This window comes from Dyella sp. 2YAF14, assembly GCF_052114725.1.
Lineage (GTDB): Bacteria > Pseudomonadota > Gammaproteobacteria > Xanthomonadales > Rhodanobacteraceae > Dyella.
The window spans coordinates 1-57671 of sequence record NZ_JBFRFH010000008.1 but is presented as its reverse complement, the minus strand read 5'-3'; the positions used below and the strand labels follow the sequence as shown (position 1 = coordinate 57671).

45 protein-coding genes and 1 tRNA gene (1 of these 46 running past the window's edge) are annotated in these 57671 nt (G+C 63.5%); 17 read left to right on the top strand and 29 right to left on the bottom strand.

Translation table 11 applies throughout. The features are described from left to right. Together AB4Y82_RS13170 and AB4Y82_RS13165 are read right to left on the bottom strand one after the other, a co-directional pair. Nucleotides 1–356, bottom strand: partial view of a RidA family protein gene (locus AB4Y82_RS13170; protein WP_441603623.1) — the 5' portion only. It extends 130 nt beyond the left edge of the window; the window shows 356 of its 486 coding nt (coding positions 1–356); its start codon is at nucleotides 354–356; its stop codon lies off the left edge, out of view. Nucleotides 357–422: 66 nt separating this feature from the next. Next, nucleotides 423–1061 (bottom strand): TetR/AcrR family transcriptional regulator, encoded by a 639-nt coding sequence (locus AB4Y82_RS13165; RefSeq protein ID WP_441603622.1) that lies wholly within the window; start codon nucleotides 1059–1061, stop codon nucleotides 423–425. A 112-nt stretch (nucleotides 1062–1173) separates the two neighbouring features. Here AB4Y82_RS13165 and AB4Y82_RS13160 point away from each other — a divergent pair, with 112 nt between their 5' ends. The 9 genes from AB4Y82_RS13160 to AB4Y82_RS13120 all read left to right on the top strand — a co-directional run bounded on the left by AB4Y82_RS13160 (nucleotide 1174) and on the right by AB4Y82_RS13120 (nucleotide 16206). Continuing rightward, nucleotides 1174–2616, top strand: coding sequence for an MFS transporter (locus AB4Y82_RS13160; protein WP_441603621.1), 1443 nt, complete (start codon nucleotides 1174–1176; stop codon nucleotides 2614–2616). Further along, the gene (locus AB4Y82_RS13155; protein WP_441603620.1) at nucleotides 2613–3062 is read left to right on the top strand and encodes a MarR family winged helix-turn-helix transcriptional regulator; all 450 of its coding nucleotides are present in this window, start codon (nucleotides 2613–2615) and stop codon (nucleotides 3060–3062) included. Before AB4Y82_RS13160 ends, AB4Y82_RS13155 begins: the two co-directional genes overlap by 4 nt. 199 nt (nucleotides 3063–3261) lie before the next feature. Beyond that, nucleotides 3262–4317 carry a glucokinase gene (locus AB4Y82_RS13150; protein ID WP_441603619.1) on the top strand — a complete coding sequence of 352 codons (1056 nt, stop codon included), beginning with the start codon at nucleotides 3262–3264 and terminating at the stop codon, nucleotides 4315–4317. Continuing rightward, nucleotides 4314–6650 (top strand): beta-N-acetylhexosaminidase, encoded by a 2337-nt coding sequence (locus tag AB4Y82_RS13145; RefSeq protein WP_441611375.1) that lies wholly within the window; start codon nucleotides 4314–4316, stop codon nucleotides 6648–6650. Before AB4Y82_RS13150 ends, AB4Y82_RS13145 begins: the two co-directional genes overlap by 4 nt. Before the next feature lie 190 nt (nucleotides 6651–6840). After that, entirely contained in the window at nucleotides 6841–10044 is a 3204-nt protein-coding gene (locus AB4Y82_RS13140; protein ID WP_441611373.1) for a TonB-dependent receptor, read from the top strand. A gap of 140 nt (nucleotides 10045–10184) precedes the next feature. Further along, the gene (locus tag AB4Y82_RS13135; RefSeq protein WP_441603616.1) at nucleotides 10185–11573 is read left to right on the top strand and encodes an APC family permease; all 1389 of its coding nucleotides are present in this window, start codon (nucleotides 10185–10187) and stop codon (nucleotides 11571–11573) included. A 4-nt stretch (nucleotides 11574–11577) separates the two neighbouring features. After that, nucleotides 11578–14286, top strand: a complete 2709-nt coding sequence (locus tag AB4Y82_RS13130; protein ID WP_441611371.1) for a glycosyl hydrolase 2 galactose-binding domain-containing protein — start codon at nucleotides 11578–11580, stop codon at nucleotides 14284–14286. 16 nt (nucleotides 14287–14302) lie between these two features. Beyond that, the gene (locus AB4Y82_RS13125) at nucleotides 14303–15310 is read left to right on the top strand and encodes a LacI family DNA-binding transcriptional regulator (protein WP_441603614.1); all 1008 of its coding nucleotides are present in this window, start codon (nucleotides 14303–14305) and stop codon (nucleotides 15308–15310) included. A 50-nt stretch (nucleotides 15311–15360) separates the two neighbouring features. Continuing rightward, nucleotides 15361–16206: a sulfotransferase family protein gene (locus AB4Y82_RS13120; protein WP_441603613.1), complete on the top strand. Its 846-nt coding sequence runs from the start codon at nucleotides 15361–15363 to the stop codon at nucleotides 16204–16206. Nucleotides 16207–16277: 71 nt separating this feature from the next. On the opposite strand, the gene AB4Y82_RS13115 is transcribed toward AB4Y82_RS13120, so the two are convergent. After that, nucleotides 16278–16871, bottom strand: a complete 594-nt coding sequence (locus AB4Y82_RS13115; protein ID WP_441603612.1) for a TMEM175 family protein — start codon at nucleotides 16869–16871, stop codon at nucleotides 16278–16280. Between the two features lie 335 nt (nucleotides 16872–17206). Between AB4Y82_RS13115 and AB4Y82_RS13110 the strand changes: the two genes are divergently transcribed. Both AB4Y82_RS13110 and AB4Y82_RS13105 read left to right on the top strand, forming a co-directional pair. Further along, nucleotides 17207–18073, top strand: a complete 867-nt coding sequence (locus AB4Y82_RS13110) for a PP2C family protein-serine/threonine phosphatase (protein ID WP_441603611.1) — start codon at nucleotides 17207–17209, stop codon at nucleotides 18071–18073. A gap of 65 nt (nucleotides 18074–18138) precedes the next feature. After that, nucleotides 18139–19023 carry a LysM peptidoglycan-binding domain-containing protein gene (locus AB4Y82_RS13105; RefSeq protein ID WP_441603610.1) on the top strand — a complete coding sequence of 295 codons (885 nt, stop codon included), beginning with the start codon at nucleotides 18139–18141 and terminating at the stop codon, nucleotides 19021–19023. 24 nt (nucleotides 19024–19047) lie between these two features. On the opposite strand, the gene AB4Y82_RS13100 is transcribed toward AB4Y82_RS13105, so the two are convergent. The 10 genes from AB4Y82_RS13100 to AB4Y82_RS13055 all read right to left on the bottom strand — a co-directional run bounded on the left by AB4Y82_RS13100 (nucleotide 19048) and on the right by AB4Y82_RS13055 (nucleotide 27446). Further along, nucleotides 19048–20733, bottom strand: coding sequence for a protein kinase domain-containing protein (locus AB4Y82_RS13100; RefSeq protein ID WP_441603609.1), 1686 nt, complete (start codon nucleotides 20731–20733; stop codon nucleotides 19048–19050). A gap of 14 nt (nucleotides 20734–20747) precedes the next feature. Then, nucleotides 20748–21302: an FHA domain-containing protein gene (locus AB4Y82_RS13095; RefSeq protein ID WP_441603608.1), complete on the bottom strand. Its 555-nt coding sequence runs from the start codon at nucleotides 21300–21302 to the stop codon at nucleotides 20748–20750. A 485-nt stretch (nucleotides 21303–21787) separates the two neighbouring features. After that, complete coding sequence (locus AB4Y82_RS13090; protein WP_441603607.1) at nucleotides 21788–22111, bottom strand: hypothetical protein; 324 nt, start codon at nucleotides 22109–22111, stop codon at nucleotides 21788–21790. Nucleotides 22112–22556: 445 nt separating this feature from the next. Then, nucleotides 22557–22853 carry a hypothetical protein gene (locus AB4Y82_RS13085; RefSeq protein WP_441603606.1) on the bottom strand — a complete coding sequence of 99 codons (297 nt, stop codon included), beginning with the start codon at nucleotides 22851–22853 and terminating at the stop codon, nucleotides 22557–22559. Between the two features lie 106 nt (nucleotides 22854–22959). After that, on the bottom strand, nucleotides 22960–23475 hold the full coding sequence (locus AB4Y82_RS13080; protein ID WP_441603605.1) for a hypothetical protein: 516 nt from the start codon (nucleotides 23473–23475) through the stop codon (nucleotides 22960–22962). A 293-nt stretch (nucleotides 23476–23768) separates the two neighbouring features. Beyond that, nucleotides 23769–24170, bottom strand: coding sequence for a hypothetical protein (locus AB4Y82_RS13075; RefSeq protein WP_441603604.1), 402 nt, complete (start codon nucleotides 24168–24170; stop codon nucleotides 23769–23771). 361 nt (nucleotides 24171–24531) lie between these two features. Further along, a complete protein-coding gene (locus AB4Y82_RS13070; protein WP_441603547.1) occupies nucleotides 24532–24846 on the bottom strand; it encodes a HigA family addiction module antitoxin in 315 nt (104 codons plus the stop codon). Nucleotides 24847–25704: 858 nt separating this feature from the next. Beyond that, a complete protein-coding gene (locus AB4Y82_RS13065; RefSeq protein ID WP_441603603.1) occupies nucleotides 25705–26640 on the bottom strand; it encodes a PLP-dependent cysteine synthase family protein in 936 nt (311 codons plus the stop codon). A gap of 45 nt (nucleotides 26641–26685) precedes the next feature. Further along, complete coding sequence (locus tag AB4Y82_RS13060; protein WP_441603602.1) at nucleotides 26686–27117, bottom strand: hypothetical protein; 432 nt, start codon at nucleotides 27115–27117, stop codon at nucleotides 26686–26688. Further along, nucleotides 27114–27446 carry an autorepressor SdpR family transcription factor gene (locus tag AB4Y82_RS13055; protein ID WP_441603601.1) on the bottom strand — a complete coding sequence of 111 codons (333 nt, stop codon included), beginning with the start codon at nucleotides 27444–27446 and terminating at the stop codon, nucleotides 27114–27116. The genes AB4Y82_RS13060 and AB4Y82_RS13055 overlap by 4 nt, the downstream gene beginning before the upstream one ends. A 146-nt stretch (nucleotides 27447–27592) precedes the next feature. Here AB4Y82_RS13055 and AB4Y82_RS13050 point away from each other — a divergent pair, with 146 nt between their 5' ends. After that, complete coding sequence (locus tag AB4Y82_RS13050; RefSeq protein WP_441603600.1) at nucleotides 27593–28051, top strand: DUF1330 domain-containing protein; 459 nt, start codon at nucleotides 27593–27595, stop codon at nucleotides 28049–28051. Nucleotides 28052–28121: 70 nt separating this feature from the next. Here AB4Y82_RS13050 and AB4Y82_RS13045 read toward each other — a convergent pair whose 3' ends face one another. The 3 genes from AB4Y82_RS13045 to AB4Y82_RS13035 all read right to left on the bottom strand — a co-directional run bounded on the left by AB4Y82_RS13045 (nucleotide 28122) and on the right by AB4Y82_RS13035 (nucleotide 30156). Continuing rightward, nucleotides 28122–29048 (bottom strand): M14 family metallopeptidase, encoded by a 927-nt coding sequence (locus AB4Y82_RS13045; protein ID WP_441603599.1) that lies wholly within the window; start codon nucleotides 29046–29048, stop codon nucleotides 28122–28124. 37 nt (nucleotides 29049–29085) lie between these two features. After that, complete coding sequence (locus AB4Y82_RS13040) at nucleotides 29086–29673, bottom strand: hypothetical protein (RefSeq protein ID WP_441603598.1); 588 nt, start codon at nucleotides 29671–29673, stop codon at nucleotides 29086–29088. A 102-nt stretch (nucleotides 29674–29775) separates the two neighbouring features. Then, nucleotides 29776–30156 carry a VOC family protein gene (locus AB4Y82_RS13035; RefSeq protein WP_441603597.1) on the bottom strand — a complete coding sequence of 127 codons (381 nt, stop codon included), beginning with the start codon at nucleotides 30154–30156 and terminating at the stop codon, nucleotides 29776–29778. A 370-nt stretch (nucleotides 30157–30526) separates the two neighbouring features. On the opposite strand from AB4Y82_RS13035, the gene AB4Y82_RS13030 reads away from it, so the two are divergent. Then, nucleotides 30527–30976 (top strand): hypothetical protein, encoded by a 450-nt coding sequence (locus tag AB4Y82_RS13030; RefSeq protein WP_441603596.1) that lies wholly within the window; start codon nucleotides 30527–30529, stop codon nucleotides 30974–30976. A gap of 34 nt (nucleotides 30977–31010) precedes the next feature. On the opposite strand, the gene AB4Y82_RS13025 is transcribed toward AB4Y82_RS13030, so the two are convergent. Further along, a complete protein-coding gene (locus AB4Y82_RS13025; protein ID WP_441603595.1) occupies nucleotides 31011–31829 on the bottom strand; it encodes a hypothetical protein in 819 nt (272 codons plus the stop codon). A gap of 424 nt (nucleotides 31830–32253) precedes the next feature. Here AB4Y82_RS13025 and recC point away from each other — a divergent pair, with 424 nt between their 5' ends. From recC to recD, 3 genes are read left to right on the top strand one after another with little or no spacing between them, the layout of a single operon-like run. After that, complete coding sequence (recC, locus tag AB4Y82_RS13020; RefSeq protein WP_441603594.1) at nucleotides 32254–35733, top strand: exodeoxyribonuclease V subunit gamma; 3480 nt, start codon at nucleotides 32254–32256, stop codon at nucleotides 35731–35733. Then, nucleotides 35730–39395, top strand: a complete 3666-nt coding sequence (gene recB / locus AB4Y82_RS13015) for an exodeoxyribonuclease V subunit beta (protein ID WP_441603593.1) — start codon at nucleotides 35730–35732, stop codon at nucleotides 39393–39395. The genes recC and recB overlap by 4 nt, the downstream gene beginning before the upstream one ends. Then, complete coding sequence (gene recD, locus AB4Y82_RS13010; RefSeq protein ID WP_441603592.1) at nucleotides 39385–41376, top strand: exodeoxyribonuclease V subunit alpha; 1992 nt, start codon at nucleotides 39385–39387, stop codon at nucleotides 41374–41376. Before recB ends, recD begins: the two co-directional genes overlap by 11 nt. Before the next feature lie 42 nt (nucleotides 41377–41418). Here the strand turns inward: recD and AB4Y82_RS13005 are convergent, their stop codons facing one another. The 12 genes from AB4Y82_RS13005 to murJ all read right to left on the bottom strand — a co-directional run bounded on the left by AB4Y82_RS13005 (nucleotide 41419) and on the right by murJ (nucleotide 56138). Next, nucleotides 41419–41862, bottom strand: coding sequence for a type IV pilin protein (locus tag AB4Y82_RS13005; protein WP_441603591.1), 444 nt, complete (start codon nucleotides 41860–41862; stop codon nucleotides 41419–41421). 34 nt (nucleotides 41863–41896) lie between these two features. Continuing rightward, complete coding sequence (locus tag AB4Y82_RS13000) at nucleotides 41897–45634, bottom strand: pilus assembly protein (RefSeq protein WP_441603590.1); 3738 nt, start codon at nucleotides 45632–45634, stop codon at nucleotides 41897–41899. Nucleotides 45635–45691: 57 nt separating this feature from the next. Further along, a complete protein-coding gene (locus tag AB4Y82_RS12995) occupies nucleotides 45692–46321 on the bottom strand; it encodes a pilus assembly PilX family protein (protein ID WP_441611369.1) in 630 nt (209 codons plus the stop codon). A 1-nt stretch (nucleotide 46322) separates the two neighbouring features. Then, nucleotides 46323–47330 (bottom strand): PilW family protein, encoded by a 1008-nt coding sequence (locus tag AB4Y82_RS12990; RefSeq protein ID WP_441603588.1) that lies wholly within the window; start codon nucleotides 47328–47330, stop codon nucleotides 46323–46325. Then, entirely contained in the window at nucleotides 47327–47836 is a 510-nt protein-coding gene (gene pilV / locus AB4Y82_RS12985; protein ID WP_441603587.1) for a type IV pilus modification protein PilV, read from the bottom strand. The genes AB4Y82_RS12990 and pilV overlap by 4 nt, the downstream gene beginning before the upstream one ends. Continuing rightward, the gene (locus AB4Y82_RS12980) at nucleotides 47833–48405 is read right to left on the bottom strand and encodes a GspH/FimT family pseudopilin (RefSeq protein WP_441603586.1); all 573 of its coding nucleotides are present in this window, start codon (nucleotides 48403–48405) and stop codon (nucleotides 47833–47835) included. The genes pilV and AB4Y82_RS12980 overlap by 4 nt, the downstream gene beginning before the upstream one ends. 322 nt (nucleotides 48406–48727) lie before the next feature. After that, nucleotides 48728–48803, bottom strand: a tRNA-Thr gene (locus AB4Y82_RS12975). 52 nt (nucleotides 48804–48855) lie between these two features. Next, nucleotides 48856–49815 (bottom strand): 4-hydroxy-3-methylbut-2-enyl diphosphate reductase, encoded by a 960-nt coding sequence (gene ispH / locus AB4Y82_RS12970; RefSeq protein ID WP_441611367.1) that lies wholly within the window; start codon nucleotides 49813–49815, stop codon nucleotides 48856–48858. 73 nt (nucleotides 49816–49888) lie between these two features. Next, a complete protein-coding gene (lspA, locus tag AB4Y82_RS12965) occupies nucleotides 49889–50380 on the bottom strand; it encodes a signal peptidase II (RefSeq protein WP_441603584.1) in 492 nt (163 codons plus the stop codon). A gap of 168 nt (nucleotides 50381–50548) precedes the next feature. Further along, nucleotides 50549–53413 (bottom strand): isoleucine--tRNA ligase, encoded by a 2865-nt coding sequence (ileS, locus tag AB4Y82_RS12960; protein ID WP_441603583.1) that lies wholly within the window; start codon nucleotides 53411–53413, stop codon nucleotides 50549–50551. Nucleotides 53414–53530: 117 nt separating this feature from the next. Further along, nucleotides 53531–54484 carry a bifunctional riboflavin kinase/FAD synthetase gene (locus AB4Y82_RS12955; protein ID WP_441603582.1) on the bottom strand — a complete coding sequence of 318 codons (954 nt, stop codon included), beginning with the start codon at nucleotides 54482–54484 and terminating at the stop codon, nucleotides 53531–53533. A gap of 46 nt (nucleotides 54485–54530) precedes the next feature. Next, nucleotides 54531–56138 (bottom strand): murein biosynthesis integral membrane protein MurJ, encoded by a 1608-nt coding sequence (gene murJ, locus AB4Y82_RS12950; protein WP_441603581.1) that lies wholly within the window; start codon nucleotides 56136–56138, stop codon nucleotides 54531–54533. A 272-nt stretch (nucleotides 56139–56410) separates the two neighbouring features. Here murJ and rpsT point away from each other — a divergent pair, with 272 nt between their 5' ends. Then, the gene (gene rpsT / locus AB4Y82_RS12945) at nucleotides 56411–56674 is read left to right on the top strand and encodes a 30S ribosomal protein S20 (RefSeq protein ID WP_008213299.1); all 264 of its coding nucleotides are present in this window, start codon (nucleotides 56411–56413) and stop codon (nucleotides 56672–56674) included. Nucleotides 56675–57671 lie beyond the last annotated feature (997 nt).

The following is a 57671-nucleotide window of genomic DNA, read 5'->3' as shown; positions in this document are numbered from 1 at the left end:
CCATTGATGACCTGCGGCTGCTGGATGAATCCGGGCGCGGAGTTGACCATGCCAAGCACCCGATGCCACTGCTGGACGCGGTCCAGATCGCCGATGCTGCGTTTGAGACTGGCCAGGATGGAGAGCGCCACCAGTCGCGCCGCCTGATAGCCCTCACTCACCGAAAGCTCGCTGCCCAGCTTGCCGAATGGGCCCGTCATCTGACCATCCGCGCCTTGCGGACCGTGGCCGGAAATCAGCACGCGCGTGCCGTGCACCTGCACGAATTGGAACGGCAGGCTCAGGCCGCTCGGCACTTCAAACGGCGGCGGCAGGCTCAGGCCCAAGCTGGCCAGACGATCTTCGATCTCGCTCATGGCGTTCTCTGTGACGGTGCCGTATCAGCTGAAGCATCCGATCCTATAACGAATGCACGATCCGCCTCAGGACAACCCTCGCTGCAGCAACGACAGCACATGCTGGGTGCGCCGCGCCGTGGAAGCCGCAGGCGCGCCGGAGGTCGCCTGCCACAATGGCGCGCCTGCTGCCGGAACCAGGGTCAGGCCCAGCAGCGTCATCACCATCTCGGTGGGATCGAGCGCGGGATTGAGCTCGCCATCGCGCTGCGCGTCGACAAAACGCGTGGTGACCAGTGGTGCTGCCGCCGACAATCGGGCCACCGCCAACTCGCGCAGCGCACCGCCCTCGCAGAGGACTTCCCGCACCCAGAGCGCGGGATACCAGGGATGGGCCTCGACCAGTTCGCCGATGCCGGTCACGAAGGCGGCCGCGAATTGCTGGATATCGCCCTCTACCCCAAACAGATGCAGGAAAAACTGCGACAACACCGGGGCGATGCGCTCATCGAATACGGCCTCGACCACCTCGGCCTTGTTGCCGAAGTAGTAGCTGAGCAAGGCCGCGTTGACGCCGGCATCGGCGGCGATGGAACGCACGGACGTCGCCGTCACGCCGGAGGCGGCAAAGCTTTTCAACGCGACATCCAGCAGGTGTTCGCGCAATTCCGGGTTGTCCACCCTGGGGCGTCCCGCACCGCGCGCTGAGGCCTTCGGCTTGGCCATAAGGCACCTAATTCATCTATTGATGAATATCTTGATCACCTGATGAAGCAAACGCAAGCACCGGCAAAAACCCTGGATTGACCGTCAACCATTGTTAACTCACAATAGTTGCATGAATACAACCATCAACGACGCACGGCGTGCGCAGACCCACCCCAACCTGATCCTCGCCATCTGTTGCCTCAGCCTGCTGATGGTGGCGATGGACGCCACCATCGTAAACGTCGCCCTGCCCGCGATCCGGCGCGACTTGGGCGCGTCGGTCTCGGGTCTGCAATGGGTGATCGATGCCTACACCATGGTGGTGGCCAGTCTGCTGATGCTGGCGGGCTCGATGGCCGATCGCTTCGGTCGTCGACGCGTATTCCAGTCGGGCATGGCGCTGTTCGTGCTCGGCTCGCTGCTGTGCAGTGTTGCGCCGGATATCCACGGCCTGGTCGCGTTTCGCATCGTGCAGGCCCTGGGCGCCACGATGCTCAATCCGGTCGCCATGTCGATCATCGCCAATACCTTCCACGAACCCAAGGCGCGCGCACGCGCCATCGGCATCTGGGGTGCGGTTGCCGGCATCTCGATGGCACTGGGTCCGGTGATCGGCGGCGCGCTGACGGAAACCATTGGCTGGCGCTCGATCTTCTGGGTGAACCTGCCGGTGGGCGCCGCGGCGATGGTGCTGGCGTCGCGCTATATCCCGGAATCCAGGGCGCCTCGTCCGCGTCGCGTCGATCCGGTGGGACAGCTGCTGGTGTTCACCATCCTGGCCACGGTGACTTATGCCGTGATCGAAGGCCCGCATGAGGGTTGGGGCTCAACCACCATCGTTGGCCTGTTCGCCGCGGCCGCGTTGTCGCTGATCGCCTTGCTGGTCTACGAACCGCGACGCCACGAACCGCTGATCGACGTGCGCTTCTTTCGCAGTGCTCCTTTCAGCAGCGCCACCTTGATCGCCGTATGCAGTTTTTCCGCGTTCTCCGGCTTCCTGTTTCTCAATGCGCTGTACCTGCAGGAAGTGCGTGGACTATCGGCCTTCCATACCGGTTTGTGCACGCTGCCGCTCGCGCTGGCGACAGTACTGTGCTCTCCGCTGTCCGGCCGGCTGGTGGGCACGTATGGCACGCGTCCCTCACTGCTCGTTTCCGGCGCGGCCACCGTGATCAGTGCGCTGATGATGACCCAGCTCACCGCCACCACGCCGATAGCGGTGTTGTTGTTGACCTATGTGATCTTTGGCATCGGTTTCGGCATGGTCAATGCGCCCATCACCAACACGGCTGTGTCCGGCATGCCCAAGGCGCAATCCGGTCTCGCTGCGGCCGTGGCTTCCACCAGCAGGCAAGTGGGTGCATCGCTGGGCGTGGCACTCGCGGGTACGATCCTGGGGATGCATGTGCACCAGGGCTTCGCCGAGGCCACGCATCCCTTCTGGTGGCTGATCACGGGTGCGGGTTTCACCGTGCTGCTTCTGGCCTGGCTGTCGAACACGCGCTGGGCGCACGACACGACGCGCCACGCGGCCCACTTGCTGGAAGAAGCCCCTGCCGGAGCCGCTGCATGATCCGACCCACCAACAGCCCTACCGAAGCCGACGCCGTCTGGCAGCTGATGGTTGGCATGGTGTGGGAAACGCGCGGCGTGCGTGGCGAGTGGCGCCGCAAGGTGAGCGAGATCAGCGGACTCCCTTTCAGCCGCATCCGCATCCTGTGGCGGCTGGTGGATGCTCCGATGACCTTGCGCCAGATCGCGGATGACACCGGCATGGATGCGCCGGCCGCCACCGTGGCGGTGAACGATCTGGAAGATCGCGGCCTCGTCGAACGCCACCCTCACCCCGAGAATCGCCGGGCAAAACTGGTGTCGATCACGCGCGCCGGAAAACAGGTTGTGGAGCTGGTCAACCGCACCGTGCAGGACGATGCTCCCGCGGGATTCCAGCAACTTTCCAAGACTGACCTGGCTCATTTGCGGCGCATTCTGGAACGGCTCAATCGCAGCGAAAGCTAGCGTTTTTCAGCTAGTCCGGCTGAGCTCATCAACCCTCCGCCGCGTCCTGCCAACTCCCTGCGTGCCGCGCCAGCAACGCCGTTTCCCACCCCTCCAGCATGCCTCCAGGCATTTTTCCCACCATGCTGCGCCACCGCTTGACACCGGTGTCAATTACGTTACAGGCTGATAACAGTTCCACTGCGAGGGGCGGCTGGACGTGGCAAACGAGCATACGGATCGACTGGCGGGGATACCGGCGGTGCCGTTTCTGGCGGCCGATATCGGCGGCACGCATGCGCGTGTCGCGCTGATGCGCGCCGGTCCGGGCGGCATTCGCGGGGTGGAGACGCTCGCCTACCGCGTCTATGCCTGCGCGGACTTCCCCGTGCTGTCAGACCTGCTGCAAGCCTTTGTCGACGCCGAGGTGCATGCCCCGGTCAAGCACTGCGTGCTCGCTTGCGCGGGCCAGATCATGGGCAACGAGGTGGTCAACGACAACCTGCCCTGGCCCATCCACCTGACCCAGCTGCATCAGGCCCTGGGCCTGGACGAGGTGGCCGTACTCAACGACTTCGAAGCCCTGGCCTATGCGCTCGATGGTTCGCTCGCCGAAGGCGGCCGCCATCTGTGCGGGCCCGACGCGCACGCCAGCGGAACGACCCTGGTGATCGGACCGGGCACCGGCCTTGGCGCGGCGGTGCATGTTCCCGGCCCGGTCGGCGGCCTGGTGCTGGCGACAGAAGCCGGCCAGATGGATTTCGCGCCGAACGCGGTGCGCGAGCGCGAGGTGCTCGCGACGCTGGCGCCAGAAGGCGGCTATGTGCCGTTTGAACACATCGTGTCTGGCCCGGGCCTGCTGTCGCTCTACGTCGCCTTGTGCACCTTGGATGGCGTGGCGCCGACGCTGGCTGCACCCGAGGCCATCACCACCGCGGCGCTTGCGCACAGCGACGCACAAGCGGTGGAGGCGGTGGAGATTTTCTGTGCCTCGCTGGGCAGTTTTGCCGGCAATCTGGCGATGGCCTTCATGGCCAGCGGCGGCGTGTATCTGGCCGGCGGCTTCCTGTCGTCCATCTTCGAGCTGCTCAAGCGCAGCGCGTTCGAGGAACGATTCCTGCACGGCCGCAGTGCGCGTGCGCTGCTGTCGCAAGTACCGGTGTGGGTCACCGAGCACGGCCACCATGGCGTGCATGGCGCGGCCCAGTGGTACCTCAGGCGTGGCATGTCGGACGCCGCAGCTCCGCGGCGGGCTGCGACAGGTGGTGGCGCATGAGCCGCGTCGCGACGGCGAACATCCTCTGCTGCCTGGCCATCGCATGGATGGCGGCAACGAGCGCGGCCGTCGCCGCGCCTGTCGTTTCCAGCTGGTCATTGTTGCCGCAGCCGGCGAAGGCCAGCCCTGCAGGCTCGGGCGCGGTGGACATCGCCGATGGTGCCGTGGTGCTGGTGCGCGGTGAAGAACGGCAACAAGTGCAGTCCATCGCCGATCGCTTCCTGCAACAGGTGGCCGCAACCAACGGATTGCACCTGCGCATGGCGACGTCGGACGCAGCGCATCCCGCGATCGCATTCGATGTGAATCCGCATGCCGATGTTGCCGACGAATCCGGTTACCGCATCACCGTGGACAACGGCGGCATCGTGGTCACGTCACGAACGGCGCGCGGCGCGTTTTACGGCAGTGTCACCCTGGGTCAATTGCTGACGCCATCGGGATGGGCGCGTGGCGCCCCGGTCAAAGTGGCCAGCGGCGTGATCGACGATCACCCGCGCTTCGCCTGGCGCGCCCTGCTGCTCGACTCGGGGCGGCACTACCAGAGCGTGGCCGAGATCAAGCAGCTGATCGACTGGATGTCGCTGCACAAGTTGAACGTGTTGCTGTGGCACTTCACCGAAGACCAGGGCTGGCGCCTGGAAATCACCAAGTATCCCGAGCTCACCAAAATCGGCGCCTGCCGCAAAGCCGTGGGCCTCGACAGCGAATTGACCGGCTCCGCCGAGCAGCCCTACTGCGGCTACTACACGCAGGACCAGGCGCGCGAGATCGTGCGCTACGCCGCCGAACGCTTTGTCGATGTGGTGCCGGAAATCGACCTGCCCGGCCATTCGCAGGCTGCCGTCGCGACGTATCCGTGGCTAGGCGTCACCGGCAAGCGACCGGACGTGTGGACCGACTGGGGCGTCAGCCCGTGGCTGCTCAAGCCCGATGCAAAGACCCTGCAGTTTGTCGATGACGTGCTCGACGAGGTCATGCAGCTGTTCCCTTCGCGCTACATCTCCATCGGTGGCGACGAAGCGGACAAGCAGCAGTGGAACGCATCGCCCGAAGTGCGCGCGCAGATGCACAAGCTGGGCCTGGCGAACATGGACCAGCTGCAGGGCTGGTTTATCCAGCAGGTCGCCGCGCATCTGGTCGAGCACGGGCGCACGCCGGTCGGCTGGGATGACCAGCTGGCCACCGGCGAGAAGCTGCCGGCCTCGGAAGTGGTGATGTCATGGCATGGCGATCACAACGAACGCGTGGCGCTTACGGCCATCCGGCAAGGTCACAACGTGATCATGACGCCGCAGGAATCGCTGTACCTCGATCATGTTCAGTCCGATCTGCCTGATGAATGGCCGGGTCCGCCTCCCGCAGCAACGTTGCGGCAGGCCTATGACACGATCGTGATTCCGAAGGGCGCGAGCGCGACTGAGGCGAAGCGCATCATCGGTGTGCAGGTGAGCCTGTGGGCTGAGCAGATGCCCACCTTCGCCCACGACCAACATGCCATCTTCCCACGCATCGCCGCGTTGGCGGAACTGGGCTGGTCGCCCGCAAGCACGCACGACTGGAACAGCTTTCTGCAGCGCCTGCCGGCAGAACTGGCGCGTTATCGCGCGCTCGGCATTGCGTATGCCGACAGCGCATTTGCACCTGCTTTCCAGGTGACCGCCGCGGCCAACGGCGCATTCCGCGTCGAGCTGTCCAATCAGGTGCAGTTCGGCACGATCCGTTACACGACGGACGGCTCCGACCCGACCGCTCAATCCGCAGCCTATGCGAAACCACTCACACTGCCGGCAAACACGAACCTGCGCGCCGCAACCTTCGCGGCGGACGGCTTCGAACTTGCCGCGCCGCGCGCGCAGGCGCTGGATGCATCCACCCTGCTGAGCCGCGACGGCAGCGCGCTCGCCACCTGTTCCAGGCAGCCGGCCTCGCGCCTCGACGGCAGCAAGCCGGCGCAGGGAACAAGGCCGGTCTATTCCGTCGATATCGGCAACGCGTGCTGGCTATGGCCACAAGCGCCGCTGGCTGGCGCCAAGCAGGTCTCGCTCATCGTCGAGCGCATCAGCTGGCGTTTCGGCGATGAGGCCAAAGACGCGGTGATGCGCCAGAAGATCAGCGCCGCGGGTGAAATCGAGATCCATGCCGACACGTGCACGGGTCCGCTGTTGGCTCGCCTGCCGCTGCAGAGCGCGGCGCAGGCAACCGGACAAGTTCGTCTTGATGAAAAGCTTGCCACGCCGGCGGGGGCCGGCGTTCGCAACGTATGCGTTTTCGCCACCGGCGATCCACGCGATGGACAGTGGGCGCTGGCGCGTATCGCGTTTTCGAAGTGAGCAGTAAGCGGGGCATCCGCCCCGTGCCGTAGCACTGAGCATTGGCTTTGGCTGGGGAGCCAAAGTCGGGGACAACGAAAGATGGCATCACGACGGCGTGCGTACCCGCAGGCACCGCCGGGCTACGCGCATTTTGAAATACCACGGAGCAACCGAGGTTCGACAGGCAACACCAACGAGGTCAACGCCCATGTCCACCGTACTTCGCAAACATCCATTGTCATTTGCCATCACCGTGTCGCTGTTCGCCGTCGTGTCGACGTCAGCTGCAGCCTCGACCTTCGTCGATCTCCAGCAGGACGGCCAGGCTGCGCAGACCACGACCACGCAGACGCCGCCGCCGTCGCCTGACGCCAAGAAAACCGACGCCAGGAAAGCCGACGGCACTGACGCGCAGAAGAACGCGGTCAACCTGTCGGCCGTAAATGTGTCAGGCGTACGTGCCTCGCAGATGCGCGCGATCGACCTGAAACGCGATGCCGCGAACATTCAGGACAGCATCACCGCGGAGAACATCGGCGCCCTGCCCGACACCACCATCACCGACTCGCTGCAGCGCGTCACCGGCGTGCAGATCAACCGCGATGCGGGCGTGGGTACCTCAGTGGACGTGCGCGGCCTGCCGCAGGTCGGCACCATGTTGAACGGCGAAGTATTCATTACAGCCGACCAGATCGACTCGCAGCAGCCTGACTTCACCATGCTGCCGTCGACCTTGTTCCACGGCGTGGACGTGATCAAATCCCCGACGGCCAGCACCACCGACGGCGGCATCAGCGGCGCCATCGATCTGCATACGTACCGGCCGTGGGATCTCCCCAGCGGCTTTACTTACAGCTATTCGGCCAATGGCGAACGCGGCAGCACCACCCAACACACGGGGCCTGAAGCCAACGGCCTCATTTCGTACAACGACGATGGTCACTGGGGCCTGCTGATCTCCGGCGACTTCTCCAACACGCGCCGCATGAATGCCACCGAAGGCCTGGACCAGTACGGCGTGGTGCTCAACGGCGAGAACGCGGCCAGTGCCGGCGGCTACAACGGCTTCCTGACGCCGTGGAACGGGGCACCGATTCCGTCCAAGATCGTGCAGAACGCCGACGGCAGCGTGGACGTCAACGGCGACGGGAAGTCCAACGGCGTATTCATGGGCAGCCAGGACATCGGCCTCAACGACATCATCACCCAGCGCAAGCGCAAGTCGGGCAACGCGTCGTTCCAGTTTGACTTCGGCAGCGGCTTCACCGGCACGGCCGACTACTTCTATTCGTCGCAGCGCGAGTACGACCGCAACGTCGGCATCCAGTTCAACTCCACCAACTGGCAAGGCGCCACGTACGTTCCGCTGCAGTCGCGCAATACCGGAGCGCCCGCGCTGGGCTCGTACGGCACGCCGGAGCCGGGCTGGGAAGGTTCGCAGTACTACACCACGCAGCAGTACGAAAAGTGGCCCGGTGACGTGGAGTCTTACTCGCAGATCATCCAGAAGAGTTCCGTTGCAAGAAACCTGAACCTGCAGCTGGATTACGACAACGGCGGCCCGTTTACGGCGAGCGTGCGCGGTATCCGCGACACGGCCTCGCAGTCGTTCCAGGAATCGGACGTCAATATCTCCGACTCTGACGGCGCGCTCTGGCCCAACGTGTTGATGGACGGCGTGGATCCCGACTCCGTGCCGCCGGGCACCATGGTCTATCCCGCGCAGTTGGGCGGCAACCGCGTGTTCAACGCCAACGGGATTCCGCAAAACACCATACCGATCATCGCCAACTTCAATGGCCGCTATATCAAGATCGATGTGCCGCCGTCGCTGGCCAGCAACTTTGCCAACCCTGCCGACTGGACGATGAAGACACTGGAATCGTCGGGCGATTACGACCGAAAGGTTGCGCTCAACGCCTTGCGCTTCGACGGCAAGTACGATTTCCAGGACGGCTTCAAACTGGAATTCGGCATCCGCAACAGCATCCGCAGCGCCGACAACGAAGGCTGGACGCTGGAGGCGCCGGTCTACGCCGGCATGGGCGCCAGCGATCCCGCGGGATGCCTGGTGCGCTACGTCGGCGCCGACGTGGTGTTGAACAGCGGCTCGTGTACCGCCGGCAATGACCAGGGCTATTTCCGCGCAGGTCCGCTGTCGGCGATATCGATGCCCAACACCGCCGCGCCGCTGGCCAACAACTTCAAGCAGTACAACAACCTGCTTGGCTCGGGCATCAACTTCTGGGCGATCGGCCCCAATGCGATGGTCAACCCCATCGCCTATTGGAACTCGCTCTATCCGGGCACCCAGCAGGTGGCTGAGCCCGGCACCACCTGGGCGGTGCGCTTGAAGGAGCTGTCGGGCTACCTGCAGGGCGATTTCAACGGCACGATCTGGGACATGCCATACAGCGGCAACATCGGCGTGCGCCTGATCCACACCAACCTCGATGTGACCCAGCACCTCAGCGGCGATCCGGGCGCCTACGGCGACGAACCGGAAGATGTGGGAACGGCGACGACCAAGCGCAGCTACCAGGACGTGCTGCCCTCGGCCAACTTCGCGCTGGACGTGACCGACAGCTTCAAGGTTCGACTGGCCTACTCCAAGAACATGATGCCGCTGGACCTGAGCACCTGGGGCGGTGGCCTTCAGCTCAACTACTCGCTGGCAGAAACGCCGCAAGGGCCGATCTTCCGCGTAGCCAACGGCACGTCCACCGGCAATCCCAATCTCAACCCGTGGCGCTCCACCAACTTCGGCGCTTCGGCCGAGTACTACATCAACGAAACCAGCATGCTCAGCCTGGCGCTGTTCCGCATCAACGTGGACAGCTTCATCAAGAACGGCAGCGTGACCAACTGCACGCTGCCCGACGAAGACGGCGTGGTGCGCGATCACTGCATCGTGATCACCCAGCCAGTGCAGGGTACGGGCAACTCCATCCACGGCGCCGAGTTCGACTACCGCCAGGGCTTCACGTTCCTGCCGAGCTTCCTGTCGAAGACGGGTATGGAAATCAATGCCACGTATGCGCCCAGCAACTCGGGCGAAACGGATCTGGCCGGCAAGAAGATCCCGTTCCAGGACAACTCCACCAAGTCTGGCAACTTCATCCTGTGGTATCAGGACGATCATTTCCAGGCGCGCCTTGCCTACAACTACCGTTCGCGGCGCGCGGTGATGGACAGCGTGGGCGGCATCACCGGCCTGGAAATGTACGAGGCGCCACAGAAGTACCTGGATGCATCGATCTCGTACAAGTTCAGCAAGTACGCCGAAGTGTTCCTGGACGGTACCAACCTCACCAACGAGTATCAGAAGTACTACCTGGTGTGGCCCGACCAGCCCGGCCACTCGACGTTCTCCGAGCGCAGTTTCATGCTGGGCGTGCGAGGCCAGTGGTAAGGGAAGCGGCATGACGACGATCCCACTCCTGCCCTCGCGGGAGTGGGATCGCTGCAGGGCCTCATGTCATAGCTACAGGTTCGTTCTTCCGGGTGGCTTCACCGTCGCCCCGTTCGCCACTCCGTTTCCACAAGGCAAGCATGCAGGATTCCAGCGCGCCCAAGTCCGTTCGCGACAACGCCTTCCATCGCTCCATCGGCGTGTTCTCGGGAACGGCAATCAACATGACCCAGATGTGCGGCATCGGGCCGTTCATCACCATTCCCATCATGGTCGCCACCATGGGCGGCCCGCAGGCCATCATTGGCTGGATCGTCGGCGCCATCCTGGCGATGGCCGATGGGCTGGTGTGGGCCGAACTCGGCGCCGCCATGCCCGGTTCCGGCGGCACCTATGTCTACCTGCGCGAGGCGTTCCAGTACCGCACCGGCAAACTGATGCCGTTCCTGTTTATCTGGACCATGCTGCTGGCCATTCCCTTGTTGATGTCCACCGGCATCATCGGCATGGCGGAATATCTGGGCTTCTTCTTTCCAAACCTGGGCTGGTGGCCGGTGCATCTGATCGGCGTGGCAGCCACCGCGCTGGTCACGTGGATGCTCTATCGCCGCATCGAGTCGGTGCGTGCGATCACCATCGCGCTGTGGGTGATCATGCTGGTGTCGGTGGTCGGCGTGACCGCGGCGGGCTTCTCGCACTTCCATGCGAGTTACGCGTTCGACTTCCCTGCCGATGCGTTCGGCGGCCACTTCTTCGTGGGCCTGGGCGCGGGACTGATCATCGGCATCTACGATTATCTGGGCTACAACACCACCGCCTATATCGGCGATGAGTTGCGCGATCCGGGCCGCACCATGCCCCGCTCCATCATCATCTCGGTGATCGCGATGATGGTGGTCTACCTGCTGCTCAATATCAGCGTGCTTGGCGTGGCGCCGTGGCAGGAGATCGCGCAGTCCAAGTCGGTGGCCTCGCTGGTGGTGGAACGCAGCTGGGGCCATCTGGCCGCCGCCGTGATGACCGTACTGATCATCGTGACTGCGTTTGCCTCGGTATTCACCGGCCTGCTCGGCGGCTCACGCGTGCCGTTCGAGGCGGCGCGGGACAAGGTGTTCCTGTCCGTGTTCGCACGACTGCATGCAAAACACGGCTTCCCGCACGTCGCGCTCCTGACGATGGGCGTGGTCACGGCGATCGGCACGTTCTTCGACCTCACCGAGGTCATCAATATGCTGCTGACTGCGATCATCATTGTGCAGTCCTTCGCGCAGATCGCCGCGCTGATCGTGCTGCGCAAGCGCCAGCCAAATCTCGAACGCCCGTACAAGCAATGGCTCTATCCCGTGCCCTGCATCATCGCGCTGTTCGGGTGGATCTATGTGTACCTCTCTGCCTCCACTCTTTCGCTGATCCTCTCCGGCGTGTGGATCGTCGCCGGCCTGGTGGTGTTTGCGATCTGGGCGCGACTCAATCAATCCTGGCCATTTGCGCCGGTGGAAATACGCGAAACCTATCTTGGGAAACCTTGACGCCATGCAAACTCCAGCCAGGCACACGCTGTGGATGATGGTCGCGATGGCGGCATCGGCCGCCTCGGTGGTACACGCCCAGGCGACCTACGTCCCCACCACGGTCGCCGCCGATGCGGGGTCCGTCACTTCAATCGCTCACTGGCAAATCCAGGACAGCGCGAAGGCGCAGCAAGCGGGCGCCGAGATCTCCTTGGCGGGTTACTCCACCAAGGAGTGGTACCCGGTGAGCGGCCGCGCGACCGTCATGGCCGGCTTGCTCGAGAACCACACGTTCAAGAACGATGTCTTCTACAGCGACAACATGCGCGCGGTGCAGGTGCCCGATTCCAGTGGCAACCTGTTCGTGACGCCGTGGTGGTATCGCACGCAGTTCACGCTGTCCAAGGACCTGGGTCAAAAGCACACGATGCTGCATACCAACGGCATCATCGCGAGCGCCGACCTGTGGGTGAACGGGCATCAGGTGGTCGACCACGCCGAGCTCGCCGGTGCCTATCCCGTGCACGACTTCGACGTGACGCGCTGGGTACACGCGGGCGCCAATGTGCTCGCCATGCGCGTGCATCCGGCCGATCCACGAACCAGCCTGTCGATCGGCTGGGTGGACTGGAACCCCACCCCGCCGGACAACAACATGGGCCCCTGGCGAGGCGTGGATATCGCGCTGACCGGGCCGGTCGCGTTGAGCTATCCGCACGTGCAATCGACGCTGTCGCCCGATCTCTCGCACGCCACGCTGGCCGTGAAAGTCACCGCGAAGAACCTCGACACGGCAGCGCATGACGCCACGATCAGCGGCACCGTGGCAGGCGTCCCCATCCAGCAGACCGTGCATCTCGCGCCGGGACAGACGCAGGACGTGTCCTTCTCGTCCAGCACCACGCCGGGCATGGCCTTGGATCATCCCAAGATCTGGTGGCCGGTCGGCATGGGCGACCATCCGCTTTACCAACTGGAGATGAGCGCCGCCGTCGATGGCGCAACCTCCGACCGCGCGACGGCAAGTTTCGGCATGCGCAGCGTCAGTTCCAACCTGACCAAGCAGGGTTACCGCCAGTTCTTCATCAATGGCAAACCCTTGCTGATCCGCGGCGGCGGCTGGGCCCCGGACATGTTTCTGCGCGACGACCCCGCGCGCATGGAGGCCGAGTTCAACTATGTGCTCAATCTTGGCCTCAACACCATCCGCAGCGAAGGCAAGCTGGAGAACCAGCGCTTCTACGAACTCGCCGACCAGCACGGCATCTTGATACTCGCTGGCTGGGAATGCTGCGACAAATGGGAATCGGCCGCCAAGACCGGCGGCTCGCCCTGGACGGCCGCTGATATGAAAGTGGCGGAGGACTCCATGGCCAGCGAGGCGCGCCTGCTGCGCAACCATCCCTCGGTGATCGGCTTCCTGATCGGCAGCGACAATGCGCCGCCGCCGCCCATCGCCAAGATGTACGTCGATACGCTGCGCGCGGCGGATTGGTCCTTGCCCATCATCTCGGCGGCCGTCCCGCAGGGCACCGCCGATGCTGGTCCGTCCGGCCTGAAGATGGCCGGCCCGTACGACTGGATACCGCCGTCGTATTGGTACGCCGACAAATTGGGCGGCGCGTTTGGCTTCGATTCGGAAGTCAGCGCGGGTGCCGATATCCCGCGACTGGAAGACGTGCAGCGCATGCTGTCGCCACAGGAGCAGGAGGCGCTGTGGAAATATTCGGAGCAGAGGCAATACCACGCCTCCGCGGACTGGTCGACGTTCGCCGTGCTCACGCCGTTCGACAACGCGCTGGCCAAGCGCTATGGCGCGCCCACGAGTCTCGCCGACTATGTTGCCAAGGCCCAACTCGACAACTACGACAACGTGCGTGCCCAGTTCGAAGCGTTCAATGCGCACATGGATGCCGCCAATCCATCGACCGGCGTCATCTACTGGATGCTCAACAACGCGTGGCCCTCGCTGCACTGGCATCTGTACGGCTACTACATGAATCCCGCCGGCGCGTATTTCGGCGCCAAGAAGGCCAACGAGCTGGTGCATATCCAGTATTCGTACGACTCCAAGGCCATCGTGCTGGTGAATCAGACGCTGGATGATGTCCACGGACTGCAGGCGAACATCCGCTTACGCAACCTGGATGGCAGCATGCGCTTCGAGAAGCACCTGCAAGACATCGACCTGGCGGGGAATCACACGCGCCAGCTGGCGACACTGCCGGCGATCGCCAACCTGTCTCCCACCTACTTCATCGAGCTCGAACTTGCCGCTGCCGACGGCAAGCCGGTCAGCCGCAATGTCTACTGGCTGTCCACCCGGGCGGACGTACTCGACTGGGCGAAATCGAACTGGTATCTCACCCCGCTGACGCAGTATGGGGATCTGACCGCACTGCAGTCCTTGCCGGCCGCGACCAGCGAGATCCACGCCAGCACCACGCGCGACGGCAAGGACGAGGTCACCACGATCACACTGTCGGTGCCTGCATCGTCCAAGGCCGTGGCGCTGTTCCAGCACGTGTCGATCCGGCGTGGCGCGCATGGCGATCTTGCGCTGCCGATACGCTGGAATGACAATGACGTCACGCTCTGGCCCGGCGAGTCGATCGTGCTGACCGCGCGCTATGCATCGCAGGAAACTGTCGTACCGGTGGTCGAAGTGAGTGGATGGAACGTTCCCGCTCAAAGCGTTCCGGCTGCCATCACGCAGGGAGCAGTTCATTGAAGACGCAAAGGCTTTCATGTCGCGTGTGACCATCAACGACGTCGCCCGTGCCTCGGACACGTCGAAGAAGACCGTATCGCGCGTGCTGAACAACGAGCCGAATGTGCGCGACTCGGTGCGCGACCGCGTACTCGCGGCCGTGGCCGAACTCAACTACCGGCCGCTCACCTCGGCACGCAGCCTGGCGACGAATCGCTCATTCATGATCGGCCTGCTCTACGACAACTTGTCGCCGAGCTACATCATGGAAGTCCAGGCCGGCGTGCTGGAGGCCTGCGAGGCCCGGCAATACAGCATGATGGTGCAGCCGCTGGTGTCGACGGCGCCCGATTTCGTCGAGCGCGTCGAGAGCATTCTTTCGCGGCACCAACCCGATGGGCTGATCCTGACGCCGCCCATCACCGATCATGCAAAGCTGCTCGACCATCTGCGCAAGCACGACCTTCCGTTTGCCTCGATCGCGCCGCGGCAACCCAAGGGCTGCATCGGCGTGATGCTGCGCGAGCGTGAAGCGGCGGCGGCGATGGTGGATCACCTGGTGGCCCTGGGCCATCGTCGCATCGCACACATCATCGGCGATCCGAAGCACGGCGCAGGCATCTGGCGCCTCGCCGGCTTCCGCGATGGCATGAAGCGCGCAGGCCTGGAGGAGAACCCGGCGTATATGGTGCAGGGCCAGTTTTCCTTCGAGTCCGGCGTGGCTGCAGCTCGCCGACTGCTCAAGCTCAAGCATCGGCCCACCGCCATTTTCGCGGCCGACGATGACATGGCCGTCGGTGCAATCTGGGCCGCGGCGGAGGCCGGGGTGTCGGTGCCCGGCGATATCTCCATCTGCGGCTTCGACGACACCACGATCGCGACACAGGTGTGGCCGCTGCTGACCACGGTCCACCAACCCGTACGCGACATGGGCAAGCGCGCCACTGAGGAGCTGCTGCTGCGTGTACTGGGCAAGGGAGAAGCCCGCATGGTCGAAGTCGGCTACGAGATGCGCATGCGCGCGTCGACGGCGCGCGCGCCCTGAATCGGGCACTATCCAGCAGAACCAGGCCAACGATCGAGAGGATCACCCGCATGCCAGCCACGCCAGACGCCAGCAACCCGCCGCGGAAGTTCCACTTCATTTCCGGGTTGCCGCGCGCCGGCACCACCCTGCTGGCCGCCATCCTCAATCAGAACCCGCGTTTTCGCGCCGGCATGACCAGCCCGCTGGCCGACATCATGGGCGTGGTGATCGCCGAGGCCAGCAGCAAGAACGATTTCTCCTTCGATGTCTCCGACGAGCAGCGCGTTGCGGTATTGCGCGGGCTGGTCGAGAACTTCTACTCGGTTGAAGGCGGCGCCGAGGTGGTGTTCGACACCAGCCGGCTGTGGTGCAGCCGCATGCAGCTGCTCAACACGCTGTTCCCAGGCGTGAAGGTCGTCGCCTGCGTGCGCCAGCTGGCCTGGGTGCTGGACAGCATGGAGCGGCTGGTGCGCCGCCAACCGGTCAGTGTCAGCAAGGTGTTCCGGTTCGACACCAACACCACCGTGTACTCGCGCGTCGAAGCCTTGACTGATCCGCGCGGCATGGTCGGCTTCGCCTACCAGGCCACCAAGGAGGCCTTCTACGGCGAATACGCGCACGACCACCTGATGCTGCTGACCTACGAAAGCCTGGTGCGCGACCCCGCCGCCGCCGTGCGCGCGGTCTATCAATTCCTCGGCGAACCCTGGTTCGAACACGACTTCGACCACATCCAGTACAACGCCGACGAATTCGACGCCCGCGTCGGCATGCCCGGCCTGCATTCCGTCCGTCCGAAAGTGGAATCGGTGGAACGCCAGCCCATCCTGCCGCGCGAGATCTTCGGACGCTTCGCCAACGAGGCCTTCTGGATGGATCCGAAAAACAACGTCAACCAGGTGGCCATCGTGTAACTGGGCGACAGCGACCCCACGAACAAAGGCCGCTTGCGCGGCCTTTGTCGTTGCTGCGAGAGGTCAATCACTCAGGGCGCGGCGGCGTCGGCGCGCTGGAACGCATCAGGACGGCAGTACAGGATGAGGAAGGACGCCAACAAGCCGAGCCGCAACAGCGGCGGAATGATGGTTACCAGGGCGGCTATCAAAAACACGGCCAACATGATCCACGCCCTGTACCACTGCCATCGTCGCGATCGCGGATCGATGCCGTCCGGCAGGTGAGAAAAACTTTCCCGCATCAACACCATGTACGTGCCCTGCACCAGAAAGAACACCAGGGCGTAGAGCGTCAGCGGGAATGACGCCATCTCGCTTTCGGCCAGCCAGGCGGTGGTAAAGGGAATGAAGGAAATCGCAAACAGATTGGCGAAGTTCGCCAGGGCCAGGGTACCCGTCAGATACTGCGCGTAACGAAGCGTCGCATGATGATTCAACCAGACGACGGCAATGAAGGCATAGCTCACCGCGTAACTGACCAGATCGGGCCACAGGCTGATCAACGCGGGAAGATCGTGACCGGCGGGCGCCTTGAACGCCAGAACCATCACCGTGATGATGACGGCAAAAATGCCGTCGGAAAGCGCATAAAAACGCGCCAGCCGTTCTTTGCTCTTGGTCATGATGTCACCCAGCGACGGGTTGGTGTGGCCACTGCCGTTTCAGCTGCCGACCCCGCTTCGGGTTACCGGCGGGCCTTATAAGGGTGCACGCAGCGCCCACTGCTCAGCAAGCTCGCGTGGCAGGTCTGCCCGAGGTCGACGAAGCGCCCGAAACGCTCCCTGGCATGACCCAATCCCCCTTATGTCCGATTGGCCAGGCAGCCCAAGGCAGCTTAAGGTTTAGCCAAGGTCACGATCGGGCTTATGGCAACGGGACCAAACGCAAATTTTCAGCGGCAAAAGTCCCGTAAGGTTTCAGCTCGCAGGACTGCGCTCAGAGGTCGGGGGGATGGGCGATGAACACGACGGTCGACTTTCACGCGATTCCGCGGGCCGCAGGTGGCCGCGCTCAAGGCGGAAGGGCAACCCAGGAAGATGACCTTATCTGCCTCCACGATTCGGCTTCGTCCACCTGGCTGTTGGTGCTGGCCGACGGCATGGGTGGCGATGGCGCGGGCGAACTGGCCTCCCATGGCGTGATCCAGGCGACTCTTCGCCTGTGGGAGCAAGGTGCCTGGCGCTCCCTGCCGGGATCGCTCTTTCTCGAGACGCTTTGCCAGGAAGCGCATACCCAACTGCAGCAGCACGGCGAACATCTCGCAGGCGCGCAACCGCATTCCACCATCGTCGCGGCGCTCATTCGCGCCAGCCGGGTCTCGTGGGCACACGTCGGCGACAGTCGCCTTTATCGCTTTCGGGGAACGCGTCTGATCGGTCGCACCGAAGACCACAGCCTCGGGCAACTGAAATTGCAACGCGGGGAACTGACCGAAGGCGAGCTGGCCAACGATCCCGACCAGCATAAACTCCTGCGTGGACTGGGAGGGCCGCAACCTCCGGTCGTCGAACACGGCTTCGCTGAGCTGGACGGCGATCAGACTTTTGTCCTTTGCAGCGATGGGGTATGGGAGCAACTCACGACCGAGGAGCTGGCATCCCTCTCGCAGCGGCGTGACCAGCATGAGGCCTTGAAGGAAGCCTTGGCCACGGCGGTTGAGCGTGGCGGCCGCGACGGCGACAACGTCGCCCTGATTTTCGCCCACGCAAGCGGTGAAGGCCGCTTGCGGCGGTACCGGAACAAACTTTGGTCTGCGATGCAGCGCACCGTCGCCTTTGGGCAGCGAGCCGCTGAGCAGACCGCAACCAGAGATAGCGAAACATGAGCCTGGCTCGATCGACTGAAACCATGCACCCGATGCTTTGGCGTACGCTGCAGGTAGCGCTTTGCATGGCCCTCCTTGCCATGACCGGTTGCGCCCAGATCGGCAACCTCCGGTCCAAAGCGAGCAGCTCCGCCAACAGCAGCAGCGGCGCCGCGTCGCCGACGGGCAATCGCGAGGCTGCAACCGGCGACAACGAGTCGCTTTCGTTGAATGCCATAACCAATACTTACTTTCTGCGCGGTCGCTACGCGGAAGGCGAGCAGAGCTTGCGGCAGTATCTGGCGAAATACCCGACCGACCGCACGGCACAAATCCTGTTGCGGCAGCTCACGGTCGATCCGAACACGGCCCTTGGTAAACAGTCGCGCCCGTACGTCGTGCAAGCCGGGGACTCTTACGGCACATTGGCCGCTCGCAGCCTGGGGGATTCCAATCTATTCCTGTTGCTGGCCCGCTATAACGGGTCGACCAATCCCTCGTCGTTGCACGCGGGTGAGACCATCCGCCTGCCCCAATCGCCGTTGCGGGCCTCGTGGTCTTCGGATACGGCGCCGGCCAAAACCAATACGCCCAGTCGCAGCGCGGCGCCCACCGCGCCGGTCGCCACCACCGAAGCTGCACCCGCAGGCGAGTCGCCTGCCTCCAAGGCGCAACGCCTGCAACTGGAAAGTGTGGCCTTGTCGCAGCAGGGAAAGAACGCTCAGGCATTGACGCGACTGGACCAGGCGCTGACCATCGACCCGCATTTGAAGCCCGCAGGAAACCAGGCGCTGAGAGAGCAATTGGTCGGCTCCTATCACGAGCGCGCGGTAGTGCTGTATCGCGACCAGAAGCTCGACCAGGCGATTGCCTTGTGGGACCGCGTCCTCGCGATTGACCCCAACTACGAGCGCGCCGTGATCTACCGGGCGAGAGCCGTTGAACTGCAGCATCGCCTCAAGCAGCTGTAACGCGCGCCTCCCCGCCCCGTGGGTCTATCGATCCTCTTTGGCCGCTGACGGCGACATGACCACCGTTGGCTGCCTCGCCGGACTTGCCGCGACGGCAGGGGATGCCGAAGCATCGTTGCGATGCCGCGCCTCCAGGGCACTGCTCATCTGATTGAAGGCGACGAACAATCGACCCAGTTCATCGTGGCGAACCAGGCGGATGCGCTGGCTGAAGTCGCCGCGGCCAACCTGCACCAGGGAATCCCCCAGCATGCCAAGCAAGGCCAGCGGCTGTCGGAACAGCCAATAAGCCGCGCCAACCAGCGCCATCAAGGTGATGACGAGCACCCCCACGATGACCCAGAACGTCGTGCGCTCGGCCTCGAGCAGGGGCGCCTTGCTGACGCCCAGGCGCAACTCGCCGACGGCCTTGGCCTGATAACGAATAGGCACGTCGAACAACAGCAAGTCATCGCCATGGGAGTCTGCATCGACGCGGCCAACGTAACGTTCCACCTCGCCGGCCAAGGTCTGCTTTTCGGCATCGAGCTTGGGCAGTGTCTTGCCGACATCCCCCGGTTGCGTGCTCGCCACCACCGCGCCCTCTCGATTGGCAATGGCGAGGTATTGGATCTGCTGGTTGTTCGCGATGTCCTGCACCAGGGCCCGGGTGGCGGGGTCATCGCCCAACAACAGGTTCTCGGCTGCCTCACTTGCGACCATGCGACCCAGCGAACCGCCAAAGTCGGTGGCGAGCCCCGTCACCGCGCCATGCTGCTTGGCATAGATCACCGCCAGGCCCAGCAGCAGCACCAGGCATAGCGTGGCGCCCAGGGCGCCAATCCAACGCAGGCGCAGCGAGATGATGCGCGTGGCCAGCGGCGACTCATGCGATCGCTCGTGCTCCCGGCGCGCCAACCGCAGATCGTTGATGACTTCGGCGCCGCTCTGGTAACGCGCCTCGGGTGCCGGCGCGAGCAGAGTCCGCACGATGCCCGCGAGCATCGACGGTATCGTCGGATCGACGGGCACCATCGCAGGTAATGGCTGACGCTGCCGCTCCCTGATCAGGCGCTTGAGATCGTCGGTTTCCGGCCATGGCAATTTGCCGGTGAGCAGCCAGTACAGCACGACGCCAAGCGAAAAAAGGTCGCTGCGTGCATCGGCACGCTCGCCACGCAAGCGCTCCGGCGCCATATAGGCGGGCGTGCCGCCGATCTGCCTGGCCTGGCCTTGCCTGATGCTGTTGACGGGTCTGCGCTCGGCGATGCCAAAGTCACTGAGCTTGGCGCAATGCCAATTCTCCGAGAGCATGATGTTCTCAGGCTTGACGTCGTGATGGATGACGCCCTGCCCGTGCGCATAGTCCAGCGCCGATGCCACTTGTGACGCCAGCTCGATGATCACCGCCAGCGGCGGCAATCCTTCTTGCGAGACGCGGCTTGCCAGCGTCTCGCCCGAAAGCCTTTCCATCGCAATGTATTTGCGGCCGTCGTCCGTTTCGCCGGTATCAAAGATCGTGACGATATTGGGATGCACCAGGTGGCCGGACGCGCGCGCCTCCAGCAAGAACCTCACCATCAATCTCGGGTCAGTCGCCACGTTGCGATGCAGGCATTTGATCGCCACCGGCCGGTCGATGCCGGGATCAAAGCCGGCGTACACCACCGCCATCGCGCCCTCGCCGAGCACACCGTCGATCCGGTAGCGCCCGATGGAGCGCGGTCGCATGCGCTCAACCGTACTCATGCGCTCAACAACCACCAGGCCGCACCGCCCAGCGCCGCCAGCACCACCACGGCCAGCGCGAACCATCCGACGCGACCGAGCCTGGACGCGCCAGGCTCCCGCGTCAGAAACACAAACTCGGACTGTCCAAAACGAATGCGATCGCCATGCCGGATGGTGGCTTCGTGCACACGCTTGTTGTTGACGAACGTGCCATTGGTGGAGAGCGTGTTCATCACCACGTAATGGCCTTGCTGGTTCATCACCCACGCATGGGTCGAAGAAACGCTCGGGTCGCAGATGACGATATCGTTCTCGCCGCCCCGCCCGATGGTTTGCCGACCAGCTCGCAACGTAAAGCGACGCCCCTTGAGCGCCGCACTGGTGCCTTCGAGCACGGGCTCGTGGACGCTGACGCCGCCATCGGACGCAAAGCCTGCCTCGACGGCGAGCCGGCTCAGCTCGTCAGCCGAAAAAAGCCGCGTCCCCTGGGGGCCCGATGAGCGTTTCCCGGTGGCCGGCAATGAACTGTAGCTACGGTTTTCCATCAAGCGCCCAGGGGTGAAGTCCATCGGTCCATCATAGCCAAGCCATCGGTCGTTCCTGCGCAAACTTGACTGCTCATTCGCGCCGAAGCGGCCCTTTCGCGAGGCTGACACAGAAAAGAGACCAACCCGCCAACAACCATCGACACTCTCGTACCACCAAGTATTCGGGTAACGAGAAGCTCATCACAATGCATGAAAGGGGCCAATCGGCACCGCCTATTTTGATGAACCGGTTGCCGATTGCCTCGCGATTCCCGCCGCCTTGCCTGCGCCACCCGTGATCGGGAACGCCCGCAATGGGCGACACGTCGGTTGCGCCGGGATAGTTCTCCGCCCTCGCCCGACCGCCTACTGGCCAGTCGTTCTACGTAGGCCTGAATAGTCCATCCGTGGGGTTGTTCGAAATCCGGTATGGCGTACGCAGAGTCACGTGACCCAGGAATCAAGCACTGCGCTCGTCCATCCTCGTCGTTGCGTCAGATCGATTTGAGGATGGAAGCGGACGTCCGCTAGCCGCCCCTGGCTAGATACAAGAACGTAGCGGGCGCATAAACAAGAGTCGCCAGACCAAGTGCACTGGCAGTCAGCACCGCCCACCTCAGTCGCTTTACCGTCGCCTCAATGTCCCCGGGGACGGGACTACGAAATAAGGGCTTCCAGTTGAGCGGACCGATGCCGTACAAGACCACATCCATGCGCGAGGCATAGAGCGCAGCAGCAAATTCCGGATGGGCCTTGGAGATGCTGCCCCGAGCCCTCCCTGCAACCAGCATCAAGTACCACCGGCTGACGATCGCCGCGAAGCACAACGTCATGGCAGCAGTCAAGTTCATCAGCTCCCCTTTTTACCCGACGTGCCGACCTTCAGCAGATCGCTGATGCCTGCTTCTGGTTGCGACCTCAACGGGTCGAAACGGACATTTGAGTCGAACATATCAGAGCAGTCGTTCGGACAGCACACGAAACGGGACGCTTGGAACGAGGAAGCAAAGAGGTTTTCCCGTAGCTCCCTTCCGAGGCAGGTTTCTCCCCTGCGTCCAGAAGCCGGACCGCTTCGCGCTTGAACTCTGCGGTGAATCGTTGGCGCTTGACCATCTGACACCTCCCAGGGGATTGTCCCCTTTCAAAGGTGTCCGTCAAACTCGGGCCATCTCAGAGTGGACTTTCATCTTGTGACGACGCCGGCGCATAAAAAAAGTGCACTCTGACCCCGGTTTCGGCGCAAGGTCCGCTGTGGGTCGGAAGCGGACGTCCGACTGTACTGAAAAAGGGGCATGGCTATTTCAACGGAATGAACACCACCGAGGCTAGCCCGCCCAGCTCCTCTTGAAGTTTCACCGAGAGCGCCTGCCCTATCAAATTGTGATTCTCGCGATCGGATATAGCCTGGAACCCACCGTCAGGAGGATACGCGTCACAAAACGTGCGTTGAAAAGCCCTGTTCCAATCGTCTATCTCGGCAAGGAGTGCTGCCGATATCCCAAGGTCTGAGGGCTCGAAATAGCCCATCTCGTTGATATCCGGATTGAACAATGGGGGTGCGCCATAGACTGCACCCAAGCGGAAGGACTTCAACGCAATCTCCCCTTTCCCAGCCGAACGATATGGAGTTTTCCGGACAATTCAAAATGTCTGCTCCGGATCGAAAGCGGACGTAAGCTGCACTCCGATCGCGGTTTTCCTATCTCCTAACTGGGATGTCATAAACACCAAGTGCAGTTATGCACCCGATGCCACCCTCCTCACACGGGGCGCTAAAGACGACCTCTCTGCCATTTATGACAAAGTTCTCAGTAGCCTCTTCTCTCACAGGTTCGGGGGCATGAGGGGACGGAGGAAGCACGGTTCCTACGCCGTAAGCGCCCTCAATATCATTCAAGCGAAGGCAGACGCCAGCCTTAATGCTGATAATGATCGCCCCGCTGTACGTCGATCCATCCCTATCGGTGGGATCGTCCAAGGCGGAGGGAGTGCGAAAGACGACTTCTTTCACCCAAGCATCCTTGTCGCCGCCCTTTCCAACCCACTCGATCCAGGACGATTGCCGGGCCGGCGAGGGACCGGTCAGCTCGACGCCTACTTCCCTGCCTACCGACTGCGCCGTTTTGGGTTGGCTATTTGTCAGATAGCTCACAAGCCTTTTGACTCCCTGAAGCTCTCCTGCCTGCACTGATGTGGCGATACTCAATGACAGCATGACGCCTGCGCACAGAGCGATGAAACGCGAGTTCGCTAGGCAATTTTTCACGGTTCCAGGCGAATGAACCAAGCCTGCCATCATCCACTCCTCTTAGGTGCCGCGCGTCTGGTCACTGGGCAAAGTCCAAGTCCGCTTCGGGTCGGAAGCGGACCTTAGCCATCCGTCGCCGGATGACTGTTAATGGACAGATCAGAACGAGGGTTAGAGTGCACTTTTCTCATTCTCTTGCCTTCGGAAATCAAAAGTGCACTCTGACGCGGATTTCGATGGTGCGTTACGACGCTCCAGGCCTAAGCACCCGGCTTCAGAATGCCGGACCACTGGGCGCCTGCATTTGTCAGCGAGATTGCCATGCCGGACTGTGATGGCTTGTTGACGGTCATCTTGCCTGGATAGAGCTTGTCGCAAAAAGCGCCGCCCGTGGTCGATTGCTTGAACGTGAAGAAGCTTCCATTACTTGTGCTCTGGACAAAACCAGCCTGGGCGAGACAGCTAAGCGGGGCATAGAAATGAAGTTGAGCACCATTCGGCTGGAAGTTCACTTGAACACGGACCTGCACTGCTTTTCCGCCGCTCAGTATGCCGCTCCAGGTTCCCGTTGGCAGCGTCGATTTCTGCGCGACCGCATCGACGGTGGTCCCAAGCAATACGACCATCAAGATGAGTGTGCACATGTGGCTAGTACGAAACATGATTAACCTCCGCGGTTCGTTGGACTATCAAGTTTCATTCGATGAGCGAGCACCGAGTCGGCGAAATTTTGGGGATAGCAGCGGTTCGCCATCCTGCGAATTTCTATAAGCAAGCCAGACCGCATCCATTCGAATAACCGTATATGGCCCCTCCCCTTTGCCAAGCATCTCTTAGCTAAGGCGTCCGTGTCGACTGCACATGTATATCCGGCCGCCAAACGCTGCACCGTCAGGCGGTGACGCGCCACGATGAGCTAGTCGCGCGTCGGCTCCCAATCAGAGGAAACGGCACGGATGTAGTTGCTTCGAACAATGGCGACGGGACGTAACTACCTTCGTCCCGTTTGTCACGCGTTTGTCCTCAATCAACGAGCGGACGATAAGCGCGGACCACAGGCTTCGCCCTTTCCAGATCGTACCGCGCCTGAAGTGCCAGCCAGTAAAAGGCGGTGGTGTCGAAGGCGAGGGAAAGGCGGATGGCGATCTTGGCGGTGATGGGGTGGGTGTCGGCGATGAAGGCCTTGATCTGATTGGAGGGTATGCCGGTACGACGGGCGAGTTGGGCGGGGTTGAGGGCGTTCGGAATCAGGTAGGCGTGCAGCAGGATGTCGCCGGGGGCTCGCAGGGGTTGCGAGGGGTCGATTTCCGAATGCGGGGTGAGCTGGATCAGTTCCATGGTGGTTCCTCCCTGTCGGACACGGCCGCACAGCGGCTCAGGCGCTTACAGCGCTCGGTGTCAGTGAATGCTTGGCAGCTTTGTCGGTGATCGCCCGAATGCGGCGCATCGCCATGCCGGCCGATGCGCTTCAACGGCGCTCATCGGAGGCGTGTGGTGTTCACTCGAGGCTCGTCACTGAGCAGGCGGGCGTATTGCTGCAAGCAGTAGACGGCTGTGCCCAGGCTGGCGGTGACGGCCGCGGGAAGCGGCCATGGCAGCGCTCTGCCGGGGAATCCCCGCGCTTGCGCGTTTCGACACTGCTCGCTGTCGACACGCAGGCGCGTGAGGGCGAGCACCGCCAGAGCGATGTCGCCGCGAGTGCCATGACGCAGGGTTTCGGGCGATGCCGCCGCCGTGGACGACGGGGCATGAGGCGGAGGAGTGAGGGTGTCGTCAGGGGGAACGGACGAGCGGATGCGTCCCGTATGATCGCGGATAGCCATGATCAACTTCCGTATGAGTTGGTGATGGTTAGCGGGTCGTGGGTGTTTCGAGCACTCACGGCCCGCGCCTCATGACCTGGTGGTCATGGTCACCCGCGAGGCCTTGCAATACGACAGCGCGAATGACTGACCCTAACAAGCAGGGTTGGCATCGTCTGTCAGGGATCAGCGAGATGGGTGTCCACCCGCGCGAGGTGGTGCGTGACGGCGCAATGCCGAGCGAATGTCGGCAGCATTCCCTTAGATGACTTGAAAGCGAACAGCAGAACGAGGGTCAGAGTGCACTTTCCTCATTCCCTTACGTTCGGAAGTCGCAAGTGCACTCAATCAATAATGCACTCGGACCCAGCTTTCGGTCCTGCGCGCTAGACAATCAATCTTGCATCCACGGTTTGGATCGGTACCGGTCCCAGCCGTCCGGAAGGATGGTGACGATCGGGCCGTCCACTTGGCCGCGGGCGGCAACGCGCATGGCCGCTGCCACGTTGGTGCCAGACGATCCACCGACTAGAAGCCCCTCTTCACGCATCAAGCGTCGAGCCACGCTAAAACTCTCGTCATCGGAAATGCGTTCGACGCTATCGATGACATCGCGATGCAAGTTGGCGGGTGGCTCCGCTGCGCCGATTCCTTCGACGGCATACGATCCATCGGGACCGGGCGTTCCCGTTTCGACCCAATCTGCCAGAGCCGACCCGACAGGATCTGCCAGTATCACCGCGATGCCTTTGTGGTGGGCCTTGAGTCGCCTGCCGACACCGGAAATCGTGCCGCCTGTGCCCGCGCCTGCCACGAAGGCACCGATTCGCCCGCCCGTCTGGTCGATAATTTCTTTCGCCGTCGTCTCTTCGTGAATACGAACATTCGCGGGATTACTGAACTGGTCTGCGAGAAACCAGCCGTTTTCGCGCGCCAGGCGTTGGGCGACATTGCGGAAATTATCGCTGCTCGATGGCGGCGCGTTGGGCGTGATGATTACGTTTGCGCCCAGAGTGGTCAGGGCACCGCGTTTGTCGTGGGACATCTTTTCAGGCATGACGCAAACAAGCCTGTAATCACGGGCCGCAGCCACCAGGGCGAGGCCAACACCGGTGTTGCCGGCCGTGGCTTCGATCAGCGTCATGCCCGGCCGCAATAGCCCGCGCGCTTCGGCGTCATCGACAATGGCCAGCGCAATACGATCCTTGATCGAACCGCCCGGGTTCAGATGCTCGCACTTCACCCAGATCTCGCAGGGCAAATGACTTCCGACCCGACCAAGACGTACCAATGGGGTGCGACCGATCTGCTTGAGGATATCTTGGCTCATCGTGTGATCCACTTGTCCAATGACAGACGAACGCCCGGCACTACCTCAACCACTCCTCGACACACGCCCACCGGCGCACTTCCAGACCGTATAGCCAATCATCACCGCAACGCCTGTGATGACGGCGACTACCGCGCCGATTCTGGCGAGCTCCAGGGGTGCGAATGCCCACAGTGAGGACCATACGACGAAGGCCAGCGTCATCGCCCAGCCGCCAACGCGCCCGATGGACTGCGCCAGGGTCGCGTGGTGGACGGTTCGCGGCGTGCCGGTCATCCGCTTTGGCATGAAGTTGCAGAAGGCTGCGAGGGCGAGGCCGATGATGACGTTGTTGCCGCGCACGACTTGCTCTGCGTCGATCCACCCTTGCTTGCGGGCCAGGGTGAGCAACAGGGCGCCACCGATCATCACGGCTGCGAGCTTGAGGCCGAACAGGATTTCTTTCTTCGCGCGCTGAAGTTGGGAGTTCTCGCTCATTCGTCGGCTCCTTCTCGAGTGGGTTTGTGCCCGGCCACGCCAGCGGCATTTGCCGGCGTGCGCTCGGCGGCACCGATGCCGAACAGCTGGGTGAAGCCCAGCAGCGCGTCCTCCAGTACCGACAACTTCAACTGGTAGGTGATGCTGGTGCCGATCTTGTTGGCCTCGACCAGGTCAGCCTCGCGCAGCACCGCAAAATGCGCCGACATGGTCGGTCGAGACACCGGGAAATGGTCCGATAGCTCCCCGGCGGTCATCGGACGCTGCCGGAGCAATTCCAGCACCTTGCGGCGGGTGGGATCGGCGAGGGCCTTGAAGACGCTGTTCATTCGTAGATATTTAGCCAAATATCGAAATATCGCAAGTGCTGGCATTCGGCCTATGTTTTACCCGGATACTATTGATCCGGACAAATATACCCGGGTATATTTGCTCGCCGACGCGCACCGTCGCGTTCCCATCAGGAGACAGCGACATGACGTCGCCCGAACAGCTCACGCGCTATCTGGAACCCACGCAAGATGCCGGCCGCGCCTTCGTCATGCGGCAACTGGAAGGCCAGATCGTTATGCTCAATCTTCTGCGTTTCCGCGAAGTCGCCGACTACGCCGCTACGCCGGAACTGACGCCGCCATCGCCGATTACCGGCGAGGCCGCCTTTCAGCGTTACATCGAGCACACCCTGCCCTATTTGATCCAATCCGGAGGAAACATCGAGTTCCTCGGCAAGGGCGGTGACTTTCTCATTGGACCGCCGGACGAGCGCTGGGACATGGCCATGCTTATTCGGCAACGCAGCGTCGAATCCTTTCTGGCCTTTGCGACGCACGAGGCCTATTTGTCCGGCTTGGGACATCGCACGGCGGCTATCGAAGACTCGCGTTTGCTTCCGCTGTCCGACATGACGCCTCGGCCTTTGCAGGCCGAGGGATGAGCAGCGCCTCGGCGCTCACCACGAAATAATTGCACTGCGATGGGCCACGCCTCGTCAGCGTGGCAGCAGCTCAGTCGACGCGATGACTCAACGCATAGTCGATCGCCGCGCGCACGGCCGCCACCTGCGCATCATTGCATTGCTGCGGCGTGGCGCGCGGGCTGTCGGGATAGACCTCGGTGGTGGTCGCATAGCGCGCATTCGTGATGCCGGCGCACAGGCTCCACTGCTTCACCGGAAATTTGATCACGCCCGGCATCAGCAACGGTGAACCGATGATCTCGCCACGCGCATCGGCATCGGCGATATGCGTCACCTTGGCGACCGCTTCGATCACGGCCTGCTGGAATTCAGGCTGAGGACGATCGGTGTCGTCGACCAGATAGAAACCGTCCGGCACTTCGCCAGGTTCGAACGGCTTGCCATCGCGCGATGCCAACGCCGGGCGAAATTCCGACTCGTCCGTATCGGTGGTTTCGTGCAAATCGATATGCATCAGCGCGCGATCGCGCAGTGGCTCCAGCAGATCAACCAGGGCCGCCGATTCGCCGGCGGGGCTGTGCTTGCGGAAATTGCGATTGGGATCGAGCGCCTCGGGATTCCAGCGATGAATGCGCTCGTACGCCCACGGACTCACACAAGGCACCACCAACAAATTCGCCCGCCCGGCATAGTCGCGACCATGCTGCTGCAAGAACTGCAGCGCGCCATGCACGCCGCTCGTCTCGTAGCCATGCACACCGCCCGTGACCAGCAACACCGGCAGATCCTCACGCCAATCACGGCTGCGCACGGCGAGCAGCGGATAGTGTTCGGACCCGTAATCCAGCGCCCCGTACTCCACCACGTCGAACGTCTCGCGCAGGCGCTCGAGAACGCTCACCACATCATCCGCGTAACTGCGCTGCTTGCTCTGGCGTGCCAGCCACGCTGCACGTTCTGCCGCGCCCCAGGCCTGTCCGGGTGTACCGATGGGATAGAAATGCTGGGTGCTCATGCTGATGCCGTCGTGGTGGATGCGCCGCACTTTAGCATCACGGCACCCGCGTGAAATCCATGATCCAGTTGACCTCCCAGGTCTTGCCGTCGTCGGCCGAATAAGCCTGTTCCCAGTGCGCCGTGGTCGGGGTGATCCCGGACCACACGAAGCGTACGCGTATGGGTTTGCCGCGCAGCGTGTCGGTCGCGTAGAACGTGCCGACGCCATGCTCGAAATGTCCCTTCACCGGCGGATCGAGTTGTCCGAACGGATCGCGTCCGTCCAGCCACCAGATGGCCCACTGCGCGGTCTTGGGATCATAGGAACGAAGGCCGACGCCGCGGTAGGTGCCCTTGGGCGTGTTGAACACGTTGTCGTCGACATTGGCATAGCCATCCATCAGGGGGCGCATGCTGAGCGTGCCGTCGAACTCGTCCCAGTCATGACTGTTGGCGAGCTTTTCCTTGAGCTTGCGATGATGGCCGCGCCAATTGCCCACCAGAAAATCAAAATCGTGCAGGCCGGCGAGATTGGGTTTGGCCTGGCTGGCATTGGGCGTGTCCTGCTTGGCCTGCACGGGTAGGGCCGCAGCAGCAATGCAGGCCGCAAGCGCAGCGATCAACACAACGCGGAAACCATTCATAAGAGAGTCCTTCTGCCATGGTGGCCCGGAGCCCGTTCGATCTCCGCCTGGGCCGAATGCGGAGGGTTGTCAACGACACTCAATCGAAGCGCTCAGCGCACGTCACTCCCATTGGTTCGCGTTCTTGGGAAATCCTGGACGTTGCACGCGCACCACGCAGAAGCGCTGCCCCGTCGGCGCCTGCATCACCACCCAGCGTTCGAGGCGATCCACCACGTGAGCGCCCAGCTTTTCCAGACGTGCCACTTCGGCGGGAATGTCATCGGTTTCGATGTCGAGGTGGACGCGGCTCTGGTGCGCCACGCGCTGGATCTGCACGATGGCTTCGTCAGGCGGCGTCTCCAGCATGCGGTAGTTGCCACGGCTGCCGGGATGACCAAGGTCGATCGGGCGCCCCAAGGCTTGCGCCCAGAACTGGGCCGCCTCGTCGACATCCTGCGTGTGGCAATCGATGAGCAAGGCACAAAGACGGGAGTAGTGCATAAGCGTCCTCCTCCATACGGTTCCAACGACGTGCGTGGGTTCTGCCAGGTGGACGTGCATTGCTGAGGATAAGTCCCCGGCGGAACGCGATGACATAGCCAAAGGGCTTGGACAACCGGCAAAAATTGGACATGGACAGCGACTAGGCCTTTTGTCGGATGCCAGCGCGTACTAACTCTCCCACTAAACCCGGAGGCCCAGTATTTTCAGTGGCATAGCGTAACCGGAGCATGCGCTGCCAGGCAGACGTGGGGGCAAATCGCCACGCCGACTGTGTCAGGGGTCACAAATTCCTACCCTGATGATGTACACAAATGTCACGACACCGTGGACAATGTCTGGATCACCACTCCGGAGGGGAACCGGAACCATGACTCATAGCGATGCTGCGGGCCGTCCCGTGGCCCAACTGCTTGTTGTCACTCGTAGCCTCGTGGAGCTGACTGATCGCGCCGTTTCCGACAGTGAGCTGTCGCATGCGGCAGCCGACGTGCTGGTGTTTGCCGCGCGCCAGGCGGCTCGACTGGTGGAAGACGTGGTGAGCCTGCGCTCGCGCGATCCCGATGGCGCGACGGCCTTCGTACAGTGCTCCAGCAGCAGCGACCTGGACCGTGCCTATAGCGACCTGGAATGCCTGGCCGAAGCGGCCGGCATGATCCGCGCGCACGGCATCGGCTCGCAATACCGCGCACACCTGGCTTACCTGATGCGCTATGCCGCCGAGTCGGCCTGCAGCGCGCTGGAACGTGCGGAGCACTCGATGAATCTGGCCGACATCACCAGCCTCGCCAACACCTGGGCGATGGACGCGCACAACTGAGGCACGCGCCCTCGCCTCCCGCAGCAAGCGCGATTTAGTTCTTGCCGGCGGCTGCCGGCGGCGCGGCCTGCTCCAGCGGACCCACCGTGACATGACCGGACCAGCCATCGAAAACATTGATGGCCGCGGTGTCCACCATCTTCATCACCATCTGCACCGGCGGGCAGGCGCTCGCATCGGCGTTGGGCCTGGACGGATCGTTCATGCCTGCCATGCAGTACTTCGCCCCCTGATTGGTCAAGCGATTAAGCATGGCCATGCCATCGGCATAGCGGCGCTCGGCGCGCGGCCCGGCGGTGGCGTCGCCATACACCGGGCGCAGCTTGGCAAGCTCCTGCTCGGCCGCCTTGCGCTCCACCTCTGTCGCACTCTTCCAGGCCGTGTCATGCGCCTGCTGGAAGCTGGAGTTCCGTCGCTCCGAGGCCAGCGCCAGCCAGGCCAGTCCCAAGGGCCGATTCACCGGCTGGTGATCGCCATTGAGCGCCATGATGCCCAGCACGTATTGCGCCGGCTTGCTGGCCCAGCTGGCCGCCGTCTTGAAGAAGCGCTGCGAAATCTCGTAGTGCCCCAGGCCAAAGTTCTGCGAGCCCAGGCAGTAGTAGTAGTCGCCGGGCAGGAATTTCTCTTCGCCGGATACGCAGCGCGTATTGGCCAGATCGGCGTCGGTGGGCGGCGTGTCCGTATCGGCGGTGCTCGCAGCACTGGTCTGCGCGCCGACCGGCGACGCCATGGATGCCATCAGCGCGACCAGCGCCATCGCCCAGATCTTGTTTTGCCATCCCTGCATGGTGCTGCCCTCGGTAGTGATGTGTCGTTCGACGAACGGCACATCGTAACGTTGCAGGGCATCCACGGGATGACGAAAAAGCGAAGTATTTTCTTGCGCTTACGCGGTGCCTCGGCGCATGAAGGCGCGGACGGCGGTGCCTCGTCGCGTGATGTCAGACATATGTTCCTAGGCACACATCCGCGCACCATCACGACGAGGCGCGCGCATTGTGGCGATCGCCGTCCTGCGCTTTCTTGCGTCCAATCGCATTTCAGATGTCATGTCGTCTGGCATCTGCCCCGCGTGACGAAGCACGCACTGGGAGTGCCACCAGCACCACAGCTGGTGCGGCCGCCAAGCTTGATCGTCACCCCGCGCGCCGACGCAAGCAGGCCTGCGCGGGCCCCACCACCTCTCGCCATCTGCGACAGCCCGGCCCAATCATGCAGGACATCCGTCGCCGCCTCGGCGAGAATGCATCCATGAGCGAGTCGCCCCATTGCCTGATGTGAGCCACACCCTCGAGCTGCCCCTGGAGAGCCCGATCCAGCCGGGCCTGATGGTCATCCATGGCAACCGCATGGAGGATCTGCGCGACCTGCTGACCGCGTGGCTGGCGCGCGCGCCGCTGCGCCCACTGGAAGACGAGCTGATGCTGGTGCAGAGCAACGGCATCGCGCAGTGGCTCAAGTGGGCGCTGGCGCGGCCGGCCGATGCTGGCGGGCTGGGCATCAGCGCCGCCATCGACGTGCAACTGCCCGGCCGCTTCCTGTGGGCCGCCTATCGCAGCGTGCTGGGGCGCGACGCGGTCGCCACCACCTCGCCGTTCGACAAATCACGGCTGAGCTGGCGCCTGCTGCGCCTGCTGCCCGCGCACCTGCACGAAGCCGACTTCGCGCCGCTGCGCGATTTTCTCCGCGACGACCCGGACGAACGCAAGCGCTACCAGCTGGCCGAGCGCGTGGCCGACCTGTTCGATCAGTACCAGGTGTATCGCGCGGACTGGCTCACCGACTGGGAGCACGGCCGCTACGAACTGCGCGACGAGCTGCGCGGCAAGCACACGCCGCTGCCCGCCGATCAGCGCTGGCAGGCGCGGCTGTGGCAGCTGCTGCTCGATGACGTCGGCGATGAGCGCCACAACCATCGCGCCGCCGTGCATCAGGCCTTTATCGAACGCATCGCCGGCATGACGACCCGCCCCGCCACGCTGCCGCGACGCATCGTGGTGTTCGGCATCTCCTCGCTGCCGCAGCAGACGCTGGAAGCGCTCACCGCGCTGTCGCGCCACTGCCAGGTCATGCTGCTGGTGGCCAATCCCTGCCGGCACTACTGGGCCGACATCATCGAGGATCGCGAGCTGCTCAAGGCCAGCCAGCGTCGCCACGGCCTCAAGCCCGGCCTGCCGGATGAACCGCGCTTCGAAGATCTTCACCTGCACGCCAACCCGTTGCTGGCGGCGTGGGGCCGGCAAGGGCGCGATTACATCCGCCTGCTGGACGCGTTCGATCGCCCCGAGGGCTATCGCAACCAGTTCGCCGCGTGGAACCGCAGCATCGACCTGTTCGCCGATACCGACGGCAGCACGCTGTTGCGCCAGATGCAGCAAGCGATTCTGGATCTCGAGCCGCTGCCGGCCGATGCAGCGCAACGCAAGCCATGGCGGCACGACGACATGTCGCTGCGCTTCCACATCGCGCATAACCCGCAGCGCGAAGTGGAGATCCTGCACGACCAGCTGCTGGCGATGTTCGAAGACGCAGCGCGACGCGGCGAGCCACTGTCACCGCGCGACGTGATCGTGATGGTGCCGGATATCCAGACCTATGCGCCGCATGTGCAGGCCGTGTTCGGCCGCCTGCCGGCCGACGATGCGCGCTATCTGCCGTTCTCCGTTGCCGACCAGCCGTCGCGTGGCGCCGTGCCGTTGATGGTGGCGCTGGAACATTTGCTGTCGCTACCCGAATCGCGTTTTGCCGTCAGCGATTTGCTCGACCTGCTCGACGTCCCCGCACTGCGCGCACGCTTCGACATCGACGACAACGGACTCCCCACGTTGCGCCGCTGGATCGAAGGCGCAGGCATACGCTGGGGACTGGACCGCGAACAAAAGCAGAGTCTCGAACTGCCCGGCGTGGAGCAGAACACCTGGCGCTTCGGCCTGCGCCGCATGCTGCTCGGTTACGCCGTCGGCGAAGGCGATACATGGCACGGCATTGCGCCGTATGGCGAAGTGGGCGGCCTCGATGCCGCGCTGATCGGCCCGCTCACGCTCCTGCTCGATCAGCTCGAACGCTGCTGGGCACGCATGCGCGAACCGGCGACGCCGGGCCAGTGGCACCAGCGCCTGCAGCAGTTGCTGATCGATTTTTTCGATGCGGACGATCCGTCCGACAGCGACCGGCTCACGCGCTTGAACGATGCGCTGGACGAATGGCGACAGGCCTGCGAGGACGCACAATTCAGCCTTCCGCTGCCACTGAACATCGTGCGCGAGCATTGGCTGGCATCGATGGACGAAAGCCGCCTCTCGCAACGTTTCATGGGCGGCGCGGTGAGCTTCTGCACGCTGATGCCGATGCGCGCGATCCCGTTCCGCGTGGTGTGCCTGCTCGGCATGAACGATGGCGACTATCCCCGACGCCAGGCGCCCGCCGATTTCGATCTGATGGCCCAACCCGGCCATGCGCGTCCGGGCGATCGTTCGCGGCGCGAAGACGATCGCTATCTGTTCCTCGAGGCGCTGGCCTCCGCGCGCGACGCGCTTTACGTCAGCTGGGTGGGGCGCAACGTGCGCGACAACAGCGTGCTGCCGCCATCCGTCCTGGTCGGCCAGCTGCGCGACTACGTGGCCGCCGGTTGGTGTGGCGACGGCGATGACGCCAGCGATGATCACGCTAGCGAGCGCCTGCTCGAAGCCATGACCACGGTTCATCCGCTGCAGCCCTTCAGCCGTCGTTATTTCAGTGCCGACGCGGATGCGCGCCTGTTCACCTATGCGCGCGAATGGCGTCAGGCCCATCGTGGCCACGACGACGCGATCAACGCGACGCTCGCGCCATGGCAGCCGGATGCCGCCATCAGCATCGGCTTGTTGCAGAGTTTCGTGGCGCGCCCCGTTCGCCACTTCTTCAATCACCGCCTGAAAGTGCACTTCGCCGTGCGCGACGAAGAAACGATGGACGATGAGCCGTTCGGCCTGGATGCGCTGGAACGCCATGTTGCGATGACCAGCGTACTGCGCAGTGCCATGGCGGCTTCCGACGTGCGCGCCGCCGTCGACGTCGCCACCAGGCAACTGGTGGATCAGGGCGACCTGCCGCCGGGCGGCTTCGGCGAGTTGGCGCGCGATGCGCTCACGCGCGAAAGCGGCGATCTCGCGTCGCGCTGGCTGGCTGCCTGCGAACAATGGCCGCTGGTGGACGAAAAGATCGAGGTACTGCACGAGGCGCATGGCGTGCGACTCGAAGACTGGCTGTCGGATCTGCGGCAAGGCGGGCATGGCGGCTACACGCGACTGGAGCTGGTGACCGGCAAATTGCTGCAGAAAGGCGACATCCGCTACGACAAGACCATTTCCGCCTGGGTGATCCATGTGGTGGCGCACGCGCTTGGCTTGCGCCTGAACACTCGCATCATCGGCGTGGACGCCACGCTGTTGATGCGGCCGCTCGCTGCCGACGATGCCGTGATGTGCCTCAACGCCCTGCTCTCGTGTCTGCGCGAAGGCATGCGCATGCCGTTGCCGGTGGCGCGCAAGACGGCGTTTGCCTGGCTGCAGAACGGCAGCGATCCCGAAAAGGCGCGCAAGTTGGCCCAGCTTGCCTATGAAGGCAGCGGATTTGGCGGCGTTGGCGAAGTGCAGGAAGACCCCTATCTCGCGCGCGCATGGCCACGCTACGACGCGCTGGAGGCCGGTGGCTTCCACCACTGGCTCGCTCTCTACCAGCCGATGATCGCGGCCATCACCAACGGCGCGGACGCATGACCACGACCGCGCCACTCCAACCATTGCAATTGCCCCTGCACGGCATCCAGCTGATCGAAGCCAGCGCCGGCACCGGCAAGACCTGGACCATCGCCGCGCTCTATCTGCGGCTGGTGTTGGGCCATGGCACGCCCGAAGGCAAGACGTTGCTGCCGGCGCAGATCCTCGTGCTGACCTTCACCAAGGCGGCCACCGCCGAGCTGCGCGAGCGTATACGCGAACGCCTGGGCGAAGCGGCCGAGGCGTTTCGCGGGCGCCGCGAACCCGACGACTTCCTGCGCGACCTGATGGCCGTTTATGCCGATGGCGATGAGCGCGCCCGCGCCGCCCGCCAGCTCGACCTGGCGGCGCAATGGATGGACGAATCGGCCATCCATACCATCCACGCGTGGTGCCAGCGCATGCTGGGACAGCATGCCTTCGATAGCGGCCATGCCTTCGAGCAGGACACGGACACCGACGAAAGCGCCTTGCTCGCCGACATCGTGCGCGACTACTGGCGCTGCCATTTCTTTCCACTGGATCGTGCCGGCGCCGCGCTGGTGTCGCGCTGGTGGAAAGCGCCTGCCGATCTGCAGACCGACCTGCGTCCGCTGCTGCGCCAGCCGCCTGATAGCTTGCGCCTCGATGGCAAACCCTTGCCCGATCCCGCGCATGTGCTCGACGCGTTCCGCAAGCATGCAGGCGACGTGGTCGTCGCCGAGTCGCGTGCACGCGAATGCTGGCTGGCTGCCGCGGATGACATCGAAGCGATGTTCGTGCGCGCACTCGATGCCGGCGCACTGAATGGCAACAAGATGCGCCGCGACAAGGTGATCGACGAGCTTGCCCTGCTGCGGTCCTGGGCGAGCGGCGGCGCGGATGCCTCGGCCACTCTGCCACGCTACACGCAGTCCGCGCTTGTCGCGGCGAAGAACAAGAACGCCGACGCGCTGCGCCACGCCGCCTTCGATGCCATCGAAGCGTGCGTGGAAACGCTGGGATTGGTGGCGCCATGGCGCGCCCCGGTGCTGGCGCACGCCACGCGCTGGGTCGCGGCCAAGCTGGAGGAAACCAAACAGCGCCGCGCGCAGCTGGGCTTCGACGACATGCTCAAGCGACTCGACAGCGCACTGCACGGCCATACCGGCAAACGCCTGGCGGACACCATCGCCACGCAGTATCCGATGGCCTTGATCGACGAGTTCCAGGACACCGATCCACTGCAGTGGCGCATCTTCCATCGCGTGTATGCACGCCGCGAGACCACCGGGCTGCTGCTAATTGGTGATCCCAAACAGGCCATCTACGGTTTCCGTGGCGCGGACATCCACACCTACCTGCGTGCGCGCGGCAGCGCCCGGCAGCCGATGTGGACGCTGGGCACCAATTACCGCTCTACCGAACCGCTGGTGCATGCGGTGAACCGAGTGTTCGCGTTCGCCGACGGTCACGAAGACGGCGCGTTCGCCTTCGGCCGCGGCCGCGATGCGTTGCCGTTTCTTGCGGTGGGTGCGCGCGGGCGCAGCGATAGCCTGACGCTCGACAACCAACCCTTGCCGCCCATGCAGCTGGCGCTTCAGCCAGGCGACGACACCCTCAGCGGATCGGCCTATACCGATGTGATGGCCCGCCACGCCGCGAGTTATCTGGTGGATTTGCTCGCCGCTGCACAGGAAGGCCGCTGCGGTTTTCGCAATGCCGATGGCGGCTTCCGTCCGCTGCAACCGGGCGACATCGCCATCCTGGTGCGCCGCGGCTCCGAAGCGGCCAAGGTGCGCCAAGAGATGCAGCGGCGTGGGCTCAAGAGCGTGTATTTATCCGACCGCGACTCGGTCTATGCCTCACCCGAGGCCGCCGATCTGCTGCGCTGGCTGCGTGCCTGCGCGGAACCAGGCTCCGATCGCGCCATGCGCGCCGCGCTGGCCACGCCGACGCTGGGCCAGAGCGACGAAGAGCTCGATCGCCTCAACCTGGACGAGCAGCACTGGGAAGCCTGCGGCGATCGTTTCCGCCAATTGCACGCAACCTGGCAACGCCACGGCGTACTGGCGATGCTGCATGACCTGCTGCATGCCTTCGACTTGCCAGCGCGCCTCCTCGCGCGTCCCGACGGCGAACGCGCGCTGACCAACCTGCTGCACTTGGCCGAACTGCTGCAGCATGCCGCAGCGACGCTGGATGGCGAGCATGCGCTGATTCGCTATCTCGCGGCACAGATGGCGACTGCGAGCGATCCGCAGTCGGAGACCGCCGACGAACAAATCGTGCGCCTCGAAAGCGAGGCTGCGCTGATCAAGGTGGTGACCATCCACAAATCCAAGGGCCTGGAATATCCCCTGGTCTTGCTGCCTTTCATTTGTTCCGCGCGCGAGCTGAAGGCCGACGACAGTTTCACCTGGCACGACGACGCCGGCGAACGGCGCATGGACCTGCGCGCCAGCGACGATGCACTCAAGCTGGCCGATCGCGAGCGTCTGCAGGAAGACCTGCGGTTGCTCTATGTCGCCCTCACCCGCGCGCAGTACGCCTGCTGGATGGGCGTGGCCTGTACGCGTCCGGGCAACAGCAAGGCCTCGACCTTGCACCAAGCCGCGTTCGGCTATGTGCTGGCTGGTGGCGCAAAGATCGAACCCGCCGATCTGATGGCGCGCCTGCAGGCATTGCAGGGCACGGAAGGCGACGTGGAGATACGCGTGCTCGGCACCGCTGGCACGCACCCGCTGCCCGCCACGCAGGACGACGTCCTGCCGCTGTGGGAAGCGCGCATCTATGAGGGCGCCCCGGTCGAGCGCTGGCGCGTGGCCAGTTATAGCGGCTTGAAGTACGCCGAAAGCGAAGAGACGCGCGTGCCCGTACCCGAGACCGCATCGCAGGACACGCTGATCGAAGCCAGCGCCGAACTGCTCGAGCTCCCGGCAACGCCTTCCCTCGCGGCGCAAGGCATCCATGCATTCCATGCCGGCGCCGAAGCCGGCACGTTCCTGCACGACCTGCTGGAATGGGCGGCTGATGAAGGCTTTGCCGAAGCAGCCGACGATCTCCCGGCCCTGGAAAAGGAAATCGCACGACGCTGCCAACGTCGCGGCTGGCAGGCGCATATCCCCATGCTCACGACATGGATGGCCGGGCTGCTGCGCACGCCCCTGGCGCTGCCCGACGGCAGCCACGCTTCGCTATCGCAGATGACCAGCCACTATGCCGAACTGGAATTCTGGTTCGAGGCGACGCACGTCGACACGCTCGCGCTGGATCGTCTGGTCACGGCCCACACGCTGGACGCCCGCCCTCGCCTGAGCCTGCTGGCCGATCGCATCAACGGCCTGCTCAAGGGGTTTATCGACCTGGTGGTGGAGCAGCAGGGTCGTTACTACGTGATCGACTACAAGTCCAACAAGCTCGGTAGCGACGCCAGCGCGTACACCGCTGAAGCCATGCGCGATTCGATCCTGCGCGAGCGCTACGACCTGCAGTACGCCTTGTACACATTGGCCCTGCATCGACAACTGCGCGCGCGGCTGCCTGGCTACGACTACGAGCGCCATATGGGCGGCGTGGCCTATCTCTATCTTCGCGGCGTGGATGGCGCCGGGCACGGCGTCCACGTAGAGCGATTGCCGAAGGCCTTGATCGATGCACTGGATCGCTTGTTCGCCAGCGGGGAGCACGCCCATGCCGCATGACGCGTCCCTGCCCGCCATGGAGCTGGCCATCGAGCGAGGATGGCTGCGCCCACTGGATGTAGCCTTCGCGAGTTTTCTCGCTGCGCAAGATCCGCAGGCGCCCGCGGCCCTGCCACTGCTCGGCGCTCTGGTGAGCCGGCAACAGGCCGATGGCCATCTGTGTCTGGATCTGTCGGCGTGGGCGTCGCTCGCCGATGACGGCGGCTGGCCTGATGCATGGCGTGCGGTGCTGGCTGAGCTTGCATCGGCATCGCCCCCGCTGGGGATCTCCGCCCTGATCGCTTCATCGGACGATGCCGCACCGTCTGCCTCACCCCTGGTGCTCGATGGCAGCCGCGTCTACCTGCGTCGCTACTGGAATCACGAACAGCGCGTCGCCGAGGCGATCGGCCAGCGGCTCGCCCGCGTGCATGACACGCCACCCTTGCTGGCCAGCCAGCTCGCGCGCCTGTTCCCCACCGCCGCCACCGACACGCCGGACTGGCAACGCGTCGCCTGTGCACTCGCCGCGCGTGGCGCCTTTACCGTGATCACCGGTGGCCCTGGCACGGGCAAGACCACTACCGTCGTGCGTCTGCTGGGCCTGCTGCAGACGCTGCATCGCAAGGACACTGGCCGCTCGCTGCGCATCCGTCTGGCCGCTCCCACCGGCAAGGCCGCCGCGCGATTGCAGTCATCCATCAGCACGCAGATCGCTCAGCTGGATGTCGACAGCGACGTTCGCGCCAGCATTCCCAGCCAGGTGGATACGCTCCATCGACTGCTTGGCGCGCGCCCGGATACGCGACGCTTCCGTCACGACCGCAGTCATCCGCTCCACCTGGACGTGTTGGTGATCGACGAAGCGTCGATGATCGACCTGGAGATGATGTCCGCTGTACTCGCCGCCCTGCCCGACGAGGCGCGCCTCGTGCTGCTAGGCGACAAGGACCAGCTTTCATCGGTGGAGGCCGGCGCAGTCCTTGGCGATCTGTGCCGACGCGCGGACCTTGGCCACTACAGCGCAGCCACGGCGCAATGGCTGCGTGAGACCACCGGCGACGGCATCGAAGCCTGGGTGCGCGACGACGCACGCGCGCTCGACCAGCATGTCGCCATGCTTCGCCATAGCCATCGCTTCGGTGCTGACAGTGGTATCGGCAGCCTCTCCCAACAAGTCAACGAAGGCCATGCCGCGCGCGTGCATACGCTGCTTGCCGGACAGCACACGGATATCGCATGGATCGATGCGGCAGCCGATGCACGCTCGCTCGCCGAGCTGGTGCTCAATGGTGGTGAGGCGCAGTTCCTGGCGCAGCGGAATGATCGACAACCACAAGGCTATCGCCACTACCTCCAGTGGATGCATCGCGAACGGCCGTCGCCTATTGCCGACCCAGCCGCTTACGATGCATGGGCCCGTGGCGTGCTGCGCGCCTTCGGCAGCTTTCAGCTGTTGTGCGCGCTACGCCATGGACCGTTTGGCACCGAGGGGCTCAATCGCCAGATTGTCCAGTTGCTGCATCAGCAGCAGCTGATCGACAGCAGCCACGAGTGGTACGAGGGCCGACCCGTACTGGTGACACGCAACGACTACAGCCTTGGCCTGATGAATGGCGACGTGGGCATTGCCCTGCGTGTTCCCGATGAACATGGCGTACTGCATCTGCGCGTTGCCTTCGAAGTGGCAGGCGCGGCGGACGACGGCAGTACCCGCTTTCGCTTTGTACTGCCGTCGCGTCTGGGCGAACGGGAAACCGTCTATGCCATGACGGTGCACAAGTCGCAGGGGTCGGAGTTCGAGCATGCGGCCTTGGTACTGCCGGCCGAAGCCAGCGCCGTGCTGACGCGCGAACTGCTCTATACCGGCATCACGCGTGCACGCCGCCGGTTCAGCCTGCTCGCACCCGCTGCCATCGTTCGCCAGGCGGTGGAGCAACCGGTGCACCGCCATTCCGGCTTGCACCTGCGCTGGTCGGGCGCCGAACCGTCCGCCACATGAAGCAAGGCCGCCCTGCGGCGGCCTTGTTCAATCCCAATCCGTTTACCAGCAGCCTGCCACGCCAGGCGTGCGAGCGCCGCGATGGTTGAGCGTCAGCGTGCCGCATACCGCATCGCGATTGAGCTGCACCGTGGTAGGCGTCGCCGTGATGGTGAACGACGTCGATGTGCTGGCCGGCGCGAGGGTGTAATTGCGGGCGATCTGCGATTGGCAGTCCAGATGCGGGTCGGCGTTGGCGACACCGGCGGGCGTCTGGTCGTAACGCAGATTGCTGGTGTAGTAGCGCTCCATGTAATTGGCGTACTCGGACAAGCAGCCTTGCGCGGCGACGCGGTTGGTCTTGGCCATGTGCTTCAGATACGACGGCCAGGCGATGGCGGAGAGTATGGCGATGATCGCCACCACCACCATCATTTCGATCAGGGTGAAGCCCCGTTCAAAATGATGGTGACGAACGCTGGCGCTGGAATGCTGTTGATCAAACATGGGGCGTGCTCTCCTCATTCGCATGGAATGTCGCTCAGGGGTTGACCAGTTCGCGCCATGACACGCGACTGAAATCTCCCTGCGAACCGGCGGTATAGACGCTGCCGTTCGAGCCGTTGTCGAAGCTGACCAGCATCACGCCGCCCACGAAGATCGGGTTGTTCGGCAGCGAGTTGAAACCGATGCCGCTGTTGGTGAGCGTGTTGTTGCCCGACCTGACCCCGTCGGCGTCGTTGATCGCACCGTTGCCATTGAGATCGAAGAAACTGGTGCTGGCCGCGGCACCACTGAACGGGTCGAGCGCCATGATCCAGCCGCGACCCGAGGGGTTGCACGCGTCGGTCGCCTGCGGGATACGCGTCGTACCCAGCAACAGGCTGCCCTGGAACTGATTGGGCGTCACGATGCGCTCGCCCTCGGCGCCGTTGCTGGGCGAAGTCAGGTCCATGTACCAGCCGGACTTGTCGCCCATATCGCTGGTGCTCGGCTTGGCCGTGATGGCACGTCCCGGCGACACCGGCGGCGTGGCGGCAGGATCACCGGCCGACTCGGCCAGGATCTGGCGCTGCACGAGTGCCGTTCGACCTTGGGACACCAGGTTGGTTACGACGGTGTCGGTGCTGGCCTGCACGATCAGGCCGTACCACGTCTGGGTGGCCGTGCTGTTGAGATCCCCCGACGCGAGGTATTTGCCCGTGCCGAAGAACAGCCACAGATTGCTCGTGGCCGGATCACGCCCCATCAACATGCCCGCCGTGATGGGCTGCGCGGTGCCACCCGCGTCGGTGGCCGTGAATACCAACGTACCAATGCTGCTGGGCGTGGCCGCGGTGCCGTCGTTGAGGCCAAATTTCCACACCTGCCCCTTGGCATCGCCCGCATAAGCCACCGTGCTGATGCCGTTGGCGGCATTGCCGATCCATACGCCCGGCGCCGCCAGGCCGTTGCCGGTAGCCGGATCGCTGGTGGTGTGCACCGTCAGCGCACCATCGGTGATGCCGAACTGCAACAACGCCGCCGCGCCATTGCTGCTGTTGTAGCCATTGCCGATCAACACCGACCACGAGCCATTGGCGGTCTGCGCGACGACCGGCTTGCCGTTCATCTGGCCGATATAGCTGCTGTTTGTGAGGCCGTCGGACGCGGAGCGCTCCCACAGCAATTTGAAGACGTCCGGATCGGTCACATCGAGCGCATACACCGCCTTGGCCAGACCGCGACCGGTAGTTCCCACCGCCACGGTATGCCACGCACCGGGGCTGCCGTAGTAAACGTCGGCCACCGTCAACTCACCATCGTTGAAGTACTGGTGGGCGACGTCGGTGCCGCCGTAGCCGGGGTCCGCAATCTGCTTGAGGTTGCTGGTGATCACCGCCGACGGCAGATACGCATACACCTCGGCGCCGGTGCTGCCATTGAAGGCGTGCAGCATGCCGTCGTTGGCCGCTACAAGGATGCGACCGGCCTGGCTGGCCTTGCCCGCCGCATAACTGGCAAACGTGCTGGAGCCGGTAAAGCTCTTGCCAACAAACTGGTTGGCGTTGGGCGCACCCACGTACACCGGCTGGGAGTTGACGATGTCACCCAGGGGCGTGTCGCGGTTGCGCAACGTTCCACCATTGCGCTGCTCCTGCGAGGTATCGCCCAACAGGTAATTGATCAGGATTTGTTGCGCGGCGCTGGTCGCGCCCAACGCGGCCTGCTGGGTGCCGGACAACATGCCGACGTTGGCCGCATTGAACTGGAACACCGGCGTATTGGGCGATACAGCGGATGCGTTGTAGCTGTACACCTTGCGATCGGCATAGGCCGGCAACGCTGCCGCTGCCGTCCAATCGGGATTGGTCGCGATTGCGCCGGAGTTGGCATTGATCGACAGCGCCTTGAGATCGCCTTTCCACTTCGCCGTGTAGTAGTTGGCCTGGTAGGCAACCGTGCCCGTCTTCAACTGCGTGGAGTTGGCGGCCAGGCTGGCACCCGTACCGACACGCTCCGTTGCGCGCTTGAGCGCATCCTTCAGGCCGCTGGTGAATGCTTCGGGGCTGGTCGCGGAATAGAAGCCACCGTGACCATTCACCGCCGCGTGCGCCAGGTCGGCAATATTGTTGATGCTGTCGGAGCTGGTCGCCGGCCACGCAAAACCATTGATGGCGGTACCACCGCGCGCCCAGGTAAAGATCTGGTCCACGGTCGTTCCCGCCGGCGTGATGCCAGTGGGCGTAAAGCCAAGGCCCAGCGTGAAGGTGGTCATGTGCTGCCAGAAGGCCGGATCCTCGTTGTTCACCGGCACTTCGTTGGACGTATTCGTGCGCAGATCGTTGACCCAGTAGTACATCGCCACGTCGGCCAGCGTGTTGGACACGCCATCCTTGTACGGCTTGGCGGCAGTGAACGTGTACGACTGGCTGTTGCCGCCCGAGTTGGTCTTCGCGGTGCTGTCGGCATCACCGATGGTGGCGGATGCCGCGGCGCCGTTCCAGAAACCGTCGGTGGTGAGGATGGTGTAGGACTGGCGGCAGGCCAGTTCGGTGTTGCCACTGGCGGTGCCATAGTCCGGGTCGCTGCTCATCGAGCCCCAGGGCTGATCGGTCTTGTAGTACTGACCCACCGCATCAAGCGCCGAACGCAACGGCGTGCCGTTGTTGGCGGTCTCACCCTCAAGCCACGTCCAGAACGCAGTCTTCTGATCGACGAAGGGCTTCACGTTGGCGATATTGAAGTTGTTCTTGCTGGTCTGGCCCGTGGGCAACTTGGAGTCGTTGTTGCCGTCGATCGAGCCAAAGCCCACGCGGAAAGTGGTATCCAGCCCGGAGAACGAGTTCATCAGGCCGCTCTTGGCCATCAGGATGCGCGTGCGGAAATACGAGAACCAGTTGGCCACGTTCTGCTGCGCCGTCGTACTGTCGTCGCAGGTCGCCGAGGTAAGGCTCGCGGCCGTGCAGGCGCCGGTCTTGCCGATGTATTTGCGCGTATAGGTTCCGTTGCTTCCCGGCACGGTATAGGTAAACAGATTGGTATTGGTGGTGACCTGGGTGATTTTCTGGCACAGCAGGCTGGCCGGCAGATAGGTGTCGGGACTCGTGCAACCGGTGGTGGAGGGGTTTCGATAGGTCGTGTTGCCACCACTGGTTCGCTTGCACAGGCCGTTATTGGCGCTGCCGTCCTTCACCAGCGTATCGCTACCGCTGCACGTGGGGGTGGCCGCGTAAGTGCTGGTGTTGTTCGATGTCGTCGTGATGACCGAGTAGTACTTGAAGTAGTGGTAAGACGTGCTGTTTCCGCTCGTACAGTTGCGCGAACTGACGTTGTTGTAATCGCAGAAGCTATCGGACGCGTACTGCGTCACATCCGTGGTGGTGGCGCTGCGAAAGCCATCGACGAAGGCGCTATCGATGCCAGTGGGCGCGGTGTACTTCGTGCCATCGGCCTTCACCGGCGGCGTATAGGTCACGCCCGGGTTGTAGTAGGTGCCGTTGTTGCCCGAATAGCGCAGTGCATCGAGATCCACCAGCGTGACGCCGTTGTTGGTCGTTGCACCGGGCAGGAACTTCGCATCGGGCATGAAATCCCAGGCCATGGAGCCGGAATCGTCGAACATCAGCACGATGTTGGGCGGCAGCGATTTCTGGATGATCAACGGCTGCTGGTCCACCGTCACCGCCGCCATGCTCGGCGTGGAGAGCACACCAAGCGCCAGCACCGTGAGGCCGACCGACAGCAGCCTGCCCGTGAAGCGGCCTGCGCGGGCGCGCAAGCTGGAATGATTTTTCATATCGATCCGCCCTGAAGGTGAACGGCGCACGATCCACCGGCGCCGCGTCGATGAAACTCAGCGTTGCTTGACGATGGCCTGCAAAACCACGACCGCGCGATCGCCCACCGCCGCCGGATCGCCGCTGCGCGCCGTGATGCGGTAGTAGACGGCCGTGGTCGAACCGCCGGAGTTGCCGTAGTTGTAGGAATTGGCGCTCTGATCGAAACCGGTATCGGAAGTCGGATCAGCCCAGTTGCCCATGTTTTCGATCACGTACTGCGGCTGGCTGGCCGCCACGGATGCCTTGGTGAACTGGCCATCCGCCGTACCCTCGGCAACATCATGGATGCTGCCGGACGGCAAATTCGGATCGTTGAACGGATTGGACAGGCATGCGCTCGAACCGGTACGGCAGTTGCGCGCGATGTCGCCGGGATTGCCGGTGATTCGCAGTTTCGCGGCACGCAGCGCGGCCTCCGCGCTCTGGAACGCGATCTGCCGGTCGTAATGATTGGCGGCCATCTTCTGCTGCATGATGGTGCCGCGCACGGCGGCAAAGCCGACCAGGGTCACGACCACCAGCAGCAGCAAGGCCACCACCAGCACGACACCTCGCTCGTGCCTGGGCGATGCCCGCATCACGCGCATGCGCCGGTTCGAGTTGATGCTCTGGGGAAATACCGCTTGAGGAATCATGGCACTCATCTCACAGCACCCGGTTGCGCACAGTGGTGGTCACGGTGAAGCTGCGTACCAGCGAGGTATTGCTCGTACTCGCGCGATCGTCGGCGCTCTGCATGGTCAGCGTGGCGCGAACCGCATTCACGTTGCCCCAGTTGGTGACGTTATTGGCCTTGACGAACGGCGTACCCGCCAGATCGCTCTGGTGATAGCTGAGCTGCATATCGGACACGCCACGCACCATTTCCTGGCGTGTCGGCGTGCCGCCTGCGCGGCCCAATCGATACAGCGACCGGGTGCCGGCCGGGTTCTTGCCGACGTACCAGTCCGAGACATTCAGGCGCGTGACATAAGCGTTGGCGCCAAACGTGTAGAAGTTGGCCGAGCCACAAGACGTCGGAAAGCCCAGGCCGGTCGAGCAATTGCCGCCGGTGGTTGCGTGGCCGATGGTCTTGGCCGTGGCGCTATAGCTGTTGGACTGGAAGATGGCCGCATGGTCGTAGTCGCACACGATGAATACATCGCCTGCCGCCAGATCCGTGCTGGCTTCGTTCAATGCAAACGTCGCCGTGCTGGGATCGTGCGACGCGACGCTATAGCTCGCATCTTCGCCACCGAGCAATTGCAGCGAGGCCTGTCCTGCAATGCGATCGCCATCGCCGGTGCCTGCGGCGACATCGGTGTCGTTGCCTTCGAATCCACGCACGGCATTGGACCAGTTGCCCCACCAGGTCGTGCCGCCGTTGACCGGCCCGATATTGAGCACGTTGGCAACGCGACCACTATTGCTGCAAGCGGTCAGGCCTGCATTGCGGATGTCCCGCGCCAGCAGCTCGAACGCTGCACGCGAGTTGTCTTGCACATCGCTGAGCGCGCGATTGGTGCGATACACACGCTGGTTGGAAAGAAACACGCTACCGACACCAGCCATCACGACCAGGCCCAGCAGCATGGCCACCATCAGCTCGATGAGCGTGAAGCCGCGCACGGCGTGACGACGATACATCGCAGAACGGAGCAGTCGCGGCGTCATAGCATGCCCCTCGTCACGACGGTCTGGTTGCTAGCCCCACCCTTCCCGGCGCGGCTGTCGTCGAAGGTGATGGTGATCGTGCAGTCACCCCGCGTGCCGGTGCAGGCGATGCTGCCCGTCGTGGTGTCGCTCGCGCCGAGCGTCTGGCCCAGCTGCACGCACCAGTCGTTCAACTGCGTGTTCTTGACCGTCGTATCGGCAGCAGGGCAAGCACTGGCCTTCATCGGCGACGAGGTGTTGTAGCCGCCCGAACGAGCCAAGTCGTAGTCAGCCCGCATCGCATCCAGGATGGAATAGCTGGCCATCGTCGCCATGCTGCGCGCCATCGCGCTGTTGTTGGTGGACAGCGACTTGGCCTGCAATGCCGCGACGCCGAGGAACGCAATGGACAGCAGCAACACCGCCACCAGGACCTCGATGAGACCAACGCCACGCTGCGCGCTCGCGGCGCCAGGTTCATGGGCGCGACGGCAAGGCCGGCGAATGCGAAAACAATGCGTCGTCATGAGGAGCACTCTGTCGTTGTCGTGTCGGTCTGCACGACCGAGCCGGCCACCATTCGAATCACCCGATGATTCTCGGCACGCAGCGCCGGTGTACAGATATCGATGACCTGGCCTGCATAGGGGGCGGAACTGCTGGTGGCGTGCGCGATGCCCTGTGCGTTGAAGCGCAGCGCCGTCATGTTGCCCGCCACGATTACCGAGCCGGTCAGATCGAGCTGACTCTCACGCACCACCACGGGACCCGACGCCGTCGTGGCCACCACAGCGCCCAGCGCTGTTCCACAGGCCTGGCCCAAGGCGTCGGCAGCGTTGCTGGTGGTGGAGTTGCTGCACAGCTGTGTGCGCGCGTTGCGCTTGATCGCTTCCATCCGCGCTACCTGGATGGTGCCCACGATCTCGTTGGCCGAAGCGGTCAGGCGATTGGAAAGTGTGAGGCTGCGAAAGCTCGGCACGGCGATGGCGGTCAACACCACGATCACCGTGAGCGTCACCATCAACTCGACCAGCGTGAAGCCGGTTTGAGCACGCCCGGCACCGCTGCCGGCGCCCCCTATCGCTCTTACACACATGGTCAGCCCCTTCTGACTACTTGAGATTCAGCCTAGGGCCTACAAAACATTTCGTAAATTCTTTCGTGATGGACGGTAAGAACTTGCCGATGAGCGGTAGACGAAGGCTTGGGCCCTGTGATCGGAGCCGCATTTTTTCGTCCAAGCCTTATAGAATCATATAGATATAACTGTTCTAGCAGTTATGGTCGCATCAGCGAGGCAAGCCGCTGGCTCGCAATTTATTACGCAAGCGAGATGGCGCCCGAACCGGAGCGCTGCTGTTGGCGTTCGCGGGAAACAAAAAAAAGGGCCCGCTTGCGCAGGCCCTTTTTCTTGATGCTGGTGCCGGAAATAGGAATCGAACCTACGACCTACGCATTACGAATGCGCCGCTCTACCAACTGAGCTATTCCGGCGAGGAACCGCCAATTCTACGGAGCGCAGCCGAACCGCGCAAGATGTCGGCGCTCAAAGACTCGCGGAAACGCCGCCGACCAGACGCAGTTCCTTAGGGAGCGCGAAGGTGATCGTCTCCGGCTCGCCGTCGAGTTCGCGCACCGTGCCGGCGCCCCACGATTGCAGGCGCGCGATCACGTCGCGCACGAGCTTGTCCGGCGCCGATGCGCCGGCGGTGAGGCCGATGTGGGTGACGCCGTCGAGCCAGCTGCGCTCGATGTGCTCCGCCCCGTCGATAAGAAAGGAACGCACGCCCTCTTTCTCCGCCAGTTCGCGCAGGCGGTTGGAATTGGAGCTGTTGACCGAGCCCACCACCAGCATCAGATCCACCGAGGCGGCCAGGCGGCGCACGGCATCCTGACGATTCTGAGTGGCGTAGCAGATGTCGTCCTTGCGCGGGCCTTCGATGTCGCTGAATTTCGCGCGCAGCGCTTCGATGATCGCCTTGGTGTCGTCCACCGACAGCGTGGTCTGGGTCACGTACGACAACTCGTGCGGAAACTTCGGTTCCAGCGTGGCCACGCATTCCACGGATTCCACCAGCAGGATCTCGCCGGTGTTGGCAGGGTTCCACTGGCCCATGGTGCCTTCGACTTCGGGGTGACCACCGTGGCCGATCAGCACGACGCTGCGGCCGATACGACCCAGGCGCGCCACTTCCATATGCACCTTGGTGACCAGCGGACAGGTGGYGTCGAACACCTTGAGGCCACGCTGGTCGGCTTCTTCGCGCACAGCCTTGGACACGCCATGCGCGCTGAAGATCACCGTGGCGCCATCCGGCACTTCGTGCAGTTCTTCGACGAACACGGCGCCATCGGCGCGCAGCTTGTCGACCACGTAGCGGTTGTGCACCACTTCGTGGCGCACATAAATAGGGGCGCCATAGGATTCGAGCGCGCGTTCGACGATGGCAATGGCGCGATCCACACCAGCGCAAAAACCACGGGGATTGGCGAGCAGGATGTCCACGGAAGCTCCGGACCTGGCAGACTGACTGGTAGGCATTATCGCACGGCCGGTACCACCGTACGTGAGGGCGGGGTCAGGCCTTAGCCTTGCCCTGAAATAAGCCAAAAACCACTAGCATCACGGCGCCCACGGTGATCCCACAGTCGGCGAGATTGAACACCGGATAATTCCACTCGCGGAAATACACGTGGATGAAGTCCGTCACCTGCGAGGCGTGCAGGCGATCGATCAGGTTGCCCAAGGCGCCACCCACGATCAGGCCCAGCGGCATCGCCGTCTTCCAGTCGCCGCGCGGCGTGCGCGATAGCCAAACGACCAATACGCCGCTGATTACAACCGCAAGCAGCACGAAGAACCAGCGCTGCCAGCCGTCGTTGTTGGCGAGAAAGCTGAAAGCCGCGCCCCTGTTGAAGGCTAGCGTCCAGTTGAGGAAACCGGGAATTACCGGGTGGGGTGTGCCGGCCGGCTGCAACGCCGCAAGCGCCCACCACTTGCTCAGTTGATCGAGCACGATGACGACGAGGGAGAGCGCGAGCCAGGAAAGGGCGTTGGGTTTGGGTTTCATGAGTAGCCATATCTTGCGCAGATACTCCCTCTCCCCTGCGGGGAGAGGGTTGGGGTGAGGGGCCAATCTTGCGAGAGCGTTGAAGCGAGCGACACGGCATTTTTTAACCATCCCGCGAGCACCCGCCCCTCACCTCAATCCTCTCCCCGGAGGGGAGAGGAAGAAAAATCAGAACCAGCGACGATTCTCGCCCGGCCCTTCCACATTGCTGATGCAGCGATCGCACAGTTCCGGATGCGCCGCATGCGTGCCGACATCATCGCGACGCTGCCAGCAACGCACGCACTTGGCCGCGTCGCTCACCGTTGCCGACACCCATACGTCCGCACCTTCCAGCTCGGTCAGCACCGCGTCCGCCGGCTGACCACCGGCCAGATCCAGGCGCACATCCGAGCTGATAAAGAAGAAGCGCAGTTCCGACGCCGCCGGCTGATAGCGCGCAACCACGGCAGCATCGGCATGGATCGCCACCTTCGCTTCCAGCGATGCGCCAATCTGCTCGGCCTTGCGCATGCCTTCGAGCACGCGCGACGCGGTATCGCGGATCGCCAGCAGATCCGACCAGTAGCGACGCTGCTCCGGCGAACCCTGCGTGGCTGCCAGACCGTCATACCAGGTTTCGAACAGCACGCTCTCGCTGCGCTTGCCCGGCATGTGCTGCCAGATTTCTTCGGCCGTGAACGTCAGCACCGGCGCCAGCCAGCGCACCAGCGCTTCGGCGATGCGGTACATCGCGCTCTGCGCGCTGCGGCGGCCATGGCTTTCGGTCGGCATCGTGTACAGCCGATCCTTGGTGATATCCAGATACAGCGCACCCAGCTCGTTGGTGCAGAAGTTCTGCACGCGCTGGACGATCTCCGGGAAATCGTAGCGGTCGTATGCCGCCGTCACCGCCTGCTGCACGTCGTACGCCTGCTGCACCACCCACTGGTCGAGCAGCGTGCTTTCTTCCACCGGCACCAGATGCTTGGCCGGATCGAAACCGTCGAGGTTGCCGAGCAGGAAGCGCGCGGTGTTGCGGATGCGGCGATACGTATCCGATACGCGCTTCAAGATTTCGTCCGACAAGGACATCTCGTTGCGGTAATCGGTCGAGCAGATCCACAGGCGCAGGATGTCCGCGCCCAGGTTCTTCATGATGTCCTGCGGCTCGATGCCGTTGCCCATCGACTTGGACATCTTGCGACCCTGCGCATCCACGGTGAAACCATGGGTGAGCACGTCGTTGTACGGCGCCTTGGCGAACATCGCCGACGAGGTGAGCAAGGAGGACTGGAACCAGCCGCGATGCTGATCCGAACCTTCCAGGTACATCACCTTGTAGCTGCTCGCATTGCCCTGCTGCAGTTCGGGACGCTGTCCCACCACGGTGAAGTGGCTGGCGCCGGAATCGAACCACACGTCGAGCACGTCGAGGACTTTTTCATAGTCCTTCGCCTGATCGCCGAGCAGCTCGGCCGCATCGAGCGCGTACCACGCGTCGATACCGCCCTGCTCGATGCGCTTGGCCACTTGTTCCAGCAACGCGACGGAATCGGGATGCGGTTCCTGCGTGCTCTTGTTGATGAACAGCGCGATCGGCACGCCCCAGGTGCGCTGACGCGAGATGCACCAGTCGGGACGATCGCCCACCATGCCGGCGATGCGCTCTTCGCCCCAGCCCGGCACCCAGCGCACCTGCTTGATCGCATCGAGCGCGGTCTTGCGCAGGCCTTCCTTCTCCATGCTGATGAACCACTGTGGCGTGGTGCGGAAGATCACCGGCGACTTGTGGCGCCAGCAATGCGGATAGCTGTGTTCGATCTTGGCGAACGCCAGCAGCACGCCGCGACGACGCAGCAGCTCGACGATTTCGTCGTTGGCCTTCCACAGATGCTTGCCCGCGATGACGGTGCCATCGAGCGCGGCCGGCGTATCGGCACGATACGTACCGCGCGCCTCGGTGTAGTTCAGCGTTTCGATGCCGTACTTGCGCGAGACGACGAAGTCTTCCACGCCATGGTCGGGCGAGGTGTGCACGGCGCCGGTACCGTCTTCGGCGGACACGTGGTCGCCAATCAACACCGGCACTTCGCGTGCATAGAACGGATGCTTGAGCAGCACGCCTTCCAGCGTCTGCCCTGCCACATGGCCGAGCACCTTCGGCTCGTCGATGCCGTAACGATGCGCGGCCTTTTCGACCAGAGCGCTGGCGATCACCAGCAGCACGCGCTGGCCCTCGCGCGCCGGACCTTCGATCAGCGCGTACTCGAGTTCGCCACCCAGCGACACTGCCAGGCTTTCCGGCAGCGTCCATGGCGTGGTGGTCCAGATCGGAATGGCGACGATGGCGTCGCCCGCATCGACACCGAACTTCTGTGCCAGCGCTTTCGGGTCGACCGCGTCATAAGCGACGTCAACGGCCGGCGAGACTTTGTCGGCGTATTCGATTTCCGCTTCGGCGAGCGCCGAACCGCAATCGAAGCACCAGTACACCGGCTTGGCGCCGCGCACGACGTGACCGTTGCCCACGATCTTGGCCAGCGCACGCACCATGTCCGCTTCGTACTTGAAGTCCATCGTGCGATACGGGTGTTCCCAATCGCCCAGCACGCCCAGGCGCTTGAAGTCGGTGCGCTGCAGATCAATCTGCTGCTGCGCGTACTCGCGGCACTTCTGGCGGAACGCAGCGGCGTCGAGCTTGTCGCCCACGCGACCGAATTTCTTTTCGATCGCCACTTCGATCGGCAGACCATGGCAATCCCAGCCCGGCACGTAGGGCGCGCGGAAACCGGCCAGCAGGCGCGACTTCACCACCACGTCCTTGAGCACCTTGTTCACCGCGTGACCTAGGTGGATCGCACCGTTCGCGTACGGCGGGCCGTCATGCAGTACAAACACCTTGTCGCGGCCGGCGGCGCGCTCCTGAATCTGCTCGTAGCGGCCCACCTGCTGCCAATCGGCCAGCCACTTGGGCTCGCGCTTGGGGAGGTCGCCGCGCATCGGGAATTCCGTCTGCGGCAGGTTGATGGTGTTCTTGTAATCCTGGGTCATTGCCTGGGGATGCTCTGATCGTCGGGTTGTCGGGTGTCGCCTCGGCAGCGCCATGGCCCTGGGGCCGGCGCTTCAACCATCACGGCGAAAGCGCCAACGTTACCGGATTTGAGGCAGTTACGCCTCGCTGAGACGCGGATTCATGCCCAGCAACTCACGGGCCTGGCGCGCGTCTTTGGCCATCTGGACGGTCAACTCGTCCAGGTTGTCGAATTTCTGCTCATCGCGCAGCTTGGCGACGAATTCCACCGCCATGCGCTGGCCGTAGAGATCGCCCTCGAAGTCGAACAAGTGCACTTCCAGCAGCGGCTCCGGCACCTCGTTCACGGTGGGACGAACGCCGAGGCTGGCCACGCCGGGCCAGCTGCACTCGCTCTCGCCCAGGCCCACGCGTACCGCAAAAATGCCGTGTACCGGGCTGCTGCGGTCGCGCAGGTGGATATTGGCGGTGGGATAGCCCAACTGGCGACCCAACTGCTTGCCGTATTCCACCTTGCCTTCGATCACGAACGGCCGGCCCAGCAGCGGCGCCGCGCCGGAAAACTCGCCGGCCGCCAGCAGCATGCGGACCCGCGTGGCCGACACCCGCGCGCCATCCAGCAGCACCGAGGGCATGGTGCGGGCGGTGAAACCCAGTTCGGGACCCACGCTCTCCAGCATCGCCACGTCGCCGCTGCGCTTATGGCCAAAGCGGAAATCCGCCCCTACCCACACCTCGCGCGCGTTCAGCCGATCCACCAGTACGCGGCGAATGAAATCCTCCGCCGACATAGAGGTGAGGGCTCGATTGAAGCGCAACAAGAGCACCTGCCCCATGCCAGCTTCGTCAAAGCCGCGCAGCTTTTCGCGAACGCTGGACAGCCTGGCCACCGGCTCCGGTGAGAAAAAAGCGCGCGGCAACGGCTCGAAGCTCACCACGATAGCCGTGAGCCCAAGCTTGGCGGCGCGTTCATGCACCTGCGCAAGCAGGGCCTGGTGACCGCGGTGCAGGCCGTCGAACGCGCCGACGGCTACGACGCTGCCGCCGGGCGCCAGACTGGGGCCGGCGACATCCCTGGAAAGTCTCATCATCGGGCGAGTATAGCGGCTGGCAGGCTGCGTTTTGGCCTGTAAAAGGTCAGACGCCACGCAGTTCGCGCAGGCGGAAGCCCGCGGCAAATAGAGTCACCACATAGGCGCCGCCGCCCGCCGATACCAGCACGGCCAGGTGCCACACACGGGTCCATTTGCCGGCATCGGTCCAGTCTGGCCAGACCCACATGCCGGCCAGCAGCACAACGACCATGACCACGCAGGCCAGCACCAGACGCATCAGGTGGCGCGCCCAGCCGGGTTGACGCTGATACACACCAGCCTTGCGCAACCAGTGCCACAACAGGCCCAGGTTGATATAGCTCGCCAGGGCGCTCGCCATGCCTAGCGCCATGTGCAGCCCCGGCACGGCGGCAATGCCATCCAGCCACGGCAGCTGGCGTTGTGCCGGCGTTGCCCACAGCACATAGAGCATCGCCACGAAGATCACATTGAGCACCATGTTCGCCACCAGCGAGGCCACACCGGCGCGCACCGGCGTGCGGGTGTCCTGACGCGAATAGAAGGCCGGCAGGGCGACCTTCACCAACGCGAACGCAGGCAAGCCAAAGCTGAGCGCCGTGATCGACAACGTCGCCATGCGCGTATCGAACGGCGTGAACTGGCCATGCTGGAACAAGGTCGCCACCAGCGGCTTGGCCAGCAGCATCAGCGCAAACATCGCCGGCACGGCAATCAGCAGCGTGATGCGCAAGCCCCAGTCCAGCGCCTTGGAGAAACCGTCCTTGTCGGTGGTCACGTGGTGACGCGACAGCGACGGCAGGATCACCGTGCCCAGCGCCACGCCAAACAGGCCCAGCGGCAATTCAAGGAAACGGTCGGCCTGCGACAGCCAGCTTTGCGAACCCGTCATCAGATACGCCGCAATCACCGTATCGAGCAACAGATTGATCTGCGCAATCGACGAGCCGAACAGCGTCGGCACCATCAGCGTAAGAATGCGGCGCACATCCGGATGGCTCCAGCCCCAGCGCGGCAGCGTCAGCAGATCCAGCCCGCGCAACGACGGCAGCTGGAACAGCAGCTGCAGCAGGCCCGCGACCATGATCGCCCAACCCATCGCCATGATCGGCGGATGCACGAACTTCGACAGCCACAGCGCGCCGCCGATCATGCAGAGGTTGAGGATCACCGGGGTGAGCGCCGGCAAGGCGAACTTGTGGAAACTGTTGAGCGCCCCGCCGCACAGTGCCGTCAGCGAAACGAATAGCAGGAAAGGAAACGTCAGGCGCAGCAGTTGCGCCGTCAACGCGAATTTTTCCGGCGTATCGGCCGCGCCCTGCGAAAACAGCGCAGCGACCTGGGGCGCGAAGATCACCCCCAGCGCGGTAATGACCAGCAGCACCCCACCCAGCGTGCCGGACACGCGGGACATCAGCTGCTTCAAATCCTCATGGCTGCGCTTCTCCTTCACTTCCGTGAAGACGGGCACGAAGGCCGTCGAGAACGAGCCTTCGGCAAACAGGCGGCGCATGAAGTTGGGAATGCGGAACGCCACCCAGAACGCATCGGTGGCCGCATTGGCGCCGAAGGTGGCATTGATCGACATGTCCCGGACCAGCCCGAGTACGCGTGAAATCATGGTCATGCTGCTGAATGACAGCAGCCCGCGGAACATGCTGGGAGACTTCATGCCTTGAGGTCGTACCTATGCTGGTGAGACGCGCTGCGCACCGGAGCCCCTCTGCCCCGGTGGCGAAAGGCGCGTAGTTTGACAGCCCGGAATGGAAAGATGACAGCGCAGACGTGGCATAATCGAGGCCGACCGTTCCCCTTGGCCACCATGGCGGTGGCATGGCGCTCCGCGGAGCGCCTTGACAAACGGCTAAGCTGTTGACGCAGCGGCTCATTAGCCGCATACTTGCCGTCTTTTTCCAACCCAGCAATTCATTTCGGAGTTCTACCTTGGCCAACATCAAGTCCGCGAAGAAGCGCGCGCGCCAGTCCGAGCAGCGCCGCCTGCGCAATGTCAGCGCCCGTTCCATGGTGCGCACCGCCCTCAAGAAGGTCGTCAAGGCCATCGAGGCCAAGGACAAGGCTGCCGCCGTTGAAGCCTTTGCCGCTGCCCAGCCGGTCATGGACCGCTACGCTGCCCGCGGCCTGATCCACAAGAACAAGGCTGCTCGCCATAAGAGCCGCCTCAACGCAAAGATCCACGAGCTGGCGTAAGCCAGCCTCGTTACCTGAATCTTGGGTTGGCGAGAAAGCCGGCGGAAGCCGGCTTTTTTGTGTGCCTGGGGAAGTGGCCGGCACTAGCCGGTTTTCTTTTGCCTGGCGCCCTGGCACGGGCCGGAGGTTGCCCCTCAACAGCCGAATAGCTGGGCATCCTGAGCCTCAGTCCTTGCTCGTCATACCGGCGCAGGCAGGAAGCGCTCTTCAACAGCCGAACAGCTGGTCATCCAGAGCCTCGGTTTTGGTTGTCGTGTTCCCGCGATCTGGCTCGCCTGCCGCGGGCTTTCGTGCCGCTGCCGCGGCCCGAGTTACTTTTCTTTGCTTGCCCAAAGAAAAGTAACCAAAAGAAACGGCACCCCGGATGACGCGCCTTCCGGGCCTGCGGCCCTCCAGGTGCGCGGGCGGGTTACGGGGACCCCGAGGGCGAAGAGCCACATCAAGAGCCGAACAACGCCAGGCGCTACTGGGTCGGGCAGGTCTTTTGTACGAACGCACTTGTGCGCGACCAACCGACGGAGCGGTACATCCGAGCGCCGCGGTCGCGCACAAGTGCGCTCCTACAAGGGGGACGCAGGTTCGTGGGTGCGGATCAATCTTGCCGGTCGGCTCTTTGTGGGAGCGCACCCTGTGCGCGACAAACCTACGGAGCGGTACACCCCAGCGTGGCTGTCGCGCACAGGGTGCGCTCCCACAGACAAGCGGGCGTTGGAGAGAAAATGAGCGATGCCCAAAGCCGATGCGAAGCGAGGCCCCGCTCTAAGTCCTCAGCGATTCGGGCGCGTTGCGCAGCGCTTTGAACTACCCCCTGTGTACCCTCGGAGGTTGTCCCACCACGACGCACCTCAAGCGTTCGGGCTTATCCCAACACGATGCTGCGGGCGTTATCAGGCCATTTTCTTTGGGTTACTTTCGACGCGAAGCTAGTCCCGTGGGATCTTTTGGGCCAGCAAAAGAAAAGTGACTCGAGCGGCGGCAGCCGATCGAAACGCCCGCC

What these genes read in the sequence shown, in the direction of transcription:
- AB4Y82_RS13165 (WP_441603622.1), bottom strand. Translation starts at nt 1,061, where the DNA reads ATGGCCAAGCCGAAGGCCTCAGCGCGCGGTGCGGGACGCCCCAGGGTG.
- AB4Y82_RS13160 (WP_441603621.1), top strand. Translation starts at nt 1,174, where the DNA reads ATGAATACAACCATCAACGACGCACGGCGTGCGCAGACCCACCCCAAC.
- AB4Y82_RS13155 (WP_441603620.1), top strand. Translation starts at nt 2,613, where the DNA reads ATGATCCGACCCACCAACAGCCCTACCGAAGCCGACGCCGTCTGGCAG.
- AB4Y82_RS13145 (WP_441611375.1), top strand. Translation starts at nt 4,314, where the DNA reads ATGAGCCGCGTCGCGACGGCGAACATCCTCTGCTGCCTGGCCATCGCA.
- AB4Y82_RS13140 (WP_441611373.1), top strand. Translation starts at nt 6,841, where the DNA reads ATGTCCACCGTACTTCGCAAACATCCATTGTCATTTGCCATCACCGTG.
- AB4Y82_RS13135 (WP_441603616.1), top strand. Translation starts at nt 10,185, where the DNA reads ATGCAGGATTCCAGCGCGCCCAAGTCCGTTCGCGACAACGCCTTCCAT.
- AB4Y82_RS13130 (WP_441611371.1), top strand. Translation starts at nt 11,578, where the DNA reads ATGCAAACTCCAGCCAGGCACACGCTGTGGATGATGGTCGCGATGGCG.
- AB4Y82_RS13125 (WP_441603614.1), top strand. Translation starts at nt 14,303, where the DNA reads ATGTCGCGTGTGACCATCAACGACGTCGCCCGTGCCTCGGACACGTCG.
- AB4Y82_RS13120 (WP_441603613.1), top strand. Translation starts at nt 15,361, where the DNA reads ATGCCAGCCACGCCAGACGCCAGCAACCCGCCGCGGAAGTTCCACTTC.
- AB4Y82_RS13115 (WP_441603612.1), bottom strand. Translation starts at nt 16,871, where the DNA reads ATGACCAAGAGCAAAGAACGGCTGGCGCGTTTTTATGCGCTTTCCGAC.
- AB4Y82_RS13110 (WP_441603611.1), top strand. Translation starts at nt 17,207, where the DNA reads ATGAACACGACGGTCGACTTTCACGCGATTCCGCGGGCCGCAGGTGGC.
- AB4Y82_RS13105 (WP_441603610.1), top strand. Translation starts at nt 18,139, where the DNA reads ATGGCCCTCCTTGCCATGACCGGTTGCGCCCAGATCGGCAACCTCCGG.
- AB4Y82_RS13100 (WP_441603609.1), bottom strand. Translation starts at nt 20,733, where the DNA reads ATGCGACCGCGCTCCATCGGGCGCTACCGGATCGACGGTGTGCTCGGC.
- AB4Y82_RS13095 (WP_441603608.1), bottom strand. Translation starts at nt 21,302, where the DNA reads ATGGACTTCACCCCTGGGCGCTTGATGGAAAACCGTAGCTACAGTTCA.
- AB4Y82_RS13090 (WP_441603607.1), bottom strand. Translation starts at nt 22,111, where the DNA reads ATGAACTTGACTGCTGCCATGACGTTGTGCTTCGCGGCGATCGTCAGC.
- AB4Y82_RS13080 (WP_441603605.1), bottom strand. Translation starts at nt 23,475, where the DNA reads ATGCTGTCATTGAGTATCGCCACATCAGTGCAGGCAGGAGAGCTTCAG.
- AB4Y82_RS13075 (WP_441603604.1), bottom strand. Translation starts at nt 24,170, where the DNA reads ATGTTTCGTACTAGCCACATGTGCACACTCATCTTGATGGTCGTATTG.
- AB4Y82_RS13070 (WP_441603547.1), bottom strand. Translation starts at nt 24,846, where the DNA reads ATGGAACTGATCCAGCTCACCCCGCATTCGGAAATCGACCCCTCGCAA.
- AB4Y82_RS13065 (WP_441603603.1), bottom strand. Translation starts at nt 26,640, where the DNA reads ATGAGCCAAGATATCCTCAAGCAGATCGGTCGCACCCCATTGGTACGT.
- AB4Y82_RS13060 (WP_441603602.1), bottom strand. Translation starts at nt 27,117, where the DNA reads ATGAGCGAGAACTCCCAACTTCAGCGCGCGAAGAAAGAAATCCTGTTC.
- AB4Y82_RS13055 (WP_441603601.1), bottom strand. Translation starts at nt 27,446, where the DNA reads ATGAACAGCGTCTTCAAGGCCCTCGCCGATCCCACCCGCCGCAAGGTG.
- AB4Y82_RS13050 (WP_441603600.1), top strand. Translation starts at nt 27,593, where the DNA reads ATGACGTCGCCCGAACAGCTCACGCGCTATCTGGAACCCACGCAAGAT.
- AB4Y82_RS13045 (WP_441603599.1), bottom strand. Translation starts at nt 29,048, where the DNA reads ATGAGCACCCAGCATTTCTATCCCATCGGTACACCCGGACAGGCCTGG.
- AB4Y82_RS13040 (WP_441603598.1), bottom strand. Translation starts at nt 29,673, where the DNA reads ATGAATGGTTTCCGCGTTGTGTTGATCGCTGCGCTTGCGGCCTGCATT.
- AB4Y82_RS13035 (WP_441603597.1), bottom strand. Translation starts at nt 30,156, where the DNA reads ATGCACTACTCCCGTCTTTGTGCCTTGCTCATCGATTGCCACACGCAG.
- AB4Y82_RS13030 (WP_441603596.1), top strand. Translation starts at nt 30,527, where the DNA reads ATGACTCATAGCGATGCTGCGGGCCGTCCCGTGGCCCAACTGCTTGTT.
- recB (WP_441603593.1), top strand. Translation starts at nt 35,730, where the DNA reads ATGACCACGACCGCGCCACTCCAACCATTGCAATTGCCCCTGCACGGC.
- recD (WP_441603592.1), top strand. Translation starts at nt 39,385, where the DNA reads ATGCCGCATGACGCGTCCCTGCCCGCCATGGAGCTGGCCATCGAGCGA.
- AB4Y82_RS13005 (WP_441603591.1), bottom strand. Translation starts at nt 41,862, where the DNA reads ATGTTTGATCAACAGCATTCCAGCGCCAGCGTTCGTCACCATCATTTT.
- AB4Y82_RS13000 (WP_441603590.1), bottom strand. Translation starts at nt 45,634, where the DNA reads ATGAAAAATCATTCCAGCTTGCGCGCCCGCGCAGGCCGCTTCACGGGC.
- AB4Y82_RS12995 (WP_441611369.1), bottom strand. Translation starts at nt 46,321, where the DNA reads ATGAGTGCCATGATTCCTCAAGCGGTATTTCCCCAGAGCATCAACTCG.
- AB4Y82_RS12990 (WP_441603588.1), bottom strand. Translation starts at nt 47,330, where the DNA reads ATGACGCCGCGACTGCTCCGTTCTGCGATGTATCGTCGTCACGCCGTG.
- pilV (WP_441603587.1), bottom strand. Translation starts at nt 47,836, where the DNA reads ATGACGACGCATTGTTTTCGCATTCGCCGGCCTTGCCGTCGCGCCCAT.
- AB4Y82_RS12980 (WP_441603586.1), bottom strand. Translation starts at nt 48,405, where the DNA reads ATGTGTGTAAGAGCGATAGGGGGCGCCGGCAGCGGTGCCGGGCGTGCT.
- lspA (WP_441603584.1), bottom strand. Translation starts at nt 50,380, where the DNA reads ATGAAACCCAAACCCAACGCCCTTTCCTGGCTCGCGCTCTCCCTCGTC.
- ileS (WP_441603583.1), bottom strand. Translation starts at nt 53,413, where the DNA reads ATGACCCAGGATTACAAGAACACCATCAACCTGCCGCAGACGGAATTC.
- AB4Y82_RS12955 (WP_441603582.1), bottom strand. Translation starts at nt 54,484, where the DNA reads ATGATGAGACTTTCCAGGGATGTCGCCGGCCCCAGTCTGGCGCCCGGC.
- murJ (WP_441603581.1), bottom strand. Translation starts at nt 56,138, where the DNA reads ATGAAGTCTCCCAGCATGTTCCGCGGGCTGCTGTCATTCAGCAGCATG.